Raw genomic sequence first — 40,421 nt, 5'->3', positions numbered from 1 at the left:
GCACTGATTTTCCTTTCTATCAATAACTTGCAGAAAGCGCCAAAACGCCAGATTTGAAGGCTATATAGAGAAGCAAAAACGCTTCCCTATATAGAAGAGAGCAATCAGAGCACGCCAGACGCCTTGAGCGCAGACACCGCTCCAGCATCCAGCCCCAGGACCCGATGCAATACCTCCTGCGTATGCTCACCCAGCAGAGGTGGCGCAAACCGGTACTCCACCGGGGTTTCGGACAGACGAATAGGGCTCGCCACCTGAGGCACCATTCCCGCCAGCGCGTGCGGCAGCTCGATGGCCAAGCCGCGCGCCTTGACCTGAGGATCGGCAAACATCTGCGCCAGGTCATTGATAGGCCCGCATGGCACGCCCGCCTGCTCCAGCTGCGCCACCCATTCAGCGGTGGTCTTGAACACCGTTGCCTGGCGGATCAGCGGAATCAGCACCGCACGGTTCGCCACCCGCAGCTTGTTGGTGGCAAAACGCGGATCGTCCGCCCACTGCGGCTGCCCGGCCACTTCCGCGAACTTGCGGAACTGCCCGTCGTTCCCGACGGTAAGGATGAAATCGCCATCCGCCGTAGGAAAATCCTGATAGGGCACAATGTTCGGATGAGCATTACCCAAACGTTTAGGCGCATTGCCTGTCGTCAGGTAGTTCATGGCCTGGTTGGCCAGGCAGGCCACCTGCACGTCCAGCAGCGCCATGTCGATATGCTGCCCCCCGCCGTCGTGATCCCGATGCGCCAGCGCAGCCAGGATCGCCACAGTCGAATATAGCCCGGTCAGGATGTCCGTCAGCGCCACACCAACCTTCACCGGCCCAGCGCCCTCTTCGCCTTCAGGTCGCCCCGTGAGGCTCATGAGACCGCCCAGCCCCTGGATCATGAAGTCATAACCCGCACGCTTGGCGTAAGGACCGGTCTGGCCAAACCCGGTGATCGAGCAATAGATCAGGTCCGGATTGATCGCCTTCAGCGATTCATAGTCCAGGCCATAGGCCGCCAGACCACCAACCTTGAAGTTTTCGATCAGGATGTCCGACTTCGCCGCCAGCTCACGCACCAGCTTCTGCCCTTCGGGGCGAGTGAAGTCGATGGTGACCGATTGCTTGTTGCGATTGGCCGACAGGTAATAGGCGGCCTCGCTGGTGTTTTCCCCATAAGCGTCTTTAAGGAAGGGTGGCCCCCAGGCGCGCGTGTCATCACCGTTACCGGGGCGCTCGACCTTGATCACTTCGGCGCCGAGGTCGGCCAGGATCTGCCCGGACCAAGGTCCGGCCAGCACCCGCGATAAATCCAGTACCCGTAGATGCGATAGCGCGCCCATGGACGTCCTCCTGTTAATAGAACGCCTGGATGCCGGTTTGTGCACGACCGAGGATCAGCGCGTGGACGTCATGAGTACCTTCATAGGTATTCACCACTTCCAGGTTCACCAGGTGGCGAGCAACGCCGAACTCATCGGAGATGCCATTGCCACCCAACATATCGCGAGCCATGCGCGCGATGTCCAGGGACTTGCCGCAAGAGTTGCGCTTCATCATCGAAGTGATTTCGACTGCTGCAGTGCCTTCATCTTTCATACGACCCAGACGCAGGCAGCCTTGCAGCGCCATGGTGATTTCGGTCTGCATGTCGGCCAGTTTCTTCTGGATCAACTGAGTGGCTGCCAATGGACGGCCGAACTGTTGACGATCCAGGGTGTACTGGCGAGCGGTGTGCCAGCAGAACTCGGCCGCACCCAGTGCGCCCCAGGAGATGCCGTACCGTGCCGAGTTGAGGCAGGTGAAAGGACCTTTCAGGCCACGGACATCCGGGAAGATGTTCTCTTCCGGCACGAACACGTTGTCCATGACGATTTCACCGGTGATCGATGCCCGCAGGCCAACCTTGCCGTGAATCGCCGGAGCGCTCAGGCCTTTCCAGCCTTTCTCCAGAACAAAGCCGCGGATGTCGCCGGCATCGTCCTTGCCCCAGACCACGAACACATCGGCAATCGGGCTGTTGGTGATCCACATCTTGCTGCCAGTGAGGCTGTAGCCGCCTTCCACTTTGCGTGCACGAGTGATCATCGCGCCCGGGTCGGAACCGTGGTTAGGCTCGGTCAGGCCGAAGCAGCCGATCCACTCGCCCGAGGCCAGTTTCGGCAGGTACTTCTGCTTCTGCGCTTCGGTACCGAACTCATTGATCGGCACCATCACCAGCGAGGACTGAACGCTCATCATCGAGCGATAACCGGAGTCGATACGCTCGACTTCACGGGCGATCAGTCCATAGCTGACGTAGTTCAGGCCGCTGCCACCGTACTGCTCCGGGATGGTTGCACCCAACAGACCCACTTCGCCCATTTCGCGGAAGATCGCCGGATCGGTTTTCTCATGGCGGAAAGCTTCAAGAATGCGCGGCGCCAGGCTCTGCTGCGCGAACTGCGCAGCCGTGTCGCGAATCATGCGTTCTTCTTCAGTGAGCTGTTGATCCAGCAGCAGGGGATCGATCCAGTTGAAGCTAGCTTTACCGCCCATGAGTGTGTCCTCTCGAATCGGGTCAAATAACGTGGAGTGATCCTAGGCCTGGATCGACGCTACGGCAAACGAGGATTTCGCATACTGTTGTGCTAATTTCTCACTCCGAAACGTCGCAAAAGAGCTTTTATGCGATGCATTAGTGAGGTTGACGTACATGCGCAGGAAGATACCCAGCACCACCGCCCTGATCAGCTTCGAGGCCGCGGCGCGCCATGAAAGCTTCACCAAGGCCGCCCAGGAGCTTTCGCTGACCCAGGGGGCGATTTGCCGACAGATCGCCAGCCTTGAAGAGTTCCTCAGCGTAGAACTGTTCCGACGTTCGCGGCGTGGAGTGAAGCTGACGGAGGCTGGGCTTTCCTACAGCCGCCGGGTCGCCACTCAACTGGATGCGGTTGAGCGCGACACCTTGTCCGTGATGGGCCAGCAGGGCACCAACGTAATCGAATTGGCCGTGGTCCCGACCTTCGGTACCCAATGGCTGCTGCCACGACTCAAGGACTTCCAGCACAAGCACCCGGAAGTGACGGTCAACCTGACCAACCGCACACGCCCATTCCTGTTCGCCGACACTGATTTCGATGCCGCGATCTACTTCGGCGACGCGGATTGGTCGGGTACGGAATCCCACAGGCTGATGGGTGAAAATCCGATGCCCGTTTGCAGCCCCAACCTGCTCACAAACAAGACCAGCCTTACGCCCGGCGAAATCGCCGATTTGCCCCTGCTGCAACAAACCACCCGTCCTTATGCCTGGCGCCAGTGGTTCGATTCCCAACACCTGAATGTCCCGCGAGACATGACAGGCCCCCGCTACGAGCTATTCTCCATGCTCGCCCAGGCGGCCATGCATGACATGGGCATTGCCCTGATTCCGCCGTTCCTGATTCAAAGGGAGTTGAAAGAAAAACGCCTGGTGATCGCCAACCCGCAAGCACTGTCCAGCATCAAGGCTTATTACCTGATGATTCCTGAGCGAAAGGTCGAATCCGCCTCTTTAAGGGCATTTCGTGACTGGCTGGTAAACCAGGCGCACAGCTACAGCCTAGAGGAGTAAAGGCTCCCCCACGTTACTTGACCCCGTAGTCAGCAAAATAAAAGCCCTACAGATATACGGATTTGTCGCATAACAGCAAACTGTATCGAGAAGTCGTACAAACGTCCCACAAGCGCCTGATCATGCGGCTTTGCGCCACTATTTCGAGGCGATGCCGCATCATTCATACGGCCGATGTATAAATTCTTCAATTTCGACCAGAATCCTTGTAAAGCACGGTCTGCAAGGGATCGAGCCGGTTGGTTGCGACATTCGGTCACGGGGTGACTTGTAGTTAATTTTCCGTCACCCGTCATAATCCCTTGAAGGGCACAAAGTTCGCCTGCAAAATGCCGCGCCCCGCCCTGATTTGGCGGGATCGTGCTGATCGGCCGCCCCAGCCGCACCATCCGTAGTGCATGGGTTTACTCAATAAGATCACGCAGGAGATTTGACGTGCACATTGGTGTTCCTCTCGAAACCCAGACCGGTGAAACACGGGTTGCTGCAACCCCGGAAACCATCAAGAAGCTGATCAGCCAGGGTCATAAGGTCACTGTACAAAGCGGCGCCGGCGTTAATGCCAGTGTTGTCGACAGTGCCTATGAAGCGGCAGGCGCAACCATTGGCAGCGCCAATGATGCGTTTGGAGCAGAGCTGATTTTGAAGGTGGTCGCCCCCAGCGACAGCGAGCTGGCGCTGATTAAAAGCGGCACCGTTGTGGTGGGTATGCTCAATCCGTTCAACAACGAAACCATCGCCAAGATGGCCGAGTGCGGCATTACCGCCTTCGCCCTGGAGGCTGCGCCACGTACCTCCCGCGCCCAAAGCCTGGATGTGCTGTCGTCGCAAGCCAACATTGCCGGTTACAAGGCTGTCTTGCTGGCCGCTCACCATTACCCTCGTTTCATGCCGATGTTGATGACGGCTGCGGGCACCGTGAAAGCGGCGCGCGTGCTGATCCTGGGTGCCGGCGTGGCCGGATTGCAGGCCATTGCTACGGCAAAACGCCTGGGTGCCGTGATCGAAGCCTCCGACGTGCGTCCTGCGGTGAAAGAGCAGATCGAATCCCTCGGCGCGAAATTCGTCGACGTGCCTTACGAGACCGACGAAGAGCGTGAATGCGCCGTTGGTGTCGGTGGTTACGCCCGGCCGATGCCGGCCAGCTGGATGCAGCGTCAGGCCGCAGCCGTGCACGAGCGCGCCAAACAAGCTGACATCGTCATCACCACAGCACTGATTCCCGGCCGCAAGGCACCGACGCTGCTCAGCGTAGAAACCGTGGCACAGATGAAACCGGGCTCGGTGGTCATCGACCTCGCGGCCGCCCAGGGCGGTAACTGCCCGCTGACGGTGGCCGATCAGGTGGTCGTCGAAAATGGCGTGACCATCGTTGGCCCGACCAACCTGGCGGGCGCAGTGGCGGCCGATGCTTCGGCGCTGTACGCACGCAACCTGCTGGACTTCATGAAACTGTTGTTCGATAAAGAAGGACAACTGGTGATCAACCTTGAAGACGATATCGTCGCCGCGTGCCTGATGTGCCGCGACGGCCAGATCGTGCGCAAGAACGGCTGAGGATAAAAACAATGGAAGACATGCTGATCTCTCACGGTATCTACAACCTGATCATCTTCGTGCTGGCCATCTATGTCGGCTACCACGTGGTCTGGAACGTTACACCTGCACTGCACACGCCTCTGATGGCTGTCACCAACGCCATCTCGGCCATCGTGATCGTCGGCGCCATGCTCGCCGCCGCCCTCACTGTGACCCCGCTGGGCAAGACCATGGGCACCCTGGCCGTGGCCCTGGCCGCGGTCAACGTATTTGGTGGCTTCCTGGTCACCCGGCGCATGCTGGAAATGTTCAAGAAGAAAGCGGCCAAAGCTCCGGCTGCCAAGGCCGAAGCAGTCAAGGCTGAGGTGCAGCAAGCATGAGCATGAACCTGGTTACGTCCCTGTATTTGATCGCCTCGGTCTGCTTTATCCAGGCGCTCAAGGGCCTTTCGCACCCCACCACGTCGCGTCGCGGCAATCTGTTCGGCATGCTCGGCATGGGCCTGGCGATCCTCACCACGGTCGGCCTGATCTACAAGCTCGGTGCCGAGCTGGCCCATGACGGTATCGTCTACGTGATCGTCGGCCTGCTGATCGGCGGCACTGCCGGTTCGATCATGGCCAAACGCGTTGAAATGACCAAGATGCCCGAGCTGGTCGCCTTCATGCACAGCATGATCGGCCTGGCCGCGGTGTTCATCGCCATTGCGGCGGTCGTCGAGCCGCAGTCGCTGGGCATCGTTGCGCAACTGGGTGACGCGATCCCGGCCGGTAACCGCCTGGAACTGTTCCTCGGTGCCGCAATTGGTGCGATCACCTTCTCCGGTTCGGTAATTGCCTTCGGCAAGCTGTCGGGCAAGTACAAGTTCCGCCTGTTCCAGGGCGCACCGGTACAGTTCACCGGTCAACACAAACTGAACCTGCTGCTGGGCGTGGCTACCCTGGGCCTGGGCATCACCTTCATGTTGACCGGCGACCTCAGCGCCTTCGCCTTGATGCTGGCCCTGGCCTTCATCATGGGCGTGCTGATCATCATCCCGATCGGTGGCGCGGACATGCCAGTGGTCGTGTCGATGCTCAACAGCTACTCCGGCTGGGCAGCCGCAGGTATCGGCTTCTCGCTGAACAACTCGATGCTGATCATCGCGGGTTCGCTGGTAGGTTCGTCCGGTGCGATCCTCTCGTACATCATGTGCAAGGCGATGAACCGCTCCTTCTTTAATGTACTGCTCGGCGGTTTCGGCAATACAGCCGATGCAGGTCCGGCAGGCGCCAAGGAAGCCCGTCCGGTGAAATCCGGTTCGGCTGACGACGCGACTTTCCTGCTGACCAACGCCGACACCGTGATCATCGTTCCGGGCTATGGTCTGGCGGTAGCACGGGCGCAGCACGCGTTGAAGGAACTGACCGAGAAGCTGACCCATCGCGGCGTGACCGTGAAGTACGCGATCCACCCGGTTGCCGGTCGCATGCCGGGCCATATGAACGTGTTGCTGGCCGAGGCCGAAGTGCCTTACGACCAGGTGTTCGAGATGGAAGACATCAACTCCGAGTTCGGTCAGGCCGACGTGGTGCTGGTGTTGGGCGCCAACGACGTGGTCAACCCGGCCGCGAAGAACGATCCGAAATCGCCGATTGCCGGCATGCCGATCCTCGAGGCGTTCAAGGCCAAGACCATCATCGTCAACAAGCGTTCGATGGCCAGCGGCTATGCCGGCCTGGACAACGAACTGTTCTACCTGGACAAAACCATGATGGTGTTCGGTGACGCCAAAAAGGTCATCGAAGACATGGTAAAAGCCGTCGACTAAACCTCTGCGGCACACAGAACGCCCCGACTCGTCGGGGCGTTTTTGTTTGCGCAAATCGTCGGACAAACTATTCTTTTATTACCGATCCGGTAACGGTGTTTTGCTTGAAAGGCCCGGAATAGACGCCTCGATTGCGACCTTGGTAGCGGGACAGAAGTCGACGCAATTCACTAGACTGCACGTCCTGCTACCTGTTGCCCGAGATAACAATCCATGTACCGTGACCGTATTCGCCTGCCTTCGTTGTTGGACAAAGTGATGAGCGCTGCCGACGCTGCCGCTCTGATTGAGGACGGCATGACCGTCGGCATGAGTGGCTTCACTCGCGCTGGCGAAGCCAAGGCCGTTCCTCAGGCGCTGGCCGAGCGCGCCAAGGTCACGCCGCTGAAGATCAGCCTCATGACTGGCGCCAGCCTGGGCAACGACCTCGATAAGCAGTTGACCGAAGCTGGCGTACTGTCGCGACGCATGCCGTTTCAGGTCGACAGCACCCTGCGCAAGGCGATCAACGCCGGTGAAGTCATGTTCATCGACCAGCACTTGTCGGAAACCGTGGAGCAATTGCGCAACCAGCAATTGAAACTGCCGGACATTGCCGTGATTGAAGCCGTTGCGATCACCGAACAAGGGCATATCGTGCCAACCACCTCGGTAGGCAACTCGGCCAGCTTCGCGATTTTCGCCAAGCACGTGATCGTCGAGATCAACATGGCGCACAATCCGAACCTCGAAGGCCTGCACGACATCTATATCCCGACCTATCGCCCGACCCGCACTCCGATTCCATTGGTCAGAGTCGACGACCGCATTGGCAGCACCGCCATCCCGATTCCGGCGGAAAAAATCGTCGCCATCGTGGTCACCAATCAGGCTGACTCACCCTCCACGGTGCTGGCGCCAGACGCCGAAACCCAAGCCATTGCCGACCACCTGATCGACTTCTTCAAACAGGAAGTGGCCGCCGGACGCATGACCAACAAGCTCGGTCCGCTACAAGCCGGTATCGGCACTATCGCCAACTCGGTGATGTGTGGCCTGATCGACTCGCCGTTCGAAGACCTGACGATGTATTCCGAGGTGCTGCAGGACTCGACTTTCGACCTGATCGACGCCGGTAAGCTGAGCTTTGCTTCGGGTAGCTCGATCACCCTGTCGAGCCGGCGCAACGCCGATGTGTTCGGCAACCTGGAGCGCTATAAGGACAAACTCGTCCTGCGCCCGCAGGAAATCTCCAACCACCCTGAAGTCGTGCGCCGCCTCGGCATCATCGGCATCAACACGGCGCTGGAGTTCGACATCTACGGCAACGTCAACTCCACCCACGTCTGCGGCACCCGGATGATGAACGGCATCGGCGGCTCGGGCGATTTTGCGCGCAACGCGCACCTGTCCGTGTTCGTGACCAAGTCGATCGCCAAGGGCGGTGCGATCTCCAGTGTGGTGCCGATGGTCAGCCATGTTGACCACACCGAACATGACGTCGACATCCTCGTGACCGAAGTGGGCCTGGCGGACTTGCGAGGCCTGGCGCCCCGGGAGCGTGCGCGGGTCATCATCGACAAGTGCGTACACCCGGATTACCGCCAGGCGCTGAATGATTACTTCACTGCAGCGTGCGCCATCGGCGGACACACCCCGCACATCCTGCGTGACGCACTCAGTTGGCACATAAACCTGGAAGAAACCGGGCACATGCTGAAGAAGTAATTGCTACAGATAGCAGCTGGCGCAAACACAGTTTCGCCAGCATGCGCTTGCCGCCCTCGCAATATGAAAAAAACTGTACTGCTGTACTGGTCATTTCCTACGGAAAATTCTTACCTCACCGGGGTAAAACAGCATTTTTGCACTCAAACAGTGCAGACAGGTACAGTTGCCTCAATTTCGACCAGTACACCCCCTATAAACAGTTAACTGAGCTCTCACAATACAGATGAACTGTATCTACAGAGACTAGGCAAACAAGAGGATCATGGGCACCAGTTAAACCACTACCTAATCCCGCCACAAGCGGAAGGATGACCACCATGGAACGTACACTCAGTTCCGATCTGTTTTTCGAAGACACTGCTGCAAAAACCCAGGCTTCCCTGCCTCTGCGCGTTATCGCCAACCTGATGTTGTGGCAGCGCCGCATTACCAGCCGCCATCAACTGGCTCGCCTGGATTCGCGTCTGCTGGCTGACGCCGGGATTAGCGAAGCACAACGCTACGAAGAGCTGAGCAAGCCGTTCTGGCGCTAAGTTAGCGTCGCTGGCTCTGACCTTAAGGTCCACCGCCAGCAACCCGAATTGAAAAAACAAAACCCGTCGTGGGCAACCACGACGGGTTTTGTCGTTTTGGCCCGGCAAACCCGGTCTTACAGAAGACTATCCTGACAACCAGTACAGTTTTCAAAAACAACAAACTGCATGAGTACAATTTAGCCTCTGTGTGTCTGTAGTGACTATTCGGCGGGTGTCAGCATGGAGCTCTCCACTTATCAGGACAGGGACCGTGCCATGAAGAACGTACAGGATTTTTCCATTCCATCGGTTCAATCGAGACCTTGCCAGCAGAGGCTTCGAGGGCTGCTCAAAGGGCTCTGCGCCAGCCTGGAAAGGGCGAGAACGCGACGTTTGCTGGCTCAACTCGATGATCGCCAGCTAGCGGATCTGGGTATCAGCCACGCCGACCGCAGCAATGAATTGGATAAACCGTTCTGGCGCTGACTTCCTGCGTGCAGGGCCGGGACTGTTCGAACCGACACAGACAGGCCTAATATCACTTCAGAACGTGGCGAACGCCGAGTGCCTGGCGTCTGACTTTGCAGACACTGCGCCATATTTCAAATGGTCTACCAAAAGGAGTTACCCCATGTCCCGTCTTCGCCTGCTTAGCGCCGCGGCCCTGTTTGCCGTGGCTGCCAGTGCCCAAGCCACCAGCTTCATCGTGACCACGGATGCTGTGGTCAACGCGCTCAAGGCCACTTCCGATGCGACCACCAACATCGTTTCGTCGTCGTTCAAGGATGACAAGATCGTCCTCGCCGCCCGTGACGACGCCGCCAGCTTCGTCGCCAGCGAAGGCTCCATCCGCGGTGTGAAGCTGGAAAGCGCCCTCGATCACATTCGCCATAAGGCGCCACAACTGAGTGCAACAGACGCACAACTGGCGCAGGCGATCCTGACGATCTAAACGGCGGTACAGACATGGGGCACGTCCGGCGTGCCCCAATGTTTCGGCGCTGGCTCTAGACCGGCCCTTGCGCTAGCCTTGGGACTCACTTTCAACTGTCGAGCCTCATGCGTTTTCCTTCCCGCTTCCTGATCACGCCAGTCTTTCTCGCCCTCGGTTACTGCGCATCAGCCCACGCTTATGACGCCTTCAACCTGTCCACCCAGGGCACCGTCGCCAGTGGTTACGCCACAAGCCTCGTGACCTCCGCCCCCTTCGACCATAAACTACTGCTCGCCGCCCACGATGATGCCGCGGCATTCATTGCCAGTGACGGCCAACTGAGAGGCGCACGATTGGAGTCGGCCCTTCGGTATCTGCGCCAGACCCAGGCAAAACTTCATGCCAGCGACCTTGAACTGGCGCAAGCAATTCTCGTCCAATAGTTATCCCTGCTTTTCTGGAGTTCGTTCCATGCGTAACCCGCTGATTGCTGCCATCCTCGGCCTGTTGCTGTTGGCCGATGTGGCCCAGGCACATACTCTGGTTGCCACCAGTAACATCCTGATCCGTGCGACCCAGCGCACCCTCGATTTCACCTCCGACACCACCACGTCCATTCGCGATTCGAAAATCGTACGCGAAGCCCAGGACGACGCCGCCAGTTTCGTCGCCAGCGATGGCGACATTCGTGGCGCTCACCTGGAGTCCGCCTTCAACTTGCTGCGCACCCGCGTGCCGGAAGCGCGCGACGCCAGCGATCAGGATCTCGCCGAAGCCATCCTCGCACTGTGAGGTGTCTACGCGCCTGGCTGCTGACCGGGGCCCTGTTGCTGCTCGGCAACACGGCCCACGCAGGCCTGCAGTTACAACTCAAGACCGAAGGCCTGACGCCCGCGCAACAGCAAGCCAGCCAGGCGTTGCTTGATGAAGCCATGCAGGCGCTGCCACCACGCTTCATCGAGCAGATGGACCGGCGTATCGTCGTCGGCTGGACCGATGACATGCCGCGCAATGCCTACGGCCAGGCATCGCTGGTGTCCCAGCTCGATCTGAACCGCAACCTGCTGGACGGCCTCACCGATGGCAGCGCCGCGAGCAAAAAAACCCATCGCCCCCATGGCACCGTGCGCCGGGAAATGCTGGCCACTGTATTGCACGAGCTGACTCACATCTACGACCGTTCGCGCCTGTGGCCGGATGACGAGCGCAAGCTGATTCAGCGCTGCACCCGGCGCAACAACAGCTCAGGGCTGGTCGGAATACCCGACCTATGTCGGGGCCAGTCCGATCGGCGCTTTACCCTCAGCGACGATCCGCGCCTGCTCGACCTGGCCGGCTGGCAGCAATACGTAGGCCGTCGGGGTGAACGCGAACAGCACAATCGCCAGATTGCCCGCAGTCCGGATATCTACGAGACCAGCAGTCCCAAGGAATTCGTCGCGGTCAACATGGAGTATTTCCTCCTCGACCCGAGCTACGCCTGCCGCCGTCCCGCACTGTATCGCTACTACAAAGAACATTTCGGCTGGGCGCCCGCCGCCAGTGACACCTGCAGCAAAACCGTCGCGTTCCTCAATGCAGGCAACGACTTCGCCAAGACACCGCTGGGGCAGGTCGATCCGGAGCGGGTCTATGCCGTTGACTACCTGCTGGCCGAGGCTAACCAGAACCTGTTCAGCCGCTGGGGCCACAGCATGTTGCGTCTGGTGATCTGCGCGCCCGGCCGCCCCCGTGGCCCGGATTGTCGACTGGACCTGGACCAGCACCTGGTGCTGTCGTATCGCGCCTTCGTCGGCGACGTACAGTTGTCGAGCTGGGATGGCCTGGTCGGCAAATACCCGTCGCGGTTGTTTATCCTGCCGCTGTCCCAGGTCATCGACGAATATACCAAGACCGAACTGCGCAGCCTGGCCTCCGTGCCCCTGAACCTGTCGCGCACAGAAATTGAAGACGTGGTGGAACGTGCCGCCGAGATGCACTGGAGCTACGACGGCAACTACTTCTTCCTGTCGAACAACTGCGCAGTAGAAGAACTGAAATTGCTGCGTGGCGGCACCAACAACCCGAAACTGGTAGGGCTCGACAACATCATGCCCAACGGTTTGCTGGAAGTGCTCAAAGGTCGAGGGCTGGCGGACACCAGTGTGCTGGACGATCCGCGGGAAGCCTTGCGCCTGGGTTATCGTTTCGATTCCTTCCGCGAACGCTATCAGGCGATGTTCGAAATCCTGAAAAAGCACTTGCCGATCAAACAGGAAACCGTCGAAGAGTGGCTGGACTTGAAAGCCGCGGAACGTCGGCAATGGTTCGAGCAGGCGGACCTGCGCACCAGCGCGGCGTTGCTCCTGCTGGAGCAGGCCAGCTTCCGTCAGCAATTGCTGCTGGCTCAGGATGAAGTGAAGCAGCGCTATCTGGGCGCCCGGGAATTGCAGAATGGCGGCATGGACAAGGCCAACGAAACGCTCAAGGACATTCTCGCCAACAGTGGCTTCCTCAGCCGTCCTGCGGAACTGCTGGGCACCAACGGTTATGGCTTGCCACAGCCGAGCGAGTGGGAGCATCTGGAATCGGAAAGCAGCCAGCGCCAGAAGCAGCTGCTGGCGCTGTCCGGAGACCTGGACAAGGAAGTGAGAGCCTTGCTTGAACCGAGCCGCGCCGCCGAAATGGCCGCCAACGAAGCCAACGTGAAGCAGATCGGCGAGCATTTGCGCAAATTGCACAAGGCAGCAGGCGGCATAGAGTTGCCTTGACCCGCAACCTTGTAGGAGCGAGCTTGCTCCCACAAGGTTTACAGCGTTTTGCTGTTCAGTCTCTTAATCAGGAGCGTTGCCTTCAGCTCACGCGGGCCTTACGCACGCCTTCGGCCAATGCCGAGCACAGGCTCAGCACGCCATCCACGGCTTGTTCCGGGGACGTGGCATTGGCGATGTGATCGATCAACGCCGAGCCCACCACCACGCCATCAGCCAGGCGTGCAATGGACGCTGCCTGTTCCGGAGTCCGGATACCGAAACCGATGCTGATCGGCAGGTCGGTATGGCGGCGCAGACGGGCGACCGCTTCTTCGACGTGCTCCAGCGTGGCGGCACCGGCGCCAGTCACACCGGCCACCGAGACGTAGTAGACGAAACCGGAGCTGCCGTTGAGAACGGTCGGCAAGCGCACATCGTCGGTGGTCGGCGTGGTCAGGCGGATGAAGTCCAGGCCCGCAGCCTGCGCCGGGTCACACAGCTCGCCGTTATGCTCCGGCGGCAGGTCGACCACGATCAGGCCATCAACGCCGGCCTCTTTGGCTTCGGCGATGAAGCGCGGTACACCGTACATGTGGATCGGGTTGAAGTACCCCATCAGCACCAGCGGCGTTTCGTTGTTGTCCTGGCGGAACTCGCGAACCATTTGCAGGGTTTTCGCCAGATTCTGCTTGGCACCCAACGCACGGATGTTGGCGAGCTGGATAGCCGGGCCGTCAGCCATCGGGTCGGTGAAGGGCATGCCCAGCTCGATCACATCGGCGCCAGCCGCCGGCAAGCCCTTGAGGATGGCCAGGGAGGTGTCATAACCCGGGTCGCCGGCGGTCACGAAAGTCACCAGGGCGGCGCGGTTCTGTTCCTTGAGTTCGGCAAAACGCGTTTGCAGGCGGCTCATCAGTGTTTCTCCTGCTTGGATTGCTCGTGTTGAGAGTGTTCCATGTGGTGCATCACGGTCTGCATGTCTTTGTCGCCACGGCCGGACAGGTTGACCACCATCAGGTGATCCTTTGGCAAGGTCGGTGCGCGCTTGAATACTTCAGCCAAGGCATGGGCGCTTTCCAGGGCCGGGATGATCCCTTCCAGGCGGCAGCACTGGTGAAACGCGGCGAGGGCTTCGTCGTCGGTCACCGAGGTGTACTGAACGCGGCCGATGTCATGCAACCAGGCGTGTTCCGGGCCGATGCCCGGGTAGTCGAGGCCGGCGGAGATCGAGTGGGCGTCGATGATCTGGCCATCGTCGTCCTGCAGCAGGAACGTGCGGTTGCCATGCAGCACGCCTGGAACGCCGCCGTTCAGGCTGGCCGCATGCTTGCCGGTCTCGATGCCGTAACCGGCCGCTTCAACGCCGATGATCTCGACACTCTTGTCGTCCAGGAACGGATGGAACAGGCCCATGGCGTTGGAGCCACCGCCAATGCACGCTACCAGGCTGTCCGGCAGGCGACCTTCCTGGGCTTGCAACTGCTCGCGGGTTTCCTTGCCGATCACGGCCTGGAAGTCGCGAACCATCGCCGGGTAAGGGTGCGGACCGGCCACGGTGCCGATCAGGTAGAAGGTGCTGTCGACGTTGGTCACCCAGTCACGCAGGGCTTCGTTCATTGCATCCTTCAGCGTGCCGGTGCCGGCGACCACCGGGATAACCTCGGCGCCCAGCAGCTTCATGCGGAACACGTTGGCCTGCTGGCGCTCGATGTCAGTGGTGCCCATGTAGATCACGCAATCCAGGCCGAAACGCGCAGCCACGGTGGCAGTCGCCACGCCGTGCATGCCGGCGCCGGTCTCGGCGATGATGCGCTTCTTGCCCATGCGCCGCGCCAGCAGGATCTGGCCGATGCAGTTGTTGATCTTGTGTGCGCCGGTGTGGTTCAGCTCTTCGCGCTTGAGATAGATCTTCGCGCCGCCACAGAACTCGGTCAGACGCTCGGCGAAGTACAACGGGCTTGGACGTCCGACGTAGTCGCGCTGGAAGTAGGCCAGTTCTTCCTTGAATGCAGGATCTTCCTTGGCCAACTCATATTCACGGGCCAGGTCGAGGATCAACGGCATCAGGGTTTCGGCGACATAGCGGCCACCGAACGCGCCAAACAGGCCGTTGGCATCAGGGCCGTTGCGCAGATTAGTCTGGGTCATTTGGCGCTCCAGTTGAATGCGTGAAGTGATGCATAAAGAGATAGTGGGCTTCACTCTACCCCTGACGCCCCGGCCTGAAAACCGATAAGATCGCCACAACCTGTCAGGAAAACTCACAGATCCCATGAGCCATGACCTTCCTCCGCTGAATGCGCTTCGCGCCTTCGAAGCCACTGCCCGCTTGAACAGCGTCAGTCAGGCCGCCGAGCAGCTGCATGTCACCCATGGTGCGGTCAGCCGGCAGCTCAAGGTGCTTGAAGAACACCTCGGCGTCAGCCTGTTCATCAAGGACGGTCGCGGCCTGAAACTCACAGATGCCGGCTTGCGCCTGCGTGACGCCAGCAGTGAAGCCTTCGAGCGCCTGCGCAGCGTCTGCGCGGAACTCACACAAAGCACGGCCGATGCTCCGTTCGTGCTCGGTTGCTCGGGAAGCCTGCTGGCGCGCTGGTTTATTCCGCGACTGGGGAGACTCAATGCCGACCTGCCGGACCTGCGCCTGCACCTGTCGGCCGGAGAAGGCGATCTCGATCCGCGAAGACCGGGACTGGATGCCTTGCTGGTCTTTGCCGAGCCCCCCTGGCCGGCGGACATGCAGGTTTTCGAACTGGCCAGCGAACGTATCGGTCCGGTCATGAGCCCTCGGTTCGCCGGCTACGAGCGGCTCAAGCAAGCGCCGGAAAGCGCACTGCTGTACGAACCCTTGCTGCACACCAGCTCACGCCCGCAAGCCTGGCCAAACTGGGCGCAACAATGCGGCCTCGACGCCAGGGCACTGAAGTACGGTCAGGGATTCGAACATTTGTATTACTTGCTGGAAGCCGCCGTCGCGGGGCTGGGCGTGGCGATTGCCCCCGAACCCTTGGTGGCGGAGGACTTGAAGGCCGGCCGCCTGGTTGCGCCATGGGGCTTCAGTGAAACCCCGGCACAACTGGCGTTGTGGCTACCCAAGCGCGCCGCGGACGGGCGCGCCAGGCAACTGGCGCAGTGGCTGAAAAACGAGCTGCGCCGGGTAGATTAATCGCGCTTGCACAATAGATAAGCGGCCAGCAGGCCCAATGCGCCCACGGCGACACCGGCTGTAGTCCAGGGGTGCTCCTGGGCGTAGTCCCGGGTGGCAATCCCTGTTTCGCGGGTTTTGACCTTGACCTCTTCATAGGCGTCGGCAAGCAGATGGCGCGAGTGCTTCAAGGCATTTTCGGCGTTGCTTTTGAGGGTCTTGAGGGTTTTACGCGACTCGTCCGAGGCGTCGTCCTTCAGACTTTCCAAAGACTTGAGCAGACTCTCGATCTCGGCTTCCATGCTTTGCAATGAGGCTTTGCGTAACGAGGTGTTGGCCATGGTGGCTCTCCTGCATTGGTGATGAGTGGCGTGTGTTGGTTGGGACTTCAGAGGTTCGAGAAAGTGCAGAAAATCTGAACTTCACTCTCAGAACGGCCAACAGAAGAAATAGGAAAAATCACTGCTAGGCTGTAATTCACACGCCAAGGAGAACGCCATGTCTGACCATCACACCTACAAGAAAGTCGAGCTGGTCGGCTCGTCCACCAGCAGTATCGAAGATGCGATCAACAACGCCCTGACCGAAGCCAGCAAAAGCATCAAGTACATGGAATGGTTTGAAGTCACCGAGACCCGTGGGCACATCAGGGACGGCAAGGCGGCGCACTTTCAGGTGACCCTGAAAGTCGGATTCCGGATTGCCAGCAGCTGACTTTGGGCTAATCTTCTGAACTTGCACGCCGGCCGAATGCCATAGGGAAGGGCAAAGCGCTGCATGAGTGCGTCCGGCTGACGGCTGGTTACCCCTATGATCCGACCAGGGAATGCAACCGATGAAGAAGTTTATGTTGGTAGTAGGTTTGTTGAGCCTTGCGGGGACCGCATTGGCGGACGGTGGCAAGCCATGCGAAGAGTTGAAAGCCGAAATCGCAGCGAAACTTGATGCCAAGGGCGTTTCCGGTTATTCGCTGGAGATTGTCGATAAAGGTAGCGCCGCTGGCGGAAAAGTTGTTGGTAAATGCGAAAAGGGCGCCAAAGTAATCGTCTATAAAAAGTAAGCCGATTCTCGCCTGAAAGAAAAAGCCGACGCCCTGGCGCCGGCTTTTTCATGCCTGTCGTTTGTGTATCAGCCGCGCATGACCTGCGCCAGCAGCTCGTAGGAATGCAGGCGGTCCGCATGCTCGTACAGGTCACAGGTGAAAATCAGCTCGTCAGCCTGGGTCTGTTCGATCAGGACCTCGAGTTTGGCGCGGATTTTCTGTGGGCTGCCAATCATGGCCAGACCCAGAAAGTCGTGCACAGCCTCTTTCTCATGGGGCAGCCACAGGCCGTCCATGGTCTTCACCGGCGGACGCTGTACCAGGCTTTGGCCGCGCATCAGGGCGAGAATCCGCTGGAACACCGAAGTCGCCAGGTACTCGGCCTGCTCGTCGGTATCGGCTGCCACCAATGGCACGCCGAGCATTACGTAGGGTTTATCCAAAACGGCTGAGGGCTTGAAGTGATTGCGGTAGACCCGAATCGCTTCATGCATGTAGCGCGGCGCGAAATGCGAAGCGAAGGCGTAGGGCAAACCGCGCTCACCGGCCAGCTGTGCACTGAACAGGCTCGATCCCAACAACCAGACCGGCACATTGGTCCCGGTTCCCGGCATGGCGATGATCCGCTGATCCGGGGTACGTGGCCCGAGGTAGCGCACCAGTTCCGCCACATCTTCCGGGAAGTCGTCGGCACTGCCGGAGCGCTCGCGGCGCAATGCACGTGCGGTCATCTGGTCGGAACCGGGGGCGCGCCCCAGGCCCAGATCAATCCGGCCCGGATAAAGGCTTTCCAGGGTGCCGAACTGCTCGGCAATCACCAAGGGTGCGTGGTTGGGCAACATCACCCCGCCTGAACCGACTCGAATGGTCGATGTTCCACCGGCCAGATAACCGAGCAATACCGAGGTCGCAGAACTGGCGATGCCGTCCATGTTGTGGTGTTCAGCCACCCAGAAGCGGTTGTAACCGAACTTCTCGACATGCTGCGCCAGGTCCAGCGAGTTGCGCAGCGACTGGGCCGCGCTGCCGTTCTCACGCACCGGCACCAGATCGAGGGTCGAGAACTTGATATCGGACAGTCGTTTCATAAACCTGCTTCTCCAATTGAGGGCGCAGGTTTGTTCTTGCGAACGCAAACCTGCCGAATCCAAAAGCGTGTTCATGCAATGTGGGCATATACCCGAGTTTCAATAGCCAGGTAAAAAATCCCGCGAAAAAAGCAGATTGATCGGACGAAGTGAACTTTGCCCCTTCGTCTATCCTCACAACCCTGGCAACCGAAAACCCCGCAGGCGCGACCTTTCGCGCCGACCTTTAGGAGACTGGCATGGCTATCGTCAAGAAAGCATCGGCCCATTGGGAAGGTGACCTGAAAACCGGCATCGGCTCGATTTCCACAGAAACCGGCGTGCTCCGGGAAGCCCCCTACGGCTTCAAGGCACGCTTCGAAGGCGGCCGGGGCACCAACCCGGAAGAGTTGATCGGCGCAGCCCACGCCGGCTGTTTCTCCATGGCGTTCTCCATGATCCTCGGTGACGCCGGCCTGAAGGCCGATAGCATCGATACCCAGGCGGAAGTCACTCTGGATCAAGTGGACGGCGGTTTTGCGATCACCGCAGTGAAATTGATTCTGCAGGCGAAAATCCCCGGGGCAAGCCAGGCGCAGTTCGAAGAACTCAGCAACAAGGCCAAAGAGGGCTGCCCGGTGTCCAAGGTGCTGAATGCAAAGATCAGCCTGGAGGCAACATTGGTCAGCTAGATCTCCATTGAAACGAAAAGATCGCAGCCTTGCGAGCCTTGCGCAACCTGCCGGGATCATTCGGCAAGAGATGCCCAAGGCTGCGATCTTTTTTGCGTCGTGACAGATTTGCCCGCTAATAATATGGTCGAATAAATGACAGCAGCGAAAACCTGTGTATAGGCGTGCTGCCTCAAAGGAGCTTCAACCATGAAACGTTTTACCCTGGCGGTTATCTGTTGCGCACTGGCCACGTCGGCCCTTGCAGCACCGAAACCCTGCGAAGAACTCAAGGCCGAGATCGAAGCCAAGATCCAGGCCAGTGGCGTCACTTCCTACACGCTTGAAATCGTCACCAACGACGAAGTGCACGACCAGAACATGGTCGTTGGCTCGTGCGAAAACGGCACCAAAAAAATCATCTACCAGAAGAACGACCGCTGACATCTCACATCAGGCAGTAGGCTTCGACGTCTTCAGCGACGATCTCGCGCTTGGCGTTGTACAGCCGGGCGCCGGGGGTAAGCGCAATGGAGCGGCCCTCGAGCACATAACGCTGACCGGCTTCGAAATGATCGTAACGGATGGTCAGGTAGCACAGCCGTTCAGAGGGACCACTCATCATGCCCAATCCGCCGCCGGGGACTTCAAAGTCGAAACGCACGATCAGTTCGTGGCTGCCGGGCATCACTTCAAAATAACGCCCATCGCGCAATCGTTGTTTGTCCAGGCGTTCAGCCATCAACAACTTGTCGTTAGGGAAGGGCGTCGAAAAATCAACCCAGGCCATTTTTGGATCAGGTGTCGGCATCGGGCTTTGACAGCCCGCGACGACACCGACGGCGAGTAACAGCATCAACCTGCGCATGATGGATGTCCCAGGGGATATGCACCCAGCATAACGCCGATCAGGTTCGTTGACAGCCCGCAGGGGTGCCATGGCCGATCACTTTTCGCTGCTGATCATAGAGCTTGGCCCACGGCCGAAAACCAATGTTCCCCGCTTGCAGTTGATAACGTTCGCCGGCGTTGAAATCCTTGAATTTCACGTTCAGCTGACAATCGCGCCACAACGGCTCGGCGTCGGGGCCGATGTTGGTGGGCTGCACCGGAAACTGGTAGCGGACTGTCAATTCATGGCTACCGGGCTGAACCTCGAAGTAGCGCTTGTCGTCGGTAGCCTTGTCATCGACCTCCAGTGCCTGCAACGCCGTATCTTCTTGCTTCGAGTCCAGGTCGATCCAGGCTTGCGCAGGATCATGGCGGGGTAATCCGAATCCGGCACAGCCGGCCAGCAACAGCAGACTTCCTGTCAGTATCATCGTGCGCATAGCGGAGCTCCAGTCAGGCGGGATAGTCTTGCGGGAAGACTCTCCAAGGAAGAATTATTGTGATCAGGCCGCTTCCTAGCCTTGGGTTACTTGATCGCGTTTTTCGCGTTTTGTTTCCGGGCGTGCTGTTTTTGTTGCTCAACGGTTGCACCAGCATCAGCTATTACAGCCAACTGGCCAGCGGCCAACTGCAGTTGCTGCGGGCCAGGGAGCCGGTTTCCAACGTGATTGCCGACCCGGCGCGCGACCAGAAACTGCGTATACACCTGGAGCAATCACAAAAGGCCCGAACGTTCGCCAGCCGGCAATTGCACCTGCCGGATAACCAAAGTTACCGCTTGTACGCGGACATTGGCCGCCCCTTCGTCGTCTGGAATGTCTTCGTCACGCCGGAATTTTCCCTCAAGCCTGTAAACCACTGCTTTCCCATTGCCGGCTGCGTGGCCTACCGCGGGTACTACAGTCAGAGCGCAGCGCGCGGCGAAGCAGCCTTGCAACGCTTGCAGGGCATGGACGTGTCGATTGGCGGCGTCGAGGCCTATTCGACACTCGGCTGGTTCAACGACCCGATCATCAGTTCGATGATGGGCTGGGGGGATGAGCGACTGGCCACACTGATCTTTCACGAGCTGGCCCATCAGCGCGTCTATGTAAAGGACGACACGGAGTTCAACGAATCCTTTGCCACCTTCGTCGAGCAGGAAGGTGCTCGCGAGTGGCGTGCCTATCGCCACCTGCCACCGGACAACAATGCACAGGCGCGTCAGCGCGACCAGTTTACAGAGTTGGTGCTGGACACCCGCGCCCGGCTGGAAAAGCTCTACGCCTTGCCGTTGCCAACCGAACAGATGCGCCAGCGCAAGGCGGTCGAGTTCGAGCGCATGCGCAGCGAATACCGGCAACTGCGCGACAGTCAGTGGGCTGGAGACAAACGCTACGACACTTGGATCCATGCCCCCATGAACAATGCCCGGCTATTGCCGTTTGGCTTGTACGACCAGTGGGTACCGGCATTTGACGCGCTATTCCATCAGATGGATGGCGATTGGCCCAGGTTCTATGTCGCCGTGGAAAAGCTCGGTAGCTTGCCGACGGATGAGCGCAAGGCCGCGCTCAAGACGCTGGCTGACGGCGCCGATCAACCAAAGAACCAGTAGCAGACGCCGATTGCACCCAGCACCCCGGCAAACTCCGCCAGCAAGGCGCAGCCAACCGCATGGCGTGCACGCTGGATGCCCACGGCACCGAAGTACACCGCCAGCACATAGAACGTCGTTTCAGTACTGCCCTGGATTGTCGCCGCGACCAGCGCCGGGAAGCTGTCCACGCCCGAGGTCTTCATGGTTTCAATCAGCATCGCCCGGGCGGCACTGCCGGAGAAGGGTTTGACCATCGCCGTCGGCAGCGCATCGACGAAGCGCGTGTCCCAGCCGGCCCACGCCACCAGATGACGAATCCCGTCCAGGCCGAAGTCCAGCGCCCCGGAGGCCCGCAGGACACCCACCGCACAGAGCATCGCCACCAGATAGGGCAGCAGGTTCTTGGCGACGTCGAAACCCTCCTTGGCACCTTCAACGAAAGCCTCGTAGACCTTCACTTGGCGCAGCGCGCCGATCAGCAGGAACAGCATGATCAGGCCAAACAGCGTCAGGTTGCCGAGGATCGATGACAAGCCGGCCAGCGCGGTCGCCGAAAGGGTCGCCAGCAACGCCATGAAACCACCGAGGGCGAGGGCGCCGGGGATCAGGTAGGCCAGCACCACCGGATCCCAGACGCGCAGGCGCTGCATGAACGCCACCGACAGGAAGCCGACAATGGTCGAGCAACTGGTCGCCAGCAGGATCGGCAGGAACACCAGCGTCGGGTCAGGCGCGCCTTGCTGGGCGCGGTACATGAAGATGGTCACCGGCAGCAGGGTCAGCGAAGAGGCATTGAGCACCAGGAACAGGATCTGTGCGTTGCTGGCGACGGTAGCGCTGGGGTTGAGTTCTTGCAGCGCTTTCATGGCCTTGAGGCCGATAGGCGTGGCGGCGTTGTCCAGACCGAGGCCGTTGGCGGCGAAATTCAGGGTGATCAGGCCGATGGCCGGATGACCCGGCGGGACTTCAGGCATCAGACGCAAAAACAACGGCCCCAAGGCCTTGGCCAACCATTCGACGATGCCGGCCTTCTCGGCAATGCGCAGAAATCCCAGCCAGAGGGTGAGGGTGCCGAACAGCAGCACCATGACCTCGACCGACAGCTTGGCCATGGCAAAAATGCTCTCCACCATCGCCGCGAATATCCCGGCGTTGCCGCCAATCAGCCACTGCGCCAGCGCTGAAACGGCTGCCACGATGAAGAAGCCAAGCCAAAGGCCATTGAGCATCAGTCAAATCCCCCAAAATATCCGCGAATGATAGCGGGGTGGCCAGAAACGACAAACCCCGGATTTCTCCGGGGTTCATTGAAATGTCACGCATCTGTAGGAGCCGGCTTGCTGGCGATTGCCACACCGCGGTGCATCCGTCGCACCGCGTTATCGTTCATCGCCAGCGAGCCGGCTCCTACAGGGGGTATTGCATCAGTTCTTGGAAATCTCGCCAGCCGGCAGTTTTTCCTTGCTACGCCAGTGCGGCAGGGAGTTCCAGTAACGCTGGCCCTTGGCATCGTCGTACATGCCTTCCCAACGAGCGATAACCAGAACGGCCAGGGCGTTGCCGATCACGTTCAGTGCGGTACGGGCCATGTCCATGACGCGGTCGACACCGGCGATGAACGCCAGGCCTTCCAGTGGAATACCGACGCTGCCGAGGGTGGCCAGCAGGACCACGAAGGACACGCCCGGTACGCCGGCGATGCCTTTGGAGGTGACCATCAACGTCAGGACCAGCAGCAGTTGCTGGCTGATCGACAGGTCGATGCCATACAGCTGGGCAATGAAGATCGCCGCAATGCTTTGGTACAGGGTCGAACCGTCGAGGTTGAACGAGTAACCGGTCGGTACCACGAAGCTGCAAATGGCTTTCGGCGCGCCGTAGGCTTCCATCTTCTCGATCACGCGCGGCAGCACGGTTTCGGAGCTGGCGGTGGAGTAGGCCAGTACCAGCTCATCCTTGAAGATGCGCATCAGCTTGATCACCGAGAAGCCGAACAGGCGGGCAATCAGGCCCAGGATCACGAACGCGAAGAAAGCAATGGCGAAATAAACCAGGATCACCAGTTTGGCCAGCGGCAACAGCGACGCGAAACCGAAGTTGGCCACGGTCACCGCGATCAGTGCGAACACGCCGATCGGGGCGTAGTTCATGATCATGTGAGTGACCTTGAACATGCTTTCCGACACGCCCTGGAACATCTTCACCAGTGGCTCGCGCAGGTCTGCCTGCAGGCTCGACAGCCCGAGACCGAACAATACGGAGAAGAAGATGATCGGCAGCATTTCGCCGCGAACCATGGCCGCGAAGATGTTCGACGGGATCAGGTTGAGGATGGTTTCGATGAACGCGTGTTCATGCTGGACCTCGGCGGCAGTCGCCTGGTACTTGGAAATGTCCACGGTGCCCAGGGTGCTCATGTCGATGCCGGCACCCGGATGGAACAGGTTGGCCAGCAGCAGACCGACCACGATGGCGATGGTGGTGACGATTTCGAAGTAGATGATGGTCTTGAAGCCGATGCGCCCCAGCTTCTTGGCGTCACCGACGCCGGCAATGCCGACGATCAAAGAGGAGATGACGATCGGGATCACGATCATCTTGATCAGACGGATAAAGATATCGCCTGCTGGTTGCAGGACGTTGCTGATCCACCAGGCTTTTTCGGCACTGAAATGGTTGAGCAGCGCACCGATTGCTATCCCCAATACCAGACCGATGAGGATCTGCCAGGCGAGGCTAAGCTTTGCCTTCTTCATATCTTTACCCTTACTTGCGTTTGACTCAGGGAGATGCGCGAACTGGAACGCTCGTGGCGAAAAAGTCTAGTGCATCTACCCCCCGTATAAGGTGCCCCGGAACGCGTGTTTGCGGCTCTCTGGCAGGCGAAAAAAGGCGCAACTATTCCGATGCAAGGAAGCGCCGTCTAATGCCGTAAACGCCTACCCTATGCCGAATCGGCATGAGGTTTTTTCACTGAATGCGACGTCGCAATCGGTTCGAATGCGACATTTCGGCAGGCATAAGTGCCGTGAACCGGTCATCACAGAGCAGATTGAATGTTTTTTGAGCAGTGGCCGTCCGTTGATTTTTCAGCAGAATCCCGCAGGACAAAGCGAAAAATCGTGGCCAAAAAAAAGGGATTTTTCTCGATATACGGTCGCCTGTGAAACACCGGGAAAAGTAATTTCCGGCGTAACAGGGACAAGGACGCGATAACAGTGATGAAATCGAGACGAACGCTCTATTTCAATGTGTTGCATGATCCAGCCCTTCGCAAGCTCGTCGAGCCATGATGGTCCGGCGAACTTGCGCAGCAGCTTTTCCTGACCCGGCCCTTACGCAAGTACTCCCTGTACCCGTAGGTCACTCCGCCCCTGAAACAGGCAGAACGTCCCGACCCCTTGGTCATGCGCCAGCCTTCCTCAGGTGACGCAGATGGAAAGAGGCGCTGTGACCTCCTTCGTGTACAAATTCTGTTCTATCGACAAGCCTTGCATGAAGGCCTCAGGCATGCCGGAGAGCAACCTCAGCCCGCATGCCGTGGCACTACCGCCCTGATAGCAGGGCGGCTGCCATTGTCTTGAACAAACCGTTCATGTCAGCCTCGACCGCGACGGCCAAAGAAGAAGGAAGCAATGAACATCACCAGGAACACGACAAACAGAATCTTGGCGATTCCCGTGGCGGTGCCCGCGATACCACCGAAGCCCAGTACTGCAGCGATGATGGCAATGATCAGGAATGTGATTGCCCAGCTCAACATGGTGATTCTCCTTACGCTTCTATTTAGAGGTGTTGCATTTCCCGGCACATCGCTGCGGCGGAATTTTTTTACCTAGAACACCCAGCGCTCCTGATGACGTATCTCGCCAGCAGGCCCGGCCTGGTCGACGTCCATCATGCGCATCGGGGTGCTATCGGGCTGAAGGCTGCCAACAGCACTGAAATGGGTTTGGGTCGGATGCTGAATCGACAGGTGTGGCGCTTGCGGCTGCTGACTCTGCTCCCAGCGCAGAAACTGTTGGCCGCCGATAAGGGTGAGCAACAGCGCAAGAACAGCAAACAGTCCTTGCTGAATATGTACAGGCGAGAGGTGCAGGTGGGCGGCACGTTGACGGTTCATCCTGGAGCTCCTACCACTCGGGTCGGTATTCGAAGCGGGCGCTTGTTTTTGAATGCCCTGGTTAACCAGACAATTGCAGCCCGCATGCCAGCATTGGAACCGAATTAATTCCCTTTAATATCAATATCTTATGATCATCAAAGAAATCACATCGTACGCATCCTGCACGATGCCCCTTGTGCAGTCGTGCGTATTGCACGATTCATTTGAATGAAGGCGTAAATTTTTTGAATTGAGAGGAGGACCCGGATGTCAGAAATACACGCTGGCCGCTGTCGGAAACCGGGCTTCTATTAAAAGACCCGCTAAATCAGCTGGCAAACCGATACATCGGATGAAAGCTACCCTGCCACGACAGGAATGGCTCAGAATCAATCATGCAACTTGCCCGATTTCTCCGGGACTAAATCAAGATCATTCATTAAGGAGCGTAGGAAAATGGAATCAGCCACTGAGCACCAAGGCCGCATTCTGCTGGTGGATGATGAGTCCGCCATCCTGCGTACTTTCCGTTACTGCCTCGAAGACGAAGGCTACAGCGTTGCCACCGCCACCAGCGCCGCGCAGGCAGAAGCCCTGTTGCAGCGGCAGGTCTTCGACCTGTGCTTCCTCGATTTGCGTCTGGGTGAAGACAACGGCCTGGATGTGCTGGCCCAGATGCGTATCCAGGCGCCCTGGATGCGGGTGGTGATCGTCACTGCACACTCAGCCGTCGACACGGCGGTGGATGCGATTCAGGCCGGTGCCGCCGACTATCTGGTCAAGCCGTGCAGCCCCGATCAATTGCGCTTGGCAACCGCCAAGCAACTGGAAGTGCGGCAGCTGTCGGCGCGGCTGGAAGCCCTGGAAGGTGAAGTGCGCAAGCCCAAGGATGGTCTGGACTCCCACAGCCCGGCCATGAAAGTGGTACTCGAAACCGCGCGCCAGGTGGCCACGACCGATGCCAATATCCTGATTCTCGGTGAGTCCGGCACCGGCAAGGGCGAGCTGTCCCAAGCCATTCACGGCTGGAGCAAACGCGCGAAGAAATCCTGCGTCACGATCAACTGCCCGTCGCTGACCGCCGAGCTTATGGAAAGCGAGCTCTTCGGCCACAGTCGTGGCGCCTTCACCGGCGCCAGCGAAAGCACCCTGGGCCGAGTCAACCAGGCGGACGGCGGGACGCTGTTTCTCGACGAAATCGGCGACTTTCCGCTGACATTGCAGCCGAAATTGCTGCGTTTCATTCAGGACAAAGAATATGAGCGCGTCGGAGATCCGGTGACCCGCCGTGCCGATGTGCGCATCCTTGCAGCCACCAACCTCAACCTCGAGGACATGGTCCGCGATGGTCGTTTCCGTGAAGACCTGCTCTATCGCCTGAATGTCATTACCCTGCACCTGCCGCCACTACGCGAACGCCGTGAAGATATTCTCAACCTTGCCGATCGTTTCCTGGCGCGTTTCGTCAAGGAGTATGCCCGTCCCGCGCGCGCGTTGAGCGACGAGGCCCGGGAAGCCCTGCTGGGCTATCGCTGGCCGGGCAACATCCGTGAGCTGCGCAACGTGATCGAGCGCGCGAGCATCATCTGTCCGCAGGAGCGGGTCGAGATCAGTCATCTGGGCATGGCCGAAACCCCGGTCAACAACGCACCGCGCATCGGCGCAGCGCTGAGCCTGGATGAGCTGGAAAAGGCCCACATCGGCGCGGTCCTCGCCACCGCCGACACGCTGGACCAAGCGGCCAAAACCCTGGGCATCGATGCTTCGACGCTGTACCGCAAACGCAAGCAGTACAACTTGTGAGCAATAGCCGATGAAACTGGCGATGAAACTGCGGACCCGGCTTTTCCTGAGCATCTCCGCACTGATCACCGTCGCCTTGCTCGGGCTCCTGCTCGGGCTGGTCAGCGTGATGCAGATGGCCGGCAGCCAGGAAGCACTGACCCGCAGTAACTTCATCACCCTGGACCTGGGACTCAAGCTGCGCCAGACCCTGGGTGATCAACTGATCATCATGCTCAGCGAGAAGCCTGACTCCGCCGCTTTCGCCGCCTCGAAGCAGCGTTACTTCCAATTGCTGGAGGAAGGCATCGCCCAGGAACCCGAGCAGAACGCAAGCGAGTACGGCTTCAGAAAAGCCAAGGCTGACTACGAGCGCTTTATCGAAGCTTATGAGGCGTCCCCGGACCCTTCGACTGTGCTCAGCAGCCATGACAACCTGACGGAAAAATTCAACTCACTGCGCAATGGTCTGATCGCCGAGCACAAGCGCGCGCTGGATACCATCAACGATACCGAGCGCCAGGCCCGGGAGCGGGCACTGCTGATCGCCGGGTTGCTCGCCCTGGTGGGGCTGGCGGTGCTGATCATCGGCTTCGTGACCGCGCAGGCCATTGCCCGGCGTTTCGGGGCGCCCATCGAAGCCTTGGCCAAGGCAGCGGACAATATCGGCCAGGGCAATTTCGATGTCACCCTGCCGATCTCCTCGGCAGTGGAGCTCAACCAGTTGACCCGGCGTTTCGGGATCATGGCCCAGGCGCTGCGTGAACATCAGGCCACCAACGTCGACGAGTTGCTGGCCGGCCAGCAGCGTTTGCAGGCCGTGCTCGACAGCATCGACGACGGGCTGCTGATGATCGACCGTCAGGGCCATCTGGAACACCTTAACCCTGTGGCCCAGCGTCAGCTGGGCTGGGAATTCGATCGCCTGGGACAGGGATTGGGCACGGCGCTGGAGCGCCCTGAACTCGATGAGCAGCTGCAACTGGTGCTGCGCGGCGGCACTCTGGAGCGGGCGCCGGAGGACTTGAGTGTCGAGGTCGACGGCGAGTCGCGACTGCTGACCTATAGCCTGACCCCGGTCAGCCACACCCAGGGCCATATTCTCGGGGCCGTGATGGTGCTGCATGACGTCACGGAGCAGCGTGCCTTCGAACGGGTACGCAGCGAATTTGTGTTGCGCGCCTCCCATGAATTGCGCACACCGGTCACCGGCATGCACATGGCCTTCGGATTATTCCGCGAGCGCGCGCACTTTGCCCCGGACTCCCGGGAAGCCGACCTGCTCGATACCGTGAATGAAGAGATGCAGCGGCTGATGCAGCTGATCAATGACCTGCTGAATTTCTCGCGTTACCAGAACGGTTTGCAAAAACTCACCTTGGCGCCGTGTTCCATCGAGGCGCTGCTGGAACAGGCTGAGTCACGCTTTGCCGCATCGGCCGCCGAGAAGGACATCAGTCTGCTGGTGGAAGTGCAGGGGCCTTTGCCGCGTTTGCAGGCCGATCAGCCACAACTGGAGCGGGTACTCGATAATTTGCTCGACAACGCCTTGCGCCACACCGGTTCCGGCGGGCGGATACGCCTGCACGCCCGGCGCCACGGCGACCGCGTCATCATCAGTGTCGAAGACAACGGCGAAGGCATCGCCTACGGTCAGCAGGGACGGATCTTCGAGCCGTTCGTGCAGGTCGGACGCAAGAAAGGCGGAGCCGGTCTCGGCCTGGCATTGTGCAAGGAAATCGTGCAATTGCATGGCGGGCGGATGGGCGTCTATTCACGGCCGGGGCAGGGTACTCAGTTCTACATGGCGCTGACGGTCTAGATCGCGGTCACGCTTCGTCATCCAGGCGCCGGCCGCCCGCTCGACGTCGCCCCCGGGTTATCAATTCAATGAACTGAACCGCGCTCAGCGCGTGGGCGAACAGCCAGCCCTGGCCGAACTTCACGCCTTCACTGCTCAGGAACTCGGCCTGGGCCTCATGTTCGATGCCCTCGGCAATCACCTTCAAATGCAGCGATTGGGCCATGTGAATGATGTGCGGGGCCACACCGCTGCTGGCGGCGTCATGGCCCAACGCATCAATGAACGCCTTGTCGATTTTCAGGCAGTCCACCGGCAGGGTTTGCAAATAGGCGAGGCTGCAGTAGCCGGTGCCAAAATCATCGATCAACACCTGGTGCCCGACATCCCGCAGCGACTGTAGGTTTTCCCGGGCCACCACCACATCGACCAGCCCACGCTCGGTAACCTCGAAGGCGATTTGCCGCGCAGCGACGCGGTGCAGGGTCAGCAGCCTCGCCATCACCTGGCCGATTCGCGGGACCATCACATCACACGCTGCGAGATTGACCGAGATGTACAGTTGCGGGTTGGCACGCAGCAACTGACCGAGTTGCTCGAGCAAACGTTGCAAGACGAAATCCGTCATCTGGCGGATCTGCCCGGTGTCCTCCGCCATCGGAATGAACAGGTCGGGACTGGTCAGGGTGCCGTCCGGCCTGCGCCAGCGCAGCAACGCTTCAGCCCCGACACAGTTGCGGCTATCGAGGTCGAAGATCGGTTGATACAGCACCTGCAACTCGCCCCGGCGAATCGCCCCGGCCAGTTCGGCATCCAGCGACTGCCGCTGTTGCACCAGCAGGAACACTAGGAACCCGACGCATATGCCCAGCGCAAGGCTGGCCGGCAGCAGCCACCACCAGACCGACGGGATATGCATGCCCGTACGCAGGCTGATCAACACCAATTGATACTCCGGGTTGTCAGTGGGCATGCGGTATATCAGGCGTGTCTGGGTGATCTGCAGAGCATCACGGTTTTTCGGGGGCCAGGCCTCGACCGGGGGCCAGATCTGGGAAGAGCCCAATACCGGAATCGCGCGCGTACCATGGTCCAGCACTACCAGCAGGCTGCTGCCCGGCGACAGGTCGACCATATCGGTCAAATGCCCGCGAGAGGTCGCGACCCGAAAATTACCGCGCCCCAGCATCAGGGCGGCGCGGTTTTCATCGGGTTCGGTGGTGGTGTTGAGCCAATAGCTGTAGGTCGGACCTTTGATGTCTGGCGCTCGAATCAGCGACAGCCCTTCCTGGCGAGGGCGATTGGAGCAGATTCGCGAAGAGTCCATATAGGCGGCTTCGTAGACGAAGCGATAATTGAACGTAACCTGTTGCAAGGTCGCGATCATTTCAGCATCGCAACCGCGCAACGGCTGCGCTTCAAGGTCGTCGAGGCTTTCACGCAGTTGCCCGAAGAGCTGTTCCAGGCGGGCGAGAAAGCGCTCACCCTGAGCATTCATTTCTTCGCTTTCGTTTTGCTCGACCTGATGAATGGCGACGAACAGGCTGCCGGCCATCAACAACGTTGCGCTCAAGACAGCCGACATCAGCCCCAGGAACCAGGGGCGATGGAACCAACTACGGAAGGTCTCTCGAGCAGCAGTCATTGCGCAATATCCGATGGATTACCAATGAGTTATAGCTGCTGCTTGGGAAAAAGCCCTGACCGCCGGGCGGGCGCCATTATTTTGTCTGGTTCAATACCAAAAGCAGCGCGGCTGTTTGCGCATCCGGAGTTCCATCGAAGCGTGCCGGGCGGAAATGCATCTGGAAGGCTGCTATCACATGGCGTGTCGCGACATCGAGCTCGCCGGTTTGTGGCGTGGCATAACCCAGGCGGGCCAATTGCGCTTGAAACCAGCTGATACTCGGCAGCTGTTCGGCGAACAGCATTTGCTGGCGCGCGACAGCCTGTTCGTTCGGCCAGATGCCCAGACCTTCGGCAGCCAGTCGCTTCCAGGGGAACAGCGGCCCCGGGTCCAGTTTGCGCAACGGCGCAATATCGCTATGGCCAATGATGTCGCGAGGCTTGATACCCTGGCGCTTGCTGATGTCCTTGAGCAATACGATCAAGGACTGAACCTGATCTTCGCTGTAGGGGTACCACACACGCCCGGTTGGAGTGTCCTTGAACCCCGGGTTGACGATTTCTATACCGATGGAACTGGAATTCAGCCAGGTCCGGCCATCCCATTCGCTCTCCCCGGCGTGCCAGGCGCGAACGTTTTCATCCATCAGCTTGTAGATTGTGGCGCCCTTGTCGTCACCGATCAGGTAATGACTGCTGACTTCGCCGTGGGTCAGCAGTTGCAGCGAACGCTCCAGCGAGGCGTTGGTGTAATGCAGCACCACGAACTGCACACGGCTGTCGTAATTGGCTGAAGGATGACTGGTATCAAAACGGGGACCGCTGGCGCAGCCGGCCAGCACAACAAGTGACACGATCAGAGCAAGATATTTCATGGCGAAAGGCAGTACACACAAGACAATAATGCAACAGTGTAACGTAATGCCTTGCGGGCTGAGGGCAATCGCCGCGAATTAAACAAAAATGGAACAAATAATACTCAGCCCGGCTCCACGCGGTTGCGTCCAGCATTTTTTGCCCGGTACAACGCCTGATCGGCTCTTTTGAGCACTTGATCGCTATGCTCACCCGGCCTGAACGCCGACATTCCGACAGAAACGGTAATGGTCACCGGCTCTCCCTTGAAGTGGAACGGACAGGCTTCGATGGAGGCACGCAGGCTTTCCAGCAACTTCAGCCCCGCCGCCGGCACCGTGGATGGCATTAACAGCACAAACTCTTCGCCGCCGAACCGGGCAATGAAGTCCGTTCCGCGAAGACGCTTGCGCAACACGCTGGCAATGATCTTCAGCACCTTGTCACCGGCCAGGTGCCCGTAGTTATCGTTGATGCGCTTGAAATGATCGAGGTCGAGCATGGCCAGCAACAGCGTATTGCCATGTTGCTGCCATTGTTTGACTTCATGATCCAGGCGCTCGCTCCAGGCCGCGCGGTTGGGCAGGCCGGTCAACGGGTCGACCAGCGCCTTCTGCCGTTGCTCCTCAAGATGCTCGCGGTAACCCTGGGCCTCCTGCTCCATATGGGCAACGCGCTCGGCCAGGCTGTGCAGGCGCGCAGCGACCTCTTGCTCGCGCTCATCGCGTTGTTTCTGGTGCTGGTCCATGGTGCCCAGCAGGCCTTCGAGATGGTTTTCCAGAACGTGCTTGAGATCTTCCAGGTCCGCAGCGTCCTGCATGCTGCTTTGCAGGCCATCAACCTGTTCGCGGATCTGCGTGTCCATCTGCCGCGCAGCCGAACGGTTGTCGGCGTGTCCTGCGGTGGCGGCCTGCAGGTTGCTCTGGAACGATTCGAGGCGCTCGTTCAGTCGTTGCAGGTAGGCTTCGAACTCATGCTGGCCGCTGTCGGTAATGGCCAGCATCAACGTGGCGAAGTCGTCGAGGATCGGTAGTAATTCGTACCAGTTAAGACCGTTTTTCAGACGATCGCGCATGGATTCGGCTTGCGGGCGATGACGCTCGGGCAATGTCAGGTCTTCGAGCAGCCCCAGCAGCGTGTCTTCGATGTGGCTGGCCACCGAGCTGTAGGAGGGCTCTGGGGAATCCGGGAGTGCGTAGAAAGTGTCGTGCCCGGATAGAGGCTGATCTGCGGCGACCACCTCCGCTGTCGGATTCGCAAGCAAGGCCAGGCTGTCCGGCGATGCTTGCGCGGTCAGCTCGTCGGGGTTCGCTTGCGACTGAAGAGGTGTTTCCGGGGTCGGCTTCTCGGCTTGCTCGGTTTCTGCCGCGTCAGCAATGACGGCTTGAAGCGGCGCGACGGCAGGTGCCAGGGCCACGGCTGCCGGAGCAGGGGAAACCTCGGCTGGCTCGGTCGGCGCGGACTCCTTTGCAACTGGCTCCGCCATGGACACTTCGCAGATTGCCGTCTCAATCGCGACCGGGGCCGACTCGATAATCGCCGCAGGGCTCTCGGCTACGAGGGCCGCCTGCGCAGGAGAAGCTGTCGATGCCACCGCTTCGTCTGCTTCACGACCGCCGAACAATCGCTGGAGCAAGCCCGGCCGACCAGGTTCCGTCGGTGTCTCCAGCTGGCTCAGGGCCTTGCCTTGCAAGCCACTCAGCTCGCTGAGCAACAAGGGTATCTCACGCGCCTGACTGACCCGCGCATCCAGTTGCTTGGCGAAACTCTTGAGTGGCCGGCTCACATCCCGTGGCAGCGGCAATGTTTGCAGTTGAGTGACCAGTGCGGTCAGGGCGGCACTGGTCTGATTGATTCGGGTTTCCCGACGCTGTTCGGAGTCGAGCACGGCTTTTTCCAGGCGAGGAATCAGCGCTGCCAGGCCGGCGTCCATGTCATCGGTACGCACGACCTCGCGCATTTCCTTCATGCATTGGTCAACCGCGCGGTCAGTACCTTCCGCCGCCAGGGTGCTGCGCACCAGCCCGCGACGCAGCAAGTCGAGCCGCGCGTCCCAGCGACGTTCGAGCTTTTCCTGTTGTTCGATGCTTTTGAGGTATTTCTCTTTCCAGCGCTGTGTTTCGTCGCTCATTCATGGGTTCCGCGAGGGGCAGGACTCAACGCGGGCAATGCATCGGCCGTGAGCGAACCCGGCAGACGAATCTCTACCGCGACCGGCAGGTGATCGGAAATAGGCTGTGCCAGCACCTCGACCTTTTCCAGGGTCAGGCTCGGGCTCAGCAGGATATGGTCCAGGCAGCGCTGTGGACGCCAGCTGGGGAACGTTGCTTCCATTTGCGGCGCGAGCAGGCCGAGATCGCGCAACGCGGAATTTTGCAGCAGGTCACTGGCATGGGTATTCATGTCGCCCATAAGTACCTGGTGTTTGTAGTCGCCGATCAGATCGCGGATGTAGGCCAGTTGCAGGCTGCGCGCACGGGCGCCCAGCGCCAGGTGCATCATGACGACCACCAGTGCTTCCGGGCCTTCGCCGAAGCGTACCAGGATGGCTCCACGCCCCTTTGGGCCCGGCAGCGGATGATCTTCAATGGCCCACGGGCGCAAACGGCTGAGCACACCATTGCTGTGCTGGGCCAGGCGTCCGAGATTGCGATTGAGTTGTTGATACCAGTAGGGGAAGGCGCCGAGCTGGGCCAGATGCTCAACCTGATTGACGTAGCCTGAACGCAGGCTGCCACCATCGGCCTCCTGCAAGGCGACCAGATCGAAGTCGCCCAACAGATTGCCGATCTTCTGCAGATTGTCGGCACGCCCGGTGTGCGGCAGCAAATGCTGCCAGCCCCGGGTCAGGTAATGCCGGTAGCGCTCGGTGCTGATGCCGACCTGGATATTGAAACTGAGCAAACGCAGACGACTGTCTGCGGGCAAGCCCGTGGACTCCAGATGATGCTCGTTGACCCGCGGATCATGCAGGCCAACGATGCGTTCAGTACCCCATCGGCGCATGGCAGTGACTGCCCTTAGTTGGCGGCAGCCTTGTTAGCCGCTCGCTCTTTGTCGATCAGTTTGTCGGCCAGTTGCAGGGCCTGTTCGGCACCGCCGGCGGAGCCTACGTCAAAGCGGTACTTGCCGTTGACGATCATGGTTGGAACGCCGGAGATTTCATACTTCTTGGCCAGTTCGCGAGCCTTGATGATCTGGCCCTTGATAGCGAAAGAGTCGAAAGTCGCGAGGAACTTGTCCTTGTCCACGCCTTGGGTAGCGAGGAAGTCGGCCATGTCATTCTTGTCGGTCAGTTTCTTGTGCTCTTTCTGAATCGCGTTGAACACCGCAGCGTGAACGTTGTGCTCGACACCCATGGCTTCAAGGGTCAGGAACATCTGGCCGTGAGCGTCCCACGGGCCACCGAACATGGCTGGAATGCGCACGAAGTTCACGTCCGAAGGCAGCTTCTCGGCCCAGGGATTGATCACCGGTTCAAAGGCATAGCAATGCGGGCAGCCGTACCAGAACAGCTCTACCACTTCGATCTTGCCAGGCACGGCGACCGGAACCGGATTGCTCAGTTCGACATAAGGTGCAGCGGGGGCTTCAGCGGCCTGGGCAGTCATGCCGAACAGGCTGGCAGCGGCAAAAACGGCGCTGATGATCAGATTACGCATGCTTCACTCCTGGACAAATTTTTCGCCTCGCGCGACGTGTTTTCAGACAGGTCCTGGCGGGCTTGAGTTCTGTAGTGTAACGGCAGCGGCCACAAAAAAGGGCGGCCAAGGCCACCCTTTTTATACTCGTTGCAACGGATTAATCGAGCGTTAACGTTGCGGGCGATATGTACCCCGTTCAACGCCCGATCCGCCGGCCTTAGTGCAGGCCCTGAATGTAGCTGGACACCGCGGCGATGTCTTCGTCGCTCAGCTTCTTGGCAATGGTCTGCATGGTCTTGGCGTCGCCATCGTTGGTGCGGCCGCCTTCTTCCTTGCGGAAATCGGTCAGTTGCTTGGCGATGTATTGAGCGTGCTGGCCACCCAGGTGCGGGAAGCCGGCGGCTGCGTTGCCGGCGCCGTTCGGAGAGTGGCAGCCGGTGCAGGCTGGCATGCCCTTGGCCAGGTCACCGCCACGGAACAGGGCTTCACCGCGAGCGACGACTTTAGGATCGGCGGCACCGACGCTGCCTTTCTGGCTGGCGAAGTAGGCGGCGATGTCCGCCAGGTCCTGATCGCTCAGGTTGGTCAGCAGGCCGGTCATTTCCAGAACGGTGCGCTTGCCCGACTTGATGTCGTGCAATTGCTTGGTCAGGTAGCGTTCACCCTGACCCGCCAGCTTTGGAAAGTTTGGCGCCATGCTGTTGCCATCCGGGCCGTGGCAGGCGCCACAGACGGCGGCTTTGGCCTGTCCGGCTTTAGCATCACCCGGTTGTACTGCCTCACCTGCAGCATGGGCTATGCCGGAGATGCCCACGGTCAACAGCAGACTCACGATCAATTTCTTCATCAGCTAATCCAACTACGGCTAAGGGTTAAGAGTTATGGACCGGGCTTACTCGCTCATCCAATGGATGATGGCTTGGTAATCCTCGGCACTGCAGTCCATGCACAAACCACGCGGCGGCATCGCCTTGAAACCCTGGGTCACGTGTTGCACCAGCGTCTCCATACCTTTCGCCAACCTCGGCGTCCAAGCATCCTGATCGCCTTTTTTCGGCGCCATGGGTAATTGGCCGGAATGACAGGCACCACAAACACGGTTGTACACAGCTTCCGGATCCTGTGTAGCCTGAGCGCTGTAAAGCGGCATCAAGACACCGGCAGCTAGCAGCCATTTCGTCATAAAACGACCTTTTCAGGGTTGAGAGCGTGCTGCGTTCTAGTGCGCAATCAGGGTCTGTCGCTCTCGTGAACTTCATCCTACGCTGGGACAAAGCGCACACAAAATCTGCGGCATTATATACTGGCGTCACTGAAACGGAAGCGACACTGCTTGCCGCACCCATTCCTGGCGCCGCCCACATCGGAAATCCCATGCAACTCAAGAATCCCATCCTCGGTCTGTGCCAACAGTCCACCTTCATGCTCAGCGCCGCCAAAGTCGACCAATGTCCGGATGACGAGGGCTTCGAAGTCGCCTTCGCCGGGCGTTCCAACGCCGGCAAATCGAGTGCCTTGAACACCCTGACCCACGCCAGCCTGGCGCGCACCTCGAAAACCCCGGGGCGCACGCAACTGTTGAATTTCTTCAAGCTAGACGATGAACGCCGTCTGGTCGACCTGCCGGGCTACGGTTATGCAAAAGTACCGATCCCGCTCAAGCAACACTGGCAGCGTCACCTGGAAGCGTACCTGGGTGGCCGCGAGAGTTTGAAAGGCCTGATCCTGATGATGGACATCCGCCATCCGATGACCGATTTCGACCTGCTGATGCTCGATTGGGCCGTGGCTGCCGGCATGCCGATGCACATTCTGCTGACCAAAGCGGACAAGCTGACCTATGGCGCGGCCAAGAACACGCTGCTCAAGGTTCAGGCGGAAATCCGCAAGGGCTGGGGCGATCTGGTGACGATTCAGCTGTTCTCGGCCCCGAAACGCATGGGCCTGGAAGAAGCCTATACCGTACTGGCAGGCTGGATGGAGCTGGCGGACAAGGGTGTCGAGGTAGAAGCCCAGTAAGGCTGCGAAAGCTGTCTGGTGCACCCCAGACAGCTTTCTGCAGGCAAAAAAAACCCCGGACTTCATATGGGGAGGGAGAAGTTCCGGGGTTCAAGCTCTAGACCGCTAGGGCGGGGTCCAGATATCTGCCAACACTTAACACAACATAGGAGCATCGAAGGGCTTCACCAGCCATTCAGTACCTCTGAGTAGTGCTTCGCAAGATTAGTTCAGATTTTTTTCAAATAGCTTTGAAATAACCCCGATAACCTTCCGGACTAAGTTGTTTGCGCTCTTCTGCCGCGGCACTATGCCGCAGCAGAACACGACTCTTTTCTGTAGGAGCGAGCTCGCTCCTACAGGAAGGCTCAGTGAGCCTCATCCCAGCTATTTCCAACACCCACTTCCACTAGCAACGGCACATCCAGCTTCGCGGCCTCGCTCATGTGTACGCGAATTTCATCGCGAACCTGGTCGACCAGGTCTTCACGCACCTCCAGCACCAGTTCATCGTGCACCTGCAAGATGACTTTGGCGTCGAGACCGGATGCGGTCAGCCAGTTATCCACAGCGACCATGGCTTTCTTGATGATGTCCGCAGCGGTGCCTTGCATCGGGGCGTTGATCGCCGTGCGTTCGGCGGCGGCGCGTTCTTGCGGCTTGTTGGAGTTGATGTCCGGCAGGTACAGGCGACGACCGAAGAACGTCTCGACATAACCTTGTTCGGCGGCCTGGGCACGCGTGCGGTCCATGTACTGGCGTACGCCGGGGTATCGGGTGAAGTAGGTATCGATGTAGGCCTTGGCGGTCTTGGTGTCGACGCCAATGTCCTTGCCAAGCTTCTGCGCCCCCATGCCGTAGATCAGGCCGAAGTTGATCGCCTTGGCGCTACGGCGCTGGTCGGAGGTCACGTCGGCCAGTTCGACCTTGAACACTTCGGCGGCGGTCGCGGTGTGCACGTCCAGATTGTGGCGGAAGGCGTTCATCAGCCCTTCATCCCGTGACAGGTGCGCCATGATCCGCAACTCGATCTGCGAGTAGTCCGCCGCCAGCAGCTTGTAACCGGCCGGGGCCACGAAGGCCTGGCGGATACGACGCCCTTCGGCCGTGCGCACCGGGATGTTCTGCAGGTTCGGGTCACTGGAGGACAGGCGCCCGGTGGAGGCGACAGCCTGGTGGTATGACGTATGGATCCGCCCGGTGCGCGGATTGATCTGTTCCGGCAAACGATCGGTGTAGGTGCTTTTCAGCTTGCTCATGGAGCGATATTCCATGAGCACTTTCGGCAGTCGATAGTCATCTTCCGCCAGTTTGGCCAGCACCTCTTCGGCGGTGGACGGCTGGCCCTTGGCAGTCTTTTTCAGCACCGGCAGGCCGAGTTTTTCGTAGAGGATCACGCCGAGCTGCTTGGGCGAACCGAGGTTGAATTCCTCGCCGGCAATCTCGAAGGCTTCGCGCTCCAATGCGACCATCTTGTCGCCCAGTTCGATGCTTTGCACACCCAGCAGGGCGGCGTCGACGAATGCGCCCTGGCGCTCGATGCGCGCCAGCACCGGCACCAACGGGATTTCGATGTCGGTCAGCACACTGGCCAGGCTTGGAATGGCCGAGAGCTTTTCGAACAGGACCTGATGCAGACGCAGGGTGATGTCCGCATCTTCGGCGGCGTAAGGCCCGGCCTGCTCAAGGGCGATCTGATCGAACGTCAGCTGTTTCACGCCTTTGCCGGCGATGTCCTGGAAGCTCACCGTGGTGTGGTCCAGATACTTCTGCGCCAGGCTGTCCATGTCATGGCGCGTGGCCGTGGAGTTGAGCACGTAGGACTCGAGCATGGTGTCGAAGGCGATGCCGCGCACGGTGATGCCGTTGTCCTGTACGCCGCCGATGGCGCAGTTGGCCAGGATGTTCATGTCGAACTTGGCGTGCTGGCCGACCTTGAGCTTGTTCGGGTCTTCCAGAATCGGCTTGAGCGCGCGCAGGACAGTGTCGCGGTCCAGTTGCTGCGGCACGCCGATGTAGGAATGGGTCAACGGGATGTAGGCCGCTTCGTTAGCCTGAACCGCGAACGACAGACCCACCAGTCGCGCCTGCTGCGCGTCGATGCCGGTGGTTTCAGTGTCGAAGGCGAACAACCTGGCGTTGCTCAGCTTTTCCAGCCAGGCATCGAAACGCGCCTGATCGAGGATGGTTTCGTAGGCGGCTTCAGCAGCGGCGGCCGGTGCTTCGGCCTCTGGTTCGCTGAACAGATCGACGGCCGGTGCAGGATCGGCGGCAGCGCTCAGCTCCAGGCGCTTGGCGTCGCGATCAAGGTCGTTCAGCCAGCTCTTGAACTCCAGCAGGCTGTACAACTCGTAGAGTTTCGCCGGATCTTCCGCGCCCATTTGCAAGTCGTCGAGGCCAATGTCCAGCGGCACGTCGACCTTGATGGTCGCCAACTGATAGGACAGGAAGGCCATTTCCTTGTGCTCTTCGAGCTTGGCCGGCAGGGTCTTGGCACCGCGAATCGGCAGGGTCGGCACGATGTCGAGCTGCGCATAGAGCTCGGTCAGACCGCCGTTCACACCAACCAGCAGGCCTGAAGCCGTCTTCGGGCCAATCCCCGGAACGCCCGGAATGTTGTCGGAAGAATCGCCCATGAGCGCCAGATAATCGATGATCTGCTCCGGAGCGACGCCGAATTTCTCCTTCACGCCCTCCACGTCCATGCTGCTACCGGTCATGGTGTTGACCAAGGTAATGTGACCATCGACCAGTTGCGCCATATCCTTGTCGCCCGTGGAGATGATCACCGGACGATCCGCCGCCGCGCTGCTGCGGGCCAGGGTGCCGATCACGTCATCAGCCTCGACGCCTTCGACGCACAGCAGCGGGAAGCCCAGGGCGATCACGCTCTGGTGCAGCGGCTCGATCTGCACGCGCATGTCGTCGGGCATACTCGGACGGTTGGCCTTGTATTCGGCGTACATGTCATCGCGAAAAGTCCCACCCTTGGCGTCGAACACCACGGCGAACGGACTGTTCGGATATTGCTTGCGCAGGCTCTTGAGCATGTTCAACACGCCCTTGACCGCGCCGGTCGGCAGGCCTTTGGACGTGGTCAGCGGCGGCAGCGCGTGAAAGGCGCGGTACAGGTAAGAAGAACCGTCCACCAGGACGAGGGGGGCTTGGCTCATGAGCAGGATCAACCTTTTCGGCGGGTCCGGCGCTAGAATAGCGGGACCGTTGACGACAAAGGGACAAGGTTATCATGCGCACACTAAATCGCCTGTTGCTGGCTGGCTTGTTTGCAATCGCCCCATTGGCCGTCATGGCGGCGGACGATGCGCCGACACCGGAGCCAGATGTCACGATCCGCACGGAAGGGGACAAGCTCATACAGGAATACCGCCAAAACGGTT

General features: G+C 59.6%; 41 protein-coding genes (1 of these 41 only partly in view). 21 read left to right on the top strand and 20 right to left on the bottom strand.

What is annotated here, in order from left to right; translation table 11 throughout:
• Positions 1-104: 104 nt before the first annotated feature.
• The gene (locus ACEN83_RS30815; protein WP_495579174.1) at positions 105-1,325 is read right to left on the bottom strand and encodes a CaiB/BaiF CoA transferase family protein; all 1,221 of its coding nucleotides are present in this window, start codon (positions 1,323-1,325) and stop codon (positions 105-107) included.
• A gap of 13 nt (positions 1,326-1,338) precedes the next feature.
• A complete protein-coding gene (locus tag ACEN83_RS30810; RefSeq protein WP_007969743.1) occupies positions 1,339-2,520 on the bottom strand; it encodes an acyl-CoA dehydrogenase in 1,182 nt (393 codons plus the stop codon).
• Between the two features lie 157 nt (positions 2,521-2,677).
• Between ACEN83_RS30810 and ACEN83_RS30805 the strand changes: the two genes are divergently transcribed.
• From ACEN83_RS30805 to ACEN83_RS30755, 11 genes are all read left to right on the top strand, one after another.
• On the top strand, positions 2,678-3,577 hold the full coding sequence (locus ACEN83_RS30805; protein WP_495579173.1) for a LysR family transcriptional regulator: 900 nt from the start codon (positions 2,678-2,680) through the stop codon (positions 3,575-3,577).
• Positions 3,578-4,012: 435 nt separating this feature from the next.
• Entirely contained in the window at positions 4,013-5,134 is a 1,122-nt protein-coding gene (locus ACEN83_RS30800) for a Re/Si-specific NAD(P)(+) transhydrogenase subunit alpha (RefSeq protein ID WP_116579887.1), read from the top strand.
• 11 nt (positions 5,135-5,145) lie between these two features.
• On the top strand, positions 5,146-5,496 hold the full coding sequence (locus ACEN83_RS30795; RefSeq protein ID WP_053152987.1) for an NAD(P) transhydrogenase subunit alpha part 2: 351 nt from the start codon (positions 5,146-5,148) through the stop codon (positions 5,494-5,496).
• The gene (locus ACEN83_RS30790) at positions 5,493-6,926 is read left to right on the top strand and encodes an NAD(P)(+) transhydrogenase (Re/Si-specific) subunit beta (protein ID WP_007969748.1); all 1,434 of its coding nucleotides are present in this window, start codon (positions 5,493-5,495) and stop codon (positions 6,924-6,926) included. The genes ACEN83_RS30795 and ACEN83_RS30790 overlap by 4 nt, the downstream gene beginning before the upstream one ends.
• 213 nt (positions 6,927-7,139) lie before the next feature.
• A complete protein-coding gene (gene scpC, locus ACEN83_RS30785) occupies positions 7,140-8,633 on the top strand; it encodes a succinyl-CoA:acetate CoA-transferase ScpC (RefSeq protein WP_095967831.1) in 1,494 nt (497 codons plus the stop codon).
• 320 nt (positions 8,634-8,953) lie between these two features.
• Entirely contained in the window at positions 8,954-9,169 is a 216-nt protein-coding gene (locus ACEN83_RS30780; RefSeq protein ID WP_007969750.1) for a DUF1127 domain-containing protein, read from the top strand.
• Positions 9,170-9,427: 258 nt separating this feature from the next.
• On the top strand, positions 9,428-9,637 hold the full coding sequence (locus tag ACEN83_RS30775; RefSeq protein WP_116579896.1) for a DUF1127 domain-containing protein: 210 nt from the start codon (positions 9,428-9,430) through the stop codon (positions 9,635-9,637).
• A 145-nt stretch (positions 9,638-9,782) separates the two neighbouring features.
• Positions 9,783-10,103 (top strand): DUF2388 domain-containing protein, encoded by a 321-nt coding sequence (locus ACEN83_RS30770; protein WP_095967832.1) that lies wholly within the window; start codon positions 9,783-9,785, stop codon positions 10,101-10,103.
• Between the two features lie 107 nt (positions 10,104-10,210).
• Positions 10,211-10,528, top strand: coding sequence for a DUF2388 domain-containing protein (locus ACEN83_RS30765; protein WP_116579886.1), 318 nt, complete (start codon positions 10,211-10,213; stop codon positions 10,526-10,528).
• 28 nt (positions 10,529-10,556) lie between these two features.
• Entirely contained in the window at positions 10,557-10,877 is a 321-nt protein-coding gene (locus tag ACEN83_RS30760) for a DUF2388 domain-containing protein (protein WP_007969755.1), read from the top strand.
• Positions 10,874-12,835 carry a DUF7844 domain-containing protein gene (locus ACEN83_RS30755; RefSeq protein ID WP_495579172.1) on the top strand — a complete coding sequence of 654 codons (1,962 nt, stop codon included), beginning with the start codon at positions 10,874-10,876 and terminating at the stop codon, positions 12,833-12,835. Before ACEN83_RS30760 ends, ACEN83_RS30755 begins: the two co-directional genes overlap by 4 nt.
• Positions 12,836-12,917: 82 nt before the next feature.
• Here the strand turns inward: ACEN83_RS30755 and trpA are convergent, their stop codons facing one another.
• A complete protein-coding gene (gene trpA / locus ACEN83_RS30750) occupies positions 12,918-13,730 on the bottom strand; it encodes a tryptophan synthase subunit alpha (protein WP_015092933.1) in 813 nt (270 codons plus the stop codon).
• Positions 13,730-14,965, bottom strand: coding sequence for a tryptophan synthase subunit beta (trpB, locus tag ACEN83_RS30745; protein ID WP_116579884.1), 1,236 nt, complete (start codon positions 14,963-14,965; stop codon positions 13,730-13,732). Before trpB ends, trpA begins: the two co-directional genes overlap by 1 nt.
• Positions 14,966-15,089: 124 nt before the next feature.
• Between trpB and ACEN83_RS30740 the strand changes: the two genes are divergently transcribed.
• Positions 15,090-15,983, top strand: coding sequence for a LysR family transcriptional regulator (locus ACEN83_RS30740; RefSeq protein ID WP_495579171.1), 894 nt, complete (start codon positions 15,090-15,092; stop codon positions 15,981-15,983).
• Here the strand turns inward: ACEN83_RS30740 and ACEN83_RS30735 are convergent.
• A complete protein-coding gene (locus tag ACEN83_RS30735; protein ID WP_007969764.1) occupies positions 15,980-16,303 on the bottom strand; it encodes an ElaB/YgaM/YqjD family protein in 324 nt (107 codons plus the stop codon). The two genes, ACEN83_RS30740 and ACEN83_RS30735, sit on opposite strands and share 4 nt — an antisense overlap.
• Positions 16,304-16,460: 157 nt before the next feature.
• On the opposite strand from ACEN83_RS30735, the gene ACEN83_RS30730 reads away from it, so the two are divergent.
• Positions 16,461-16,676 (top strand): dodecin, encoded by a 216-nt coding sequence (locus ACEN83_RS30730; RefSeq protein ID WP_015092929.1) that lies wholly within the window; start codon positions 16,461-16,463, stop codon positions 16,674-16,676.
• 121 nt (positions 16,677-16,797) lie between these two features.
• Positions 16,798-17,022 carry a DUF1161 domain-containing protein gene (locus ACEN83_RS30725; protein ID WP_116579882.1) on the top strand — a complete coding sequence of 75 codons (225 nt, stop codon included), beginning with the start codon at positions 16,798-16,800 and terminating at the stop codon, positions 17,020-17,022.
• A gap of 68 nt (positions 17,023-17,090) precedes the next feature.
• Here the strand turns inward: ACEN83_RS30725 and ACEN83_RS30720 are convergent, their stop codons facing one another.
• Positions 17,091-18,092: an LLM class flavin-dependent oxidoreductase gene (locus tag ACEN83_RS30720; RefSeq protein WP_495579170.1), complete on the bottom strand. Its 1,002-nt coding sequence runs from the start codon at positions 18,090-18,092 to the stop codon at positions 17,091-17,093.
• Between the two features lie 239 nt (positions 18,093-18,331).
• On the opposite strand from ACEN83_RS30720, the gene ACEN83_RS30715 reads away from it, so the two are divergent.
• Positions 18,332-18,763 carry an OsmC family protein gene (locus ACEN83_RS30715; protein ID WP_116579880.1) on the top strand — a complete coding sequence of 144 codons (432 nt, stop codon included), beginning with the start codon at positions 18,332-18,334 and terminating at the stop codon, positions 18,761-18,763.
• Between the two features lie 189 nt (positions 18,764-18,952).
• Positions 18,953-19,186: a DUF1161 domain-containing protein gene (locus ACEN83_RS30710; protein WP_116579879.1), complete on the top strand. Its 234-nt coding sequence runs from the start codon at positions 18,953-18,955 to the stop codon at positions 19,184-19,186.
• Between the two features lie 4 nt (positions 19,187-19,190).
• Here ACEN83_RS30710 and ACEN83_RS30705 read toward each other — a convergent pair whose 3' ends face one another.
• On the bottom strand, positions 19,191-19,610 hold the full coding sequence (locus ACEN83_RS30705) for a PA0061/PA0062 family lipoprotein (protein WP_429389692.1): 420 nt from the start codon (positions 19,608-19,610) through the stop codon (positions 19,191-19,193).
• 40 nt (positions 19,611-19,650) lie between these two features.
• On the bottom strand, positions 19,651-20,073 hold the full coding sequence (locus tag ACEN83_RS30700) for a PA0061/PA0062 family lipoprotein (protein WP_493728406.1): 423 nt from the start codon (positions 20,071-20,073) through the stop codon (positions 19,651-19,653).
• Between the two features lie 59 nt (positions 20,074-20,132).
• On the opposite strand from ACEN83_RS30700, the gene ACEN83_RS30695 reads away from it, so the two are divergent.
• Positions 20,133-21,230, top strand: a complete 1,098-nt coding sequence (locus tag ACEN83_RS30695; RefSeq protein ID WP_495579169.1) for an aminopeptidase — start codon at positions 20,133-20,135, stop codon at positions 21,228-21,230.
• Here ACEN83_RS30695 and ACEN83_RS30690 read toward each other — a convergent pair.
• The 4 genes from ACEN83_RS30690 to ACEN83_RS30675 form a co-directional block, all read right to left on the bottom strand.
• A complete protein-coding gene (locus tag ACEN83_RS30690) occupies positions 21,212-22,441 on the bottom strand; it encodes a nucleoside recognition domain-containing protein (RefSeq protein ID WP_116579875.1) in 1,230 nt (409 codons plus the stop codon). The two genes, ACEN83_RS30695 and ACEN83_RS30690, sit on opposite strands and share 19 nt — an antisense overlap.
• 195 nt (positions 22,442-22,636) lie before the next feature.
• Entirely contained in the window at positions 22,637-23,968 is a 1,332-nt protein-coding gene (gene gltP, locus ACEN83_RS30685; RefSeq protein WP_495579168.1) for a glutamate/aspartate:proton symporter GltP, read from the bottom strand.
• An 842-nt stretch (positions 23,969-24,810) separates the two neighbouring features.
• A complete protein-coding gene (locus ACEN83_RS30680) occupies positions 24,811-24,975 on the bottom strand; it encodes a DUF1328 domain-containing protein (RefSeq protein WP_003177151.1) in 165 nt (54 codons plus the stop codon).
• Between the two features lie 72 nt (positions 24,976-25,047).
• Positions 25,048-25,335, bottom strand: a complete 288-nt coding sequence (locus tag ACEN83_RS30675) for a hypothetical protein (protein ID WP_495579167.1) — start codon at positions 25,333-25,335, stop codon at positions 25,048-25,050.
• Between the two features lie 438 nt (positions 25,336-25,773).
• Here ACEN83_RS30675 and algB point away from each other — a divergent pair, with 438 nt between their 5' ends.
• Positions 25,774-27,120, top strand: coding sequence for a sigma-54-dependent response regulator transcription factor AlgB (gene algB / locus ACEN83_RS30670; protein WP_007969783.1), 1,347 nt, complete (start codon positions 25,774-25,776; stop codon positions 27,118-27,120).
• 10 nt (positions 27,121-27,130) lie between these two features.
• On the top strand, positions 27,131-28,921 hold the full coding sequence (locus ACEN83_RS30665; RefSeq protein ID WP_495579166.1) for an ATP-binding protein: 1,791 nt from the start codon (positions 27,131-27,133) through the stop codon (positions 28,919-28,921).
• Positions 28,922-28,928: 7 nt separating this feature from the next.
• Here ACEN83_RS30665 and ACEN83_RS30660 read toward each other — a convergent pair whose 3' ends face one another.
• From ACEN83_RS30660 to ACEN83_RS30630, 7 genes are all read right to left on the bottom strand, one after another.
• Positions 28,929-30,545 (bottom strand): EAL domain-containing protein, encoded by a 1,617-nt coding sequence (locus tag ACEN83_RS30660; RefSeq protein ID WP_116579872.1) that lies wholly within the window; start codon positions 30,543-30,545, stop codon positions 28,929-28,931.
• A 76-nt stretch (positions 30,546-30,621) separates the two neighbouring features.
• Positions 30,622-31,401, bottom strand: a complete 780-nt coding sequence (locus ACEN83_RS30655; protein WP_495579165.1) for an N-acetylmuramoyl-L-alanine amidase — start codon at positions 31,399-31,401, stop codon at positions 30,622-30,624.
• Between the two features lie 104 nt (positions 31,402-31,505).
• The gene (locus ACEN83_RS30650; protein WP_495579164.1) at positions 31,506-33,512 is read right to left on the bottom strand and encodes a GGDEF domain-containing protein; all 2,007 of its coding nucleotides are present in this window, start codon (positions 33,510-33,512) and stop codon (positions 31,506-31,508) included.
• Entirely contained in the window at positions 33,509-34,387 is an 879-nt protein-coding gene (locus ACEN83_RS30645) for an endonuclease/exonuclease/phosphatase family protein (RefSeq protein ID WP_007969788.1), read from the bottom strand. Before ACEN83_RS30645 ends, ACEN83_RS30650 begins: the two co-directional genes overlap by 4 nt.
• 14 nt (positions 34,388-34,401) lie before the next feature.
• Positions 34,402-35,043 (bottom strand): thiol:disulfide interchange protein DsbA/DsbL, encoded by a 642-nt coding sequence (locus ACEN83_RS30640; protein ID WP_495579163.1) that lies wholly within the window; start codon positions 35,041-35,043, stop codon positions 34,402-34,404.
• Between the two features lie 199 nt (positions 35,044-35,242).
• Positions 35,243-35,872, bottom strand: a complete 630-nt coding sequence (locus ACEN83_RS30635) for a c-type cytochrome (RefSeq protein WP_116579868.1) — start codon at positions 35,870-35,872, stop codon at positions 35,243-35,245.
• 45 nt (positions 35,873-35,917) lie between these two features.
• On the bottom strand, positions 35,918-36,208 hold the full coding sequence (locus ACEN83_RS30630) for a c-type cytochrome (RefSeq protein ID WP_104450419.1): 291 nt from the start codon (positions 36,206-36,208) through the stop codon (positions 35,918-35,920).
• A 191-nt stretch (positions 36,209-36,399) separates the two neighbouring features.
• Between ACEN83_RS30630 and yihA the strand changes: the two genes are divergently transcribed.
• Positions 36,400-37,044, top strand: a complete 645-nt coding sequence (gene yihA, locus ACEN83_RS30625; protein ID WP_102674491.1) for a ribosome biogenesis GTP-binding protein YihA/YsxC — start codon at positions 36,400-36,402, stop codon at positions 37,042-37,044.
• A 347-nt stretch (positions 37,045-37,391) separates the two neighbouring features.
• On the opposite strand, the gene polA is transcribed toward yihA, so the two are convergent.
• Positions 37,392-40,196 (bottom strand): DNA polymerase I, encoded by a 2,805-nt coding sequence (polA, locus tag ACEN83_RS30620; protein WP_495579162.1) that lies wholly within the window; start codon positions 40,194-40,196, stop codon positions 37,392-37,394.
• 74 nt (positions 40,197-40,270) lie between these two features.
• Here polA and ACEN83_RS30615 point away from each other — a divergent pair, with 74 nt between their 5' ends.
• On the top strand, positions 40,271-40,421 hold the 5' portion of the coding sequence (locus ACEN83_RS30615; RefSeq protein WP_104450417.1) for a DUF2782 domain-containing protein. It continues 137 nt past the right edge of the window; 151 of the gene's 288 nt are visible here — the first part of the coding sequence; it begins with the start codon at positions 40,271-40,273; its stop codon lies beyond the right edge, outside the window.

The organism is Pseudomonas sp. Pseusp49, assembly GCF_059491875.1.
The sequence above is the reverse complement of the archived record's forward strand: the minus strand, read 5'-3'. Positions and strand labels throughout refer to the sequence as shown.

Bases quoted from the DNA above. Each gene is read 5' to 3' on its own strand.
- ACEN83_RS30815 (WP_495579174.1), bottom strand. From the start codon at position 1,325: ATGGGCGCGCTATCGCATCTACGGGTACTGGATTTATCGCGGGTGCTG.
- ACEN83_RS30810 (WP_007969743.1), bottom strand. From the start codon at position 2,520: ATGGGCGGTAAAGCTAGCTTCAACTGGATCGATCCCCTGCTGCTGGAT.
- ACEN83_RS30805 (WP_495579173.1), top strand. From the start codon at position 2,678: ATGCGCAGGAAGATACCCAGCACCACCGCCCTGATCAGCTTCGAGGCC.
- ACEN83_RS30795 (WP_053152987.1), top strand. From the start codon at position 5,146: ATGGAAGACATGCTGATCTCTCACGGTATCTACAACCTGATCATCTTC.
- ACEN83_RS30790 (WP_007969748.1), top strand. From the start codon at position 5,493: ATGAGCATGAACCTGGTTACGTCCCTGTATTTGATCGCCTCGGTCTGC.
- scpC (WP_095967831.1), top strand. From the start codon at position 7,140: ATGTACCGTGACCGTATTCGCCTGCCTTCGTTGTTGGACAAAGTGATG.
- ACEN83_RS30780 (WP_007969750.1), top strand. From the start codon at position 8,954: ATGGAACGTACACTCAGTTCCGATCTGTTTTTCGAAGACACTGCTGCA.
- ACEN83_RS30775 (WP_116579896.1), top strand. From the start codon at position 9,428: ATGAAGAACGTACAGGATTTTTCCATTCCATCGGTTCAATCGAGACCT.
- ACEN83_RS30770 (WP_095967832.1), top strand. From the start codon at position 9,783: ATGTCCCGTCTTCGCCTGCTTAGCGCCGCGGCCCTGTTTGCCGTGGCT.
- ACEN83_RS30765 (WP_116579886.1), top strand. From the start codon at position 10,211: ATGCGTTTTCCTTCCCGCTTCCTGATCACGCCAGTCTTTCTCGCCCTC.
- ACEN83_RS30760 (WP_007969755.1), top strand. From the start codon at position 10,557: ATGCGTAACCCGCTGATTGCTGCCATCCTCGGCCTGTTGCTGTTGGCC.
- trpA (WP_015092933.1), bottom strand. From the start codon at position 13,730: ATGAGCCGCCTGCAAACGCGTTTTGCCGAACTCAAGGAACAGAACCGC.
- trpB (WP_116579884.1), bottom strand. From the start codon at position 14,965: ATGACCCAGACTAATCTGCGCAACGGCCCTGATGCCAACGGCCTGTTT.
- ACEN83_RS30740 (WP_495579171.1), top strand. From the start codon at position 15,090: ATGAGCCATGACCTTCCTCCGCTGAATGCGCTTCGCGCCTTCGAAGCC.
- ACEN83_RS30735 (WP_007969764.1), bottom strand. From the start codon at position 16,303: ATGGCCAACACCTCGTTACGCAAAGCCTCATTGCAAAGCATGGAAGCC.
- ACEN83_RS30730 (WP_015092929.1), top strand. From the start codon at position 16,461: ATGTCTGACCATCACACCTACAAGAAAGTCGAGCTGGTCGGCTCGTCC.
- ACEN83_RS30725 (WP_116579882.1), top strand. From the start codon at position 16,798: ATGAAGAAGTTTATGTTGGTAGTAGGTTTGTTGAGCCTTGCGGGGACC.
- ACEN83_RS30720 (WP_495579170.1), bottom strand. From the start codon at position 18,092: ATGAAACGACTGTCCGATATCAAGTTCTCGACCCTCGATCTGGTGCCG.
- ACEN83_RS30715 (WP_116579880.1), top strand. From the start codon at position 18,332: ATGGCTATCGTCAAGAAAGCATCGGCCCATTGGGAAGGTGACCTGAAA.
- ACEN83_RS30710 (WP_116579879.1), top strand. From the start codon at position 18,953: ATGAAACGTTTTACCCTGGCGGTTATCTGTTGCGCACTGGCCACGTCG.
- ACEN83_RS30705 (WP_429389692.1), bottom strand. From the start codon at position 19,610: ATGCGCAGGTTGATGCTGTTACTCGCCGTCGGTGTCGTCGCGGGCTGT.
- ACEN83_RS30700 (WP_493728406.1), bottom strand. From the start codon at position 20,073: ATGCGCACGATGATACTGACAGGAAGTCTGCTGTTGCTGGCCGGCTGT.
- ACEN83_RS30690 (WP_116579875.1), bottom strand. From the start codon at position 22,441: ATGCTCAATGGCCTTTGGCTTGGCTTCTTCATCGTGGCAGCCGTTTCA.
- gltP (WP_495579168.1), bottom strand. From the start codon at position 23,968: ATGAAGAAGGCAAAGCTTAGCCTCGCCTGGCAGATCCTCATCGGTCTG.
- ACEN83_RS30680 (WP_003177151.1), bottom strand. From the start codon at position 24,975: ATGTTGAGCTGGGCAATCACATTCCTGATCATTGCCATCATCGCTGCA.
- ACEN83_RS30675 (WP_495579167.1), bottom strand. From the start codon at position 25,335: ATGAACCGTCAACGTGCCGCCCACCTGCACCTCTCGCCTGTACATATT.
- algB (WP_007969783.1), top strand. From the start codon at position 25,774: ATGGAATCAGCCACTGAGCACCAAGGCCGCATTCTGCTGGTGGATGAT.
- ACEN83_RS30665 (WP_495579166.1), top strand. From the start codon at position 27,131: ATGAAACTGGCGATGAAACTGCGGACCCGGCTTTTCCTGAGCATCTCC.
- ACEN83_RS30660 (WP_116579872.1), bottom strand. From the start codon at position 30,545: ATGACTGCTGCTCGAGAGACCTTCCGTAGTTGGTTCCATCGCCCCTGG.
- ACEN83_RS30655 (WP_495579165.1), bottom strand. From the start codon at position 31,401: ATGAAATATCTTGCTCTGATCGTGTCACTTGTTGTGCTGGCCGGCTGC.
- ACEN83_RS30650 (WP_495579164.1), bottom strand. From the start codon at position 33,512: ATGAGCGACGAAACACAGCGCTGGAAAGAGAAATACCTCAAAAGCATC.
- ACEN83_RS30645 (WP_007969788.1), bottom strand. From the start codon at position 34,387: ATGCGCCGATGGGGTACTGAACGCATCGTTGGCCTGCATGATCCGCGG.
- ACEN83_RS30640 (WP_495579163.1), bottom strand. From the start codon at position 35,043: ATGCGTAATCTGATCATCAGCGCCGTTTTTGCCGCTGCCAGCCTGTTC.
- ACEN83_RS30635 (WP_116579868.1), bottom strand. From the start codon at position 35,872: ATGAAGAAATTGATCGTGAGTCTGCTGTTGACCGTGGGCATCTCCGGC.
- ACEN83_RS30630 (WP_104450419.1), bottom strand. From the start codon at position 36,208: ATGACGAAATGGCTGCTAGCTGCCGGTGTCTTGATGCCGCTTTACAGC.
- yihA (WP_102674491.1), top strand. From the start codon at position 36,400: ATGCAACTCAAGAATCCCATCCTCGGTCTGTGCCAACAGTCCACCTTC.
- polA (WP_495579162.1), bottom strand. From the start codon at position 40,196: ATGAGCCAAGCCCCCCTCGTCCTGGTGGACGGTTCTTCTTACCTGTAC.